Annotated in this window: 57 protein-coding genes and 2 tRNA genes (1 of these 59 running past the window's edge); 29 read left to right on the plus strand and 30 right to left on the minus strand. The window is 37.8% G+C overall.

Annotation, left to right across the window (positions count from 1 at the left end; all coding sequences use genetic code 11):
- Positions 1–75 (plus strand) — tRNA-Tyr (locus ACPDHL_RS01870).
- A 383-nt stretch (positions 76–458) separates the two neighbouring features.
- On the opposite strand, the gene pdxY is transcribed toward ACPDHL_RS01870, so the two are convergent.
- From pdxY to glyA (ACPDHL_RS01885), 3 genes are all read right to left on the minus strand, one after another.
- Positions 459–1,298, minus strand: coding sequence for a pyridoxal kinase (gene pdxY, locus ACPDHL_RS01875; RefSeq protein WP_430531105.1), 840 nt, complete (start codon positions 1,296–1,298; stop codon positions 459–461).
- Positions 1,299–1,337: 39 nt separating this feature from the next.
- On the minus strand, positions 1,338–2,495 hold the full coding sequence (locus tag ACPDHL_RS01880) for a DegT/DnrJ/EryC1/StrS family aminotransferase (RefSeq protein ID WP_430531106.1): 1,158 nt from the start codon (positions 2,493–2,495) through the stop codon (positions 1,338–1,340).
- A 326-nt stretch (positions 2,496–2,821) separates the two neighbouring features.
- Positions 2,822–4,102, minus strand: a complete 1,281-nt coding sequence (gene glyA / locus ACPDHL_RS01885) for a serine hydroxymethyltransferase (RefSeq protein ID WP_430531107.1) — start codon at positions 4,100–4,102, stop codon at positions 2,822–2,824.
- 216 nt (positions 4,103–4,318) lie between these two features.
- Between glyA (ACPDHL_RS01885) and ACPDHL_RS01890 the strand changes: the two genes are divergently transcribed.
- On the plus strand, positions 4,319–4,741 hold the full coding sequence (locus ACPDHL_RS01890; RefSeq protein ID WP_430531108.1) for a PH domain-containing protein: 423 nt from the start codon (positions 4,319–4,321) through the stop codon (positions 4,739–4,741).
- Between the two features lie 149 nt (positions 4,742–4,890).
- Here the strand turns inward: ACPDHL_RS01890 and ACPDHL_RS01895 are convergent, their stop codons facing one another.
- Entirely contained in the window at positions 4,891–5,694 is an 804-nt protein-coding gene (locus ACPDHL_RS01895) for a helix-turn-helix domain-containing protein (RefSeq protein WP_430531109.1), read from the minus strand.
- Between the two features lie 90 nt (positions 5,695–5,784).
- Between ACPDHL_RS01895 and ACPDHL_RS01900 the strand changes: the two genes are divergently transcribed.
- Genes ACPDHL_RS01900 through ACPDHL_RS01910 form a run of 3 tightly spaced genes read left to right on the plus strand, consistent with a single transcriptional unit; the run spans position 5,785 to position 9,757 of the window.
- Positions 5,785–7,113, plus strand: coding sequence for a TolC family protein (locus ACPDHL_RS01900; RefSeq protein WP_430531110.1), 1,329 nt, complete (start codon positions 5,785–5,787; stop codon positions 7,111–7,113).
- Between the two features lie 8 nt (positions 7,114–7,121).
- The gene (locus ACPDHL_RS01905; protein WP_430531111.1) at positions 7,122–8,174 is read left to right on the plus strand and encodes an HlyD family secretion protein; all 1,053 of its coding nucleotides are present in this window, start codon (positions 7,122–7,124) and stop codon (positions 8,172–8,174) included.
- Entirely contained in the window at positions 8,171–9,757 is a 1,587-nt protein-coding gene (locus ACPDHL_RS01910; RefSeq protein ID WP_430531112.1) for an MFS transporter, read from the plus strand. Before ACPDHL_RS01905 ends, ACPDHL_RS01910 begins: the two co-directional genes overlap by 4 nt.
- A gap of 103 nt (positions 9,758–9,860) precedes the next feature.
- Here the strand turns inward: ACPDHL_RS01910 and hmpA are convergent, their stop codons facing one another.
- From hmpA to ACPDHL_RS01940, 6 genes are all read right to left on the minus strand, one after another.
- Entirely contained in the window at positions 9,861–11,060 is a 1,200-nt protein-coding gene (gene hmpA / locus ACPDHL_RS01915; RefSeq protein WP_430531113.1) for an NO-inducible flavohemoprotein, read from the minus strand.
- A 149-nt stretch (positions 11,061–11,209) separates the two neighbouring features.
- Positions 11,210–11,647 carry an RrF2 family transcriptional regulator gene (locus tag ACPDHL_RS01920; protein ID WP_430531114.1) on the minus strand — a complete coding sequence of 146 codons (438 nt, stop codon included), beginning with the start codon at positions 11,645–11,647 and terminating at the stop codon, positions 11,210–11,212.
- Between the two features lie 103 nt (positions 11,648–11,750).
- On the minus strand, positions 11,751–12,176 hold the full coding sequence (locus ACPDHL_RS01925) for a GNAT family N-acetyltransferase (protein WP_430531115.1): 426 nt from the start codon (positions 12,174–12,176) through the stop codon (positions 11,751–11,753).
- A gap of 11 nt (positions 12,177–12,187) precedes the next feature.
- Positions 12,188–12,838 (minus strand): hypothetical protein, encoded by a 651-nt coding sequence (locus ACPDHL_RS01930; RefSeq protein WP_430531116.1) that lies wholly within the window; start codon positions 12,836–12,838, stop codon positions 12,188–12,190.
- 11 nt (positions 12,839–12,849) lie between these two features.
- Positions 12,850–13,827 carry a hypothetical protein gene (locus ACPDHL_RS01935; protein ID WP_430531117.1) on the minus strand — a complete coding sequence of 326 codons (978 nt, stop codon included), beginning with the start codon at positions 13,825–13,827 and terminating at the stop codon, positions 12,850–12,852.
- A gap of 830 nt (positions 13,828–14,657) precedes the next feature.
- Positions 14,658–15,818: an Atu1372/SO_1960 family protein gene (locus tag ACPDHL_RS01940; protein ID WP_430531118.1), complete on the minus strand. Its 1,161-nt coding sequence runs from the start codon at positions 15,816–15,818 to the stop codon at positions 14,658–14,660.
- A gap of 65 nt (positions 15,819–15,883) precedes the next feature.
- Here ACPDHL_RS01940 and ACPDHL_RS01945 point away from each other — a divergent pair, with 65 nt between their 5' ends.
- The 4 genes from ACPDHL_RS01945 (at position 15,884) to ACPDHL_RS01960 (ending at position 19,512) form a co-directional block, all read left to right on the plus strand.
- Positions 15,884–16,681 carry a helix-turn-helix domain-containing protein gene (locus tag ACPDHL_RS01945; protein ID WP_430531119.1) on the plus strand — a complete coding sequence of 266 codons (798 nt, stop codon included), beginning with the start codon at positions 15,884–15,886 and terminating at the stop codon, positions 16,679–16,681.
- 143 nt (positions 16,682–16,824) lie between these two features.
- Positions 16,825–17,403, plus strand: a complete 579-nt coding sequence (locus ACPDHL_RS01950; RefSeq protein WP_430531120.1) for a porin family protein — start codon at positions 16,825–16,827, stop codon at positions 17,401–17,403.
- A gap of 347 nt (positions 17,404–17,750) precedes the next feature.
- Positions 17,751–18,203: an SsrA-binding protein SmpB gene (smpB, locus tag ACPDHL_RS01955; RefSeq protein ID WP_430531121.1), complete on the plus strand. Its 453-nt coding sequence runs from the start codon at positions 17,751–17,753 to the stop codon at positions 18,201–18,203.
- Positions 18,204–18,267: 64 nt separating this feature from the next.
- On the plus strand, positions 18,268–19,512 hold the full coding sequence (locus ACPDHL_RS01960; RefSeq protein WP_430531122.1) for a PQQ-binding-like beta-propeller repeat protein: 1,245 nt from the start codon (positions 18,268–18,270) through the stop codon (positions 19,510–19,512).
- Between the two features lie 531 nt (positions 19,513–20,043).
- Here ACPDHL_RS01960 and ACPDHL_RS01965 read toward each other — a convergent pair.
- Positions 20,044–20,226, minus strand: a complete 183-nt coding sequence (locus tag ACPDHL_RS01965) for a hypothetical protein (RefSeq protein WP_430531123.1) — start codon at positions 20,224–20,226, stop codon at positions 20,044–20,046.
- 126 nt (positions 20,227–20,352) lie between these two features.
- Here ACPDHL_RS01965 and ACPDHL_RS01970 point away from each other — a divergent pair, with 126 nt between their 5' ends.
- Positions 20,353–20,787 (plus strand): hypothetical protein, encoded by a 435-nt coding sequence (locus tag ACPDHL_RS01970; RefSeq protein WP_430531124.1) that lies wholly within the window; start codon positions 20,353–20,355, stop codon positions 20,785–20,787.
- A 73-nt stretch (positions 20,788–20,860) separates the two neighbouring features.
- Here the strand turns inward: ACPDHL_RS01970 and ACPDHL_RS01975 are convergent, their stop codons facing one another.
- Positions 20,861–21,502, minus strand: coding sequence for a protein-L-isoaspartate(D-aspartate) O-methyltransferase (locus tag ACPDHL_RS01975; RefSeq protein ID WP_430531125.1), 642 nt, complete (start codon positions 21,500–21,502; stop codon positions 20,861–20,863).
- Between the two features lie 148 nt (positions 21,503–21,650).
- Between ACPDHL_RS01975 and ACPDHL_RS01980 the strand changes: the two genes are divergently transcribed.
- From ACPDHL_RS01980 to ACPDHL_RS02015, 8 genes are all read left to right on the plus strand, one after another.
- Positions 21,651–22,616, plus strand: a complete 966-nt coding sequence (locus tag ACPDHL_RS01980; RefSeq protein WP_430531126.1) for a Gfo/Idh/MocA family protein — start codon at positions 21,651–21,653, stop codon at positions 22,614–22,616.
- 33 nt (positions 22,617–22,649) lie between these two features.
- Positions 22,650–23,537 (plus strand): 3-hydroxyacyl-CoA dehydrogenase family protein, encoded by an 888-nt coding sequence (locus ACPDHL_RS01985; protein WP_430531127.1) that lies wholly within the window; start codon positions 22,650–22,652, stop codon positions 23,535–23,537.
- Positions 23,538–23,623: 86 nt separating this feature from the next.
- A complete protein-coding gene (locus ACPDHL_RS01990) occupies positions 23,624–24,841 on the plus strand; it encodes a DUF1015 domain-containing protein (RefSeq protein ID WP_430531128.1) in 1,218 nt (405 codons plus the stop codon).
- Between the two features lie 12 nt (positions 24,842–24,853).
- Positions 24,854–25,540, plus strand: coding sequence for a YggS family pyridoxal phosphate-dependent enzyme (locus tag ACPDHL_RS01995; protein WP_430531258.1), 687 nt, complete (start codon positions 24,854–24,856; stop codon positions 25,538–25,540).
- 8 nt (positions 25,541–25,548) lie between these two features.
- Positions 25,549–26,898, plus strand: coding sequence for an exonuclease domain-containing protein (locus tag ACPDHL_RS02000; protein WP_430531129.1), 1,350 nt, complete (start codon positions 25,549–25,551; stop codon positions 26,896–26,898).
- Positions 26,899–26,909: 11 nt separating this feature from the next.
- The gene (locus ACPDHL_RS02005; RefSeq protein ID WP_430531130.1) at positions 26,910–27,764 is read left to right on the plus strand and encodes an ion transporter; all 855 of its coding nucleotides are present in this window, start codon (positions 26,910–26,912) and stop codon (positions 27,762–27,764) included.
- Positions 27,748–28,668 carry a tRNA (adenosine(37)-N6)-dimethylallyltransferase MiaA gene (gene miaA / locus ACPDHL_RS02010; protein WP_430531131.1) on the plus strand — a complete coding sequence of 307 codons (921 nt, stop codon included), beginning with the start codon at positions 27,748–27,750 and terminating at the stop codon, positions 28,666–28,668. Before ACPDHL_RS02005 ends, miaA begins: the two co-directional genes overlap by 17 nt.
- A gap of 6 nt (positions 28,669–28,674) precedes the next feature.
- Complete coding sequence (locus ACPDHL_RS02015) at positions 28,675–29,421, plus strand: acyl-[acyl-carrier-protein] thioesterase (protein WP_430531132.1); 747 nt, start codon at positions 28,675–28,677, stop codon at positions 29,419–29,421.
- 447 nt (positions 29,422–29,868) lie between these two features.
- Here the strand turns inward: ACPDHL_RS02015 and glyA (ACPDHL_RS02020) are convergent, their stop codons facing one another.
- On the minus strand, positions 29,869–31,143 hold the full coding sequence (gene glyA / locus ACPDHL_RS02020; protein WP_430531133.1) for a serine hydroxymethyltransferase: 1,275 nt from the start codon (positions 31,141–31,143) through the stop codon (positions 29,869–29,871).
- Between the two features lie 113 nt (positions 31,144–31,256).
- Here glyA (ACPDHL_RS02020) and fahA point away from each other — a divergent pair, with 113 nt between their 5' ends.
- The 3 genes from fahA (at position 31,257) to ACPDHL_RS02035 (ending at position 34,747) form a co-directional block, all read left to right on the plus strand.
- A complete protein-coding gene (gene fahA, locus ACPDHL_RS02025) occupies positions 31,257–32,543 on the plus strand; it encodes a fumarylacetoacetase (protein WP_430531134.1) in 1,287 nt (428 codons plus the stop codon).
- A gap of 650 nt (positions 32,544–33,193) precedes the next feature.
- Complete coding sequence (locus ACPDHL_RS02030) at positions 33,194–33,877, plus strand: cell division ATP-binding protein FtsE (protein WP_430531135.1); 684 nt, start codon at positions 33,194–33,196, stop codon at positions 33,875–33,877.
- 6 nt (positions 33,878–33,883) lie between these two features.
- Positions 33,884–34,747 (plus strand): glycosyltransferase family 2 protein, encoded by an 864-nt coding sequence (locus tag ACPDHL_RS02035; RefSeq protein WP_430531136.1) that lies wholly within the window; start codon positions 33,884–33,886, stop codon positions 34,745–34,747.
- On the opposite strand, the gene ACPDHL_RS02040 is transcribed toward ACPDHL_RS02035, so the two are convergent.
- Positions 34,722–35,816, minus strand: a complete 1,095-nt coding sequence (locus ACPDHL_RS02040; RefSeq protein WP_430531137.1) for a glycosyltransferase — start codon at positions 35,814–35,816, stop codon at positions 34,722–34,724. The genes ACPDHL_RS02035 and ACPDHL_RS02040 overlap by 26 nt on opposite strands.
- A complete protein-coding gene (locus tag ACPDHL_RS02045; protein ID WP_430531138.1) occupies positions 35,798–36,949 on the minus strand; it encodes a glycosyltransferase in 1,152 nt (383 codons plus the stop codon). The genes ACPDHL_RS02040 and ACPDHL_RS02045 overlap by 19 nt, the downstream gene beginning before the upstream one ends.
- Positions 36,950–36,990: 41 nt before the next feature.
- Here ACPDHL_RS02045 and ACPDHL_RS02050 point away from each other — a divergent pair, with 41 nt between their 5' ends.
- Positions 36,991–38,082, plus strand: coding sequence for a glycosyltransferase (locus ACPDHL_RS02050; RefSeq protein ID WP_430531139.1), 1,092 nt, complete (start codon positions 36,991–36,993; stop codon positions 38,080–38,082).
- Here the strand turns inward: ACPDHL_RS02050 and ACPDHL_RS02055 are convergent.
- The 8 genes from ACPDHL_RS02055 to ACPDHL_RS02090 form a co-directional block, all read right to left on the minus strand.
- The gene (locus ACPDHL_RS02055) at positions 38,065–38,490 is read right to left on the minus strand and encodes a sugar 3,4-ketoisomerase (RefSeq protein ID WP_430531140.1); all 426 of its coding nucleotides are present in this window, start codon (positions 38,488–38,490) and stop codon (positions 38,065–38,067) included. The genes ACPDHL_RS02050 and ACPDHL_RS02055 overlap by 18 nt on opposite strands.
- The gene (locus ACPDHL_RS02060; RefSeq protein WP_430531141.1) at positions 38,491–39,786 is read right to left on the minus strand and encodes an O-antigen translocase; all 1,296 of its coding nucleotides are present in this window, start codon (positions 39,784–39,786) and stop codon (positions 38,491–38,493) included.
- Positions 39,786–40,883: a DegT/DnrJ/EryC1/StrS family aminotransferase gene (locus ACPDHL_RS02065; RefSeq protein WP_430531142.1), complete on the minus strand. Its 1,098-nt coding sequence runs from the start codon at positions 40,881–40,883 to the stop codon at positions 39,786–39,788. The genes ACPDHL_RS02060 and ACPDHL_RS02065 overlap by 1 nt, the downstream gene beginning before the upstream one ends.
- 252 nt (positions 40,884–41,135) lie before the next feature.
- Positions 41,136–41,480, minus strand: a complete 345-nt coding sequence (gene rplT, locus ACPDHL_RS02070; RefSeq protein WP_430531143.1) for a 50S ribosomal protein L20 — start codon at positions 41,478–41,480, stop codon at positions 41,136–41,138.
- A 114-nt stretch (positions 41,481–41,594) separates the two neighbouring features.
- Complete coding sequence (rpmI, locus tag ACPDHL_RS02075; RefSeq protein WP_002991327.1) at positions 41,595–41,792, minus strand: 50S ribosomal protein L35; 198 nt, start codon at positions 41,790–41,792, stop codon at positions 41,595–41,597.
- A 61-nt stretch (positions 41,793–41,853) separates the two neighbouring features.
- Positions 41,854–42,360, minus strand: a complete 507-nt coding sequence (gene infC / locus ACPDHL_RS02080) for a translation initiation factor IF-3 (protein ID WP_002991325.1) — start codon at positions 42,358–42,360, stop codon at positions 41,854–41,856.
- Positions 42,361–42,465: 105 nt separating this feature from the next.
- A complete protein-coding gene (thrS, locus tag ACPDHL_RS02085; protein WP_430531144.1) occupies positions 42,466–44,418 on the minus strand; it encodes a threonine--tRNA ligase in 1,953 nt (650 codons plus the stop codon).
- Positions 44,419–44,535: 117 nt separating this feature from the next.
- Positions 44,536–44,898, minus strand: a complete 363-nt coding sequence (locus ACPDHL_RS02090; RefSeq protein ID WP_430531145.1) for a winged helix-turn-helix transcriptional regulator — start codon at positions 44,896–44,898, stop codon at positions 44,536–44,538.
- Between the two features lie 165 nt (positions 44,899–45,063).
- Here ACPDHL_RS02090 and ACPDHL_RS02095 point away from each other — a divergent pair, with 165 nt between their 5' ends.
- Together ACPDHL_RS02095 and ACPDHL_RS02100 are read left to right on the plus strand one after the other, a co-directional pair.
- Entirely contained in the window at positions 45,064–45,423 is a 360-nt protein-coding gene (locus ACPDHL_RS02095) for a DoxX family protein (protein ID WP_430531146.1), read from the plus strand.
- Between the two features lie 185 nt (positions 45,424–45,608).
- A complete protein-coding gene (locus ACPDHL_RS02100) occupies positions 45,609–46,634 on the plus strand; it encodes a quinone-dependent dihydroorotate dehydrogenase (protein ID WP_430531259.1) in 1,026 nt (341 codons plus the stop codon).
- Positions 46,635–46,667: 33 nt separating this feature from the next.
- Here the strand turns inward: ACPDHL_RS02100 and ACPDHL_RS02105 are convergent, their stop codons facing one another.
- A complete protein-coding gene (locus tag ACPDHL_RS02105) occupies positions 46,668–47,006 on the minus strand; it encodes a n-acetylglutamate synthase (protein ID WP_430531147.1) in 339 nt (112 codons plus the stop codon).
- Between the two features lie 23 nt (positions 47,007–47,029).
- Positions 47,030–47,983, minus strand: coding sequence for a hypothetical protein (locus tag ACPDHL_RS02110; RefSeq protein ID WP_430531148.1), 954 nt, complete (start codon positions 47,981–47,983; stop codon positions 47,030–47,032).
- Positions 47,984–48,509: 526 nt separating this feature from the next.
- Between ACPDHL_RS02110 and ACPDHL_RS02115 the strand changes: the two genes are divergently transcribed.
- Positions 48,510–48,594: transfer RNA gene (locus tag ACPDHL_RS02115), tRNA-Ser, on the plus strand.
- Between the two features lie 424 nt (positions 48,595–49,018).
- On the opposite strand, the gene ACPDHL_RS02120 is transcribed toward ACPDHL_RS02115, so the two are convergent.
- The 4 genes from ACPDHL_RS02120 to ACPDHL_RS02135 all read right to left on the minus strand — a co-directional run bounded on the left by ACPDHL_RS02120 (position 49,019) and on the right by ACPDHL_RS02135 (position 52,011).
- Positions 49,019–49,630, minus strand: a complete 612-nt coding sequence (locus tag ACPDHL_RS02120; RefSeq protein WP_430531149.1) for a hypothetical protein — start codon at positions 49,628–49,630, stop codon at positions 49,019–49,021.
- Between the two features lie 159 nt (positions 49,631–49,789).
- Positions 49,790–50,542 (minus strand): hypothetical protein, encoded by a 753-nt coding sequence (locus tag ACPDHL_RS02125; protein ID WP_430531150.1) that lies wholly within the window; start codon positions 50,540–50,542, stop codon positions 49,790–49,792.
- A 4-nt stretch (positions 50,543–50,546) separates the two neighbouring features.
- On the minus strand, positions 50,547–51,299 hold the full coding sequence (locus tag ACPDHL_RS02130) for a hypothetical protein (RefSeq protein ID WP_430531151.1): 753 nt from the start codon (positions 51,297–51,299) through the stop codon (positions 50,547–50,549).
- Between the two features lie 358 nt (positions 51,300–51,657).
- A complete protein-coding gene (locus ACPDHL_RS02135; protein WP_430531152.1) occupies positions 51,658–52,011 on the minus strand; it encodes a hypothetical protein in 354 nt (117 codons plus the stop codon).
- A 452-nt stretch (positions 52,012–52,463) separates the two neighbouring features.
- On the opposite strand from ACPDHL_RS02135, the gene ACPDHL_RS02140 reads away from it, so the two are divergent.
- The 3 genes from ACPDHL_RS02140 to ACPDHL_RS02150 all read left to right on the plus strand — a co-directional run bounded on the left by ACPDHL_RS02140 (position 52,464) and on the right by ACPDHL_RS02150 (position 55,141).
- Positions 52,464–53,018: a hypothetical protein gene (locus tag ACPDHL_RS02140; RefSeq protein ID WP_430531153.1), complete on the plus strand. Its 555-nt coding sequence runs from the start codon at positions 52,464–52,466 to the stop codon at positions 53,016–53,018.
- 142 nt (positions 53,019–53,160) lie between these two features.
- Positions 53,161–53,784 (plus strand): hypothetical protein, encoded by a 624-nt coding sequence (locus ACPDHL_RS02145; protein WP_430531154.1) that lies wholly within the window; start codon positions 53,161–53,163, stop codon positions 53,782–53,784.
- 271 nt (positions 53,785–54,055) lie between these two features.
- A complete protein-coding gene (locus ACPDHL_RS02150) occupies positions 54,056–55,141 on the plus strand; it encodes a hypothetical protein (protein ID WP_430531155.1) in 1,086 nt (361 codons plus the stop codon).
- A gap of 79 nt (positions 55,142–55,220) precedes the next feature.
- On the opposite strand, the gene ACPDHL_RS02155 is transcribed toward ACPDHL_RS02150, so the two are convergent.
- A complete protein-coding gene (locus ACPDHL_RS02155) occupies positions 55,221–55,886 on the minus strand; it encodes a hypothetical protein (RefSeq protein ID WP_430531156.1) in 666 nt (221 codons plus the stop codon).
- 578 nt (positions 55,887–56,464) lie between these two features.
- Here ACPDHL_RS02155 and ACPDHL_RS02160 point away from each other — a divergent pair.
- Positions 56,465–57,671: the 5' portion of an FMN-binding glutamate synthase family protein gene (locus tag ACPDHL_RS02160; RefSeq protein WP_430531157.1), read on the plus strand. The gene runs 395 nt beyond the window's last position; only the first 1,207 of its 1,602 coding nucleotides appear in the window; it begins with the start codon at positions 56,465–56,467; its stop codon lies beyond the right edge, outside the window.

The raw sequence follows: 57,671 nt of genomic DNA on the forward strand, positions 1-57,671 counted from the left end.
ATACTCAAGCGGCCAACGAGGACGGACTGTAAATCCGTTGGGAAACCTTCGCAGGTTCGAATCCTGCTCTCCCCACACCAAAAAAAAGCCTTCTAATACAAATTAGAAGGCTTTTTTTATTTCGTTTCGAGTGGTTTGTTCGTTACTCGTTGCGCGGTTTGCTTGTTGCTCGTTGCGCGGTTTGCTCGTTGCTCGTTACGCGGTTTGTTCGTTGCGCGGTTTGTTCATTGTTGGTTGTGTCGGTTCTTAAACTATTTACCATTTACCTCCCATTTCCCATTTCCCATTTCCCATTTCTCACCACTCACCACTCACCATTCACCATTCACCATTCACCACTCACCATTCACCATTCACCACTCACCATTCACCACTCACCACTCACCATTCACCATTCACCACTCACCACTCACCACTCACCACTCACCACTCACCACTCACCATTCACCACTCACTCATCAATAAATCAATTGAAATTCCCGATGTACGGCTGCGATATCCCGTAAATCAAATTCCGTTCTCTGTTCCTCCAGCATACGTTGTAGTACATGGTTAATCAACCTACTTGCTTCTCTAGCACAATCGCTATAGGCGTCGTATTCTTGAGATTTCAACAGCAAAACCAAGGCTGCAAAGAGTTCACCCGTACCAGGTGGATCAAGAGGCACGTAGTTTACCATTATTCGGTCATAAGACTCTTTTTGTTTTACTATAATCTGCAATGTATCCGTTGCCTCTGCAAATCGACAGCCTGTAACTAACATATCTTTGTGTTGGAGTACGGGGTGATTCGCTATAGCATCGATCACTTGTTTTTCTGTGCTAATCTTTTGTTGTACTAAGGTTTCCATTTCAAACTGATTGGGTGTCAACACATCCGCTAAAGGCAGTAAATACTGCACAATAGCGTTGGGGACTTCTTGGTTGACGTACAATCCTTGGGGTTGATCTCCCATCACGGGATCGCATAGGTATACAATAGTCGGGTGACTTTTTTTAATCTGGGTAATGAAATCTGCTGTTCGTTCTACCAGTGCAGCTGAACCTATATAGCCCGTTACGATGGTCGATACCTCATCGAGTATATTCAACTTCAATATACCATCCAATACTTCTTGAAATAAGGTTTCGGGTAAGAGTCCTCCTCCTACCGTTGGCAATCCATAGCGATTAGATAGTACCACCGTGGGAACGGAAATCACATCCTGCCCTGCTAGTTGTAAAACAAGGGACGTGGTATTGCTTCCCACATAGCCGTACGCCACTTTACTGTGAATGACAATTGTTTTTTTCTGCATCATATTATACCTACAAAAAATTAAACTTCTTTTTTACCATTACTCGGCAGTACTTACTTGTTTTTCTTTCACTTCTTCGATTGCTTCGATCAATTGGGTGCTGATAAACACCAATTCTTCTTCGGTCAATTCTGTGTGGATGGGTAACGACAAGACACGCGACACCAGATATTCTGTGTGCGCTAGCTCATACTCACGATCTTGTAATGCGGTAAACATTTCTTGTTGATGACAAGGAACGGGGTAGTAAATCATGGTGGGTATACCTCGTTCAGCCATGGCTTGATGTACTGCATCCCGGTCTACGCCTTCTAGGATCAAGGTATATTGATGGTATACATGGTGGCTATAAGCAGGTTCAAAAGGCGTTTTAATATGTTTATTATTCGCAAACACCCGATTGTAAAACGCAGCTACGGCTCTTCGTTTATCGCAATACTGGTCTAAATATTTGAGTTTTACATTTAAAATAGCGGCTTGTATGCTGTCTAATCGACTATTCACCCCAATAATTTCGTGATAATAACGTCGTTCTGACCCGTGGTTGCAAATTTTTGTCATTCGCGCAGCTAATTCATCCGAGTTGGTCATAATTACTCCACCATCGCCATAAGCACCTAAGTTTTTAGAAGGAAAGAACGACACACAACTGATGGTGCCTATTGTTCCCGTTTTTCTAATCCCATCATCTGTAATATAATTTCCTCCAATACTTTGCGCATTGTCTTCTATGACTGCAATTCCGTGGGCATTCGCTAAATCCATAATCGGTTGCATATTGGAACATTGTCCATATAAATGAACGGGAATGATGACTTTAGTCTTGGCCGTAATAGCCTGTGTCAAACTTTCCATGTTGATGGTGAACGTATCGGGATCTACATCTACAAATACGGGTGTTAATCCCAGTAAGGCAACTACTTCCACTGTAGCAATAAATGTAAATGAAGGAGTAATCACTTCATCTCCAGGTTTTAAATCCAGTGCCATTAGGGCAATCTGCAACGCATCTGTTCCATTTCCACAAGGAATTACGTGCTTTGCTTTGGTATACGCACCTAAATTAGCAGCAAAATTCTTCACTGCTGGACCATTGATAAAAGCCGTACTGTCAATCACTTCTTTGATTGCTGCATCTATTTCGGTTTGAATACTTTGATACTGTCTTTTTAAATCTACCATTTGAATTGTACCCATCTGCTGCTTCTCTTTTTTAAGTTGTCAATACCGCCCTTGATTAGCGAAGCAGGTATTGCTTGTCGCTTCATCTGAATGGGCTTTCTATTTATGGGACAAAAGTAGTCGTAATATGGCTCCTACAAGCATACCAGTTTTAAACTTTACAATAGTCCAGTTAACTTATTTTATACGATAATTCTTCTTCATTTTCCCTAGACCTTTATCCAATAAAAAAATACCTCGCAGTCAACAACTACGAGGTACAACTAGATAACAAATCAGACATGCACTCCCTTTTGCTTGGGCTTTTATGTAGCAGTCAAGCTAAAGCGACTTAGCAAAGACTACAGCACAAACATGGGATAATTTTGCATCAAATGATGAACTTCTTCTTTAATTTGACGGTGTTTTAAAGCGTTGTCTTTATTTTTCAATACCTCATCAATCAATTCGACGATTGCATACATTTCTTGTTGTTTTAGCCCACGAGTAGTCACGGCTGGTGTTCCAATTCGAATACCTGAGGTAATAAAATTGGATTGAGAATCATAAGGGATCATATTTTTATTGAGCGTAATACCCGCTTGTTCTAAAACCAATTCAGCTTCTTTTCCAGTGATTCCTTTCGCACTCAAATCAACGAGCATCAAATGATTATCGGTTCCTCCAGAAACGATGGAATATCCTTTCGCTAAAAAGGCATCTGCCATGGCACGGCTATTCTTTTGAATTTGATGGGCATAGGTGGTAAATTCATCCGTTAGAATTTCGTTGAAAGCCACTGCTTTTGCCGCAATTGTATGCATAAGTGGTCCCCCTTGATTACCAGGAAATACAGCAGAATCAAGTACAGATGACATCATTCGGACTTCTCCTTTTACCGTTTTAAGCTGCAGGGGATTCTCAAAATCTTTTCCAAGCAAGATTACCCCTCCACGAGGGCCACGTAGGGTTTTATGGGTAGTCGTGGTGACGATGTGACAATGCGGAATCGGATCACTCAATAATCCCTTAGCGATAAGACCAGCAGGATGCGCCATATCTGCCAACAAAATCGCCTGTACACTATCGGCAATTGCTCTAAAGCGCTTGTAGTCAATTTCTCTTGAATAGGCACTCGCACCAGCAATAATCATCTTTGGTCGCTCTTTTAAAGCAATCGCTTGTATCGCATCATAATCTAATAGCTGGGTAACGGGGTCTACGCCATAAAAAACAGGCTCATATAATTTCCCGGAAAAATTTACCGACGATCCATGAGTCAAATGCCCTCCATGGGTTAGATCAAAACCCAATATCTTATCCCCTGGCTGTAAACAAGCAGAGAAAACAGCAAAATTGGCTTGAGATCCCGAATGCGGTTGTACGTTTGCATACATAGCCCCAAAGATTGTTTTAATGCTCTCTATCGCCATATTCTCCACTAAATCTACATATTCACATCCACCATAGTACCGTCTCCCTGGGTATCCTTCTGCGTACTTATTGGTTAAAATAGAACCGTTTGCGCGTAGAACATCTTCACTGACAAAATTCTCAGATGCAATGAGTTCCAGCGATTCGCGTTGACGTGTTTCTTCACGTTTGATTAATTCAAATAAAAGCTTGTTGTTGTTGTTAATCATAATTACTGCATTACGTTGTAGTTAAACAAATCCAAACAGTCGAGATAGCACCTGCTTGTGTCAATTTGACCACAAAAGTAAGGCTAACATGGAGTATTAGAATGACACAGATTCACAATACTAGGTAGTCCAGTTTTATTTTAAATTTACAACTTAGCGCATTTGCAATTATTCAAACTTATTTATCTTTGGCTGTCTTTTAAATCAATAAGGAATATGAGAACGAAATACAGAAGTAAAGTTTCTTCAGCAACCAAAATCCTATTTCTAATCCTAGGCGTGTCTAGTTTTATTGGGGCCTTTTTTGCTGGAACTTGGTACATTTGGTTGATCGCCATAATCGTAGTAGTGATGCTCACTGATGTATACTATCAGACCTATTATGAAATTGACAGGACGCAAAATAACTTACACATAAAAGGAGGCATATGTGTCACTAAAAACATTCCCATACAAAGCATTCGCAAGATAGAAGAATCAAAAAGTACAGTCAGTGGACCGGCTTTATCTAATCAACGTTTAGAAATTTGGTATAATACTTTTGATAGCATTCTAATTTCTCCAGAAAACCAAATCGACTTTATTGAGCAGATTCAAGAAAGCAATCCTAGGGTTGTATTCCTTCCTAAAAATAAATAATCATTTAGCAAGTACTTCATTTTTTACAACCGAATCTTTCACTCCCAGCGTATTCTACAATAACACTGAAGTTTTCTAAACTAAAGTAACGGAATCTGTATTTCGTATGCATACACCACAACGCGCGGAATCAAATTAGTTCATTTTCCTTAGGACTTAGTGCGCATAGTAAGTTGAAAATCACTCGGTCGTATATTGACGAGTTGTTGAAAGGTATTGCTAAAAGCCGCTATACTGGAATAACCTACTTCAAAGGCTACTTCACTTACGTTTTTATTAGTCTCCATCAATAATTCCATGGCTTTGACCATGCGCAACATCTTGAGATATTGTAAAAAAGAGAGATCCAAATGGGTTTTGAACAAACGAGTTAACGAACGCACACTATAGCCAAATGTTTCAGCTAAATAATTCAATGTTAACGATTCTCCTACATTCTGATGCATAAAATCGACAATAGCCAAGAGCTGGGGATCTGTTGTTGTTGGCAATTGAATAGAAAAAAGCCTTCCAGGATCTTGCATAATGTAATGCTTCATCGTCGTAAGAAATTCATAGGCCCAAGTATCAGGAAAAATTACGCCTTTCCACTGCCTAGCATACACCAGCATCTCATACATCAAATGGCTCACAGGATAAATCCCCAATTTCTCCATAAAATGATACTTGTGGTCCATTTCTTCCTCATGAAAATAGATGTTGAGTAACACAACCTCCGTTGTATTTGACTTTACATTGTGGATGGTTCCCTTGGGAATCCAAACGTAATGTTGAGCAGGAATATAGTATTCCCTTTCCTTCGTTTTTAGATAGGCAATCCCTCCAGATACTAATAATATCTGACTTTTGTTGTGCTTATGCGGGGGAAAACGATGCTCCAATTGCTCTCGCATAATGTAAATACTCTTCGGATATTGATCAATATCTTTCTCGGCTTGTTCTAGGATTTTCATATTGGCTAAAATAAGTAAAATATTGGCTTGTTATATAAAATACTTAGAATCATTCTAATTTAATTTTGTACCAAACAAATGTTAGAAACAATGAAACAAAGTCAACACCTCGCCTTTTTGCTCTTTTTTATCCTGGGTTGTCATACTATACTCGGACAAGAAAATGTGGAGTCTTCCCCTGCGTTTGATTTACAAAAAGTATGGCAATACACGGAGGAAAACTATAAAAAACTAGCGTTAATTCGCTTGCAAACCCAGCAAAAAAAAGAAGATATTAAGCAGACACAAAGCAGTAAACTACCAACAGTACAACTAGATGGCCATTACAGTAAACGCTCGGATATGCCGTTATATGAAGACGGATTTCTCCATCAACCAACCGTAGTTCCTCTTAAGTCTACACAATACGGCACTTCTTTGTACACCGATATTACCCTATATCAAGGGCAGCAAAAAAACAGAGCTATTCAAATACAAAAAGTAGAACTAGCTTCCTTGCAAATTGCCTTAGTCCAATCAACTGCAGAAGCTAAAATAGCAAGCACCAAATTATTTTTCTCCTTGGTCCTACAGCTGCATTATCAGACACTCGTTGAAAAAGAAATTGCACAAGATCAAAAGCAGTTGAAAGACATAAACAGCTTGTATCAAAACGGCACTGTCCTCAAAAGTGATGTATTGCGTGCAGAGGTAACACTTTCCAATCATCAGATGTTGTTGAAAGAAATTGAAAACAACCTTGAGTTAGTGGTTCAGCAATTGAATCTGTTTATGGGAAGAGCTGCTTCCGATCCCCTTGTCCCACTTTATCCTGACTTGGACAAGCTACCCTTGATCGCAACGTATGAGGAAAATTTAGATCAAGCGCTACAACAAGCCTATGCCATTCAATTGGCGGATCACGACATTCAAAAAGAAGAACTAGCACTAAAGCAAATTAATGCCACACGACTGCCTAAGCTCTCGCTTTTTGCTGACTACGGATTGAGCTACCCTCAAAACAAATCTTACCCTTATACACAAGCGCTCTACGGACTTGGACAAGTGGGACTAAAACTCAGTATTCCTCTATCGAATATTTACCATACCAAGCACAAGAAGAACAGCCAAGCGATTGAGATTCTACAGCGTCAGGTAGACAAAGAAGATCGAATTGATCAGGTAAAAAACGAATTGCAAACCTACTTTATCAAGTATCAGGAGAGTTTAGACCGCATTGAGTTAGCGGAGAAAAACATTGTACAAACAACAGAAACCCTGCGTATTATTCGCAATAGTTACTTCAATCAACAGGCGTTACTCATCGACTTATTAGATGCGGAAACACAAGTTTTACAAGCGCAATTTAATCGTACTAATGCGAAGATCAACGCCAAAATTGAATACTATCAAATCCAAAAAGTAATCGGTAATTTATAAGTATCATCATGAATAAACATACAACAAAAACAGACCATATCATTTTAAAAGGCACACAGATTATAGCCTTAGTTATACTCGGCGGACTAACCATTTACGGTTTACTTGCCAGTATCGAATACATCAAATACGAATCGACCAATGACGCTCAAGTGGAGCAATATGTCAATCCGATTAACAGCAAAGTAGGCGGTTATATTCAGCGCATTTACTTTGAAGAGAACCAATTGGTTCAGGCTGGAGATACCCTAGTAGTCCTAGACAACCGTGATTATGGTGCTGTGCTTTCTGAGACAAGGGCCTCTTTAGAACAGGCACAAGCGCAATTATCTATTTTGGATGCCAACATCTATACGCTCCAAAGTCATGCGCAAGTAGCCAAAGAGCAAATCAAAGTAGCTCAGACCAAATTAACCAGACAACGACAAGAATTTCAACGCTATGCTAATTTACTTGCGGAAGAATCGACAACTCAACAGCAGTTTGACAATGTAAAAACCGCCTTGGACATAGCAATATCCGAACATCAAGTAGCCCAAGACAGCTACCAAGTGGCGCTTGCTAAGATTGAAGATGTCAAAGCACAAAAATTAGCAGCAACTTCTGAAATTAAAAAACGAGAAGCCTCGTTGACCAAGGATCAACTCAATATGGGCTATACTGTAATTAGCGCGCCTTATAAGGGTCGAATTGGAAAAAAAACCATTCAAGAAGGGCAATTAATCCAAGCGGGCCAAACCCTATCTTTCATCGTCAATGAAGAAAGTGGCAAGTGGATTGTTGCCAATTTTAAAGAAACCCAAATCGGAAAATTCCATGTGGGGCAAGTGGCTCGTATTACCTTAGATGCCTTTCCCGATACGGAATTTCAAGGTGAGATTGAATCCATCTCCCCTGCTACGGGTTCACGCTACTCCTTATTACCTCCCGATAATGCAACAGGAAATTTTGTGCGCATTATTCAACGCATTCCTGTACGCATTAAACTGACAGAAGATTTATCTACACTATCCAACCTATCAGCTGGAATGAATGCCAATGTTTACATCGATAAAATATGAAAAAACTACCACTACCAACCTTCAAAACCTGGGTGCCCGATTACCTCATTCGCGTGACCATTTTCTTACTGTTGTTTCCTGCCTTAGCTGTATTTGCTTTTTACTACAGCAATACAACTGAAACCATGGGGTACTACGGTATTGAACCCGGTGATGTGCAATATTCCGTCTTGCTGATGTACGGGGCATTGGTTTGTTTTTTGCCTTTAGATGATCGTTTGGTGAAGTACTTTACCCTGCGCAACTACTTGATGTTAGGGGTAACGATAAATACCGTGACCTATGTAATCTGCGCCTTGAGTAGAGATCTCACCGTGTTTTTTGTTTGTCGCTTTATTCAAGGAGCTGTTTGTGCCCTCTTTTGTAGTATTTGTTTGAATCTCTTATTTCCAAGATTAAACTCCGCTAGAGCAAGAGTAATTGGCTATACGATTTTCTATGGTACCCTATTGGTCTGTGTTCCACTATGTGCCATTTTATGCAGCTATCTGCTGCAATCCTATCCCTTTGAGTTTATGTGGTATTTGCTAATTTTACTGCAAATACCAGGCACAATACTCCTATTGGTGACCACCAACAATGTACACCTCAGACCCAAACTCCCCCTCTACCAAGTAGACTGGATAAGTTATATTTATTTTTCCCTCATTATTTGTTCTATAGGTTACATCTTTGTGTATGGACAAAAACTCAACTACCTAGAACACCGTCCGTTGCGAGTATTCACAGGACTAACGATTGTATCCATTGTCTTATTTATCCTGAGACAATTGCGCTTAAAACGTCCTTTTATCAACTTAGGCGTCTTTCGTTACCAAGATTTTTGCTTGGGTATTTTACTGCTGATGGTGTACTATTTTTTTAAGGGAACAACGGGATTTGCCTATACCTATCTACAAACATTAGGAGTCGAATCCATTTTCTTAACGCCGATTTACCTCAGTAACCTCATTGGTATTTTTATAGGGCTCCTCATTACGTCTCGTTTATTACTCCATGGAACATCCATTAAGTATCTCGTTTTAGGTGGTTTTAGCTTGTTGCTGATGTATCATGTACAAGTTTATTTTCTATTCTCCAATCAAGGAGATGTAGATCATTTTATCCTGCCTTTTTTCATTCAGGGAATGGCTATAGCAGCGCTGCATATACCACTCATTGTGTACACCGCAGCTTCTATTCCACCAGCTATTGCCAATGCTGTTTCTTTTTTGGGTATTAGCTTTCGATTTTTGAGCTTCTCTGTCACCATTGGATTGATCAATTACTTTCAACTATTTACAAAAAGTGTACACTACAATCGAACCGCCGAATATGTATCAGCCTTAAATCCCCTACATGAACAGACCCTCCATCAAGTGCAACAACAAATTCTACTAGATGGAAAGGACCCTACTTTAGGTGTACATTTAGCAACGAAACTGTACAATACCCATATCCTACAACAAATCAGTTCTCGTGCTTCGATGAACTATTACAGCTGGATGATTTGGGGATTACTCGGAGTGATCCTACTGGTTTTACTAGCCAAACCCACAAAGAAAGTCATTACTCGATTGAGTAAGAGTTTTATTCCGTATTGAATGGGAAATGGTGAATGGTGAGTGGTAAGTGGGGAATGGTGAATGGTGAATGGGAAGTAGTGAGTGGTAAATGGCACTACTCACTACTTACCATTTCCAAAAACTATAAAGCTAATGAAGCAGGACCAAACTCCTCAAAGAAAATAGTTGTTTTGTCTACTTTTTGCTCCACCAGATACTGGTAGTGTTTTTCAATAAATCCACGCGGTCCACAAATGTAGTATTCAGCTTCTTGCGACAAGATATCATCTTCAATTTGCGCCAATTCTACCCAACCTTTGTAAGTCGCAGGAGTAGATTCTGCTGGATTATCGTAAAAGATATGTTGTTTTAACTGGGGGTAGTCTTTTTCTAAGGCTGCCACGTATTGTTTAAAAGCGTGCACTTCTTCACCTCTACAACCGTGAATCCATTTCACTGCGGTTTCCTTTTCTTGTTGGGTAATGGATTCTAACATCGCTAATAAAGGAGTCTGCCCTACACCTCCACTGATGAATACTTTGGTTTTTGCTTGAGTGTCTTGCAAGACAAACACACCCGAAGGAGAAGAAAGATCCACTACATCTCCAGCTTGAATCACTTGATGTAGGCGATTGCTGATCAAACCATCTGGATGTTGACTACCCGCTTCTTTTTTCACCGAAATGCGGTAGTATCTTCCATTAGGTGCACAGGAAATACTGTATTGTCGAGGTTGCAAGAGATTTAATTCGGGTAAGAAAAGACGCAAACTCAAGTATTGTCCCGGTTTAAAGTCTGCAATAGGTCCTTGATCTGCTGGATACAAATAAAACGAAGTGATCTCACTTGATTCGACTACTTTTTCTTTAACTACAAAAGGTCGCCAGCCTGTCCATCCTCCTTTTTCATTGACTTTTTGATTGTAGATATTTTGCTCATGTCCACTCATCAAATCCGCTAATTCTTGATAAGCAACCGCCCATGCGCCTAACAAATCATCTGTGGCCAATTCTCCTAATACTTCTTTGATTGAAGCTATTAAATGCTTTCCTACAATAGCATAATGCTCTGGACGAATATCCAAACTCGTATGTTTATGACCGATGGAATCTACAACGGGAAATAATACACTGGGATCTTCAATGTGCTCTGCATAAGCCAATACCGCCATCGCTAAAGCCGTTTGTTGTTTTTCATTTTGTTGATTTCCCATGTTAAACACGTGTTTTAACTCCGGATTATGAATAAACATACGTTGATAAAAATGTTTGGTTAGCACCACGCCATGGGCTCTTAAAATGGGAACAGTTGATTTTACGAGTTCTTTTTGCTCAGTTGTCATTTGATTTTAGTTTTAAATTATAAAATAAAAGAGGTTTTTATCCTTTAATTAGCTACACCAATTTTCATTTGGTAGCGCTCTGTTACAAATAAAAGATATTTTTATCCTTTATTCAAATAAAATGAACTAAAAATTTTAAATTCTTTATTTTATTTATTCAAGGTAAAGTGTCCATCGATAAGTCCTTGGTTGAATTGACCAATAGACGTCGTTTTTAAAACATGGGCGAGATTATCTCTAATCTGCTTAAAATCATGATGTAAAGGACATGGATTTGTTTCAGAGCAGTAGCTCAATCCCATTGCACAGCCAACGAATAATTCTTTGCCCTCAACAGCTTCTACGATTTCAGCCAACGGGCGATTAAAATCTTCTTTCTCGAGATAGAATCCGCCATTGGGTCCCTTTGCAGATTGGATGAGCCCTTCTCTGCTTAATTTTTGTAGGATTTTAGCCAAGAAGTGTTCAGGAGAATTGACTTCTTGAGCAATTTCCTTTATGCCCGATTTATACCCTTGCTCACTTCTTTTAGCAATGTATAAAACCGCCCTTAAAGCATATTCACAAGTTTTTGAAAAAATTCCCATAACTTCTTATATCTAGTGTTGTGTATTTTGTAAAACAAAGGTAGGATAAATCTTCTGTATTCTATCCATAGTACGAACAATTGCCTTTGGTTTCAAGGTCTTTTTATTTCAAGTATTTAACGAAGTATTTCGGCACTTCTTCATAGCCCTGCCTCAAATAGAATTCGTGTGCTTTTTCTCTTCTGCTATGGCTGTGCAGTTCTATTCGATCACATCCCATTTGCCTAGCTAAAGCGGTAATATAATCCTCCATCTGTTTTCCGATTCCCTTGCTTCTTACTTGTTCATCAACAGCAAAATAACTGATCCGCATAAAATCACCGCGTACGGCCAGTTGTGGAATACAATGCAATGAAATAAACGCAACCACTTGCTCCTCCTCTTCTACTACCAACAATTTTTCTTGTGCACTTTGGCTCATTTTAGCAATTTTAGCAGCTAAAAAGTCCAAGGTTTCGGGGTATCCCATTTGGGTTAAGAGATCAGCGACAAGAGCTGTATCTTCGACTGTCATTTTTCTAATTTGCATTCTTGTATTTTTTATTCTTGTTCAAATGAAAGCAATGTTCCGTCTTTTTTAAATTCGATTGCATAGCGTGCGCGATCAGTTGAAATCGTGCGTGGATACCAGCGAATCCGATTCTTTCTCGTTATGACATATACTGTTAAATCGGATGTATCACCGCCAATCTCTTCTACTTTTTGCTTGAGTGCTTCATATACATTATGGGCGTGTACAAAGGGAATTTCATCTAAAGATACTAAGTCTTGTTGAATGTTATCGCGTTTAGATAGAACAATTGGCTTTGGTTCATGCCACTGTTCATTAGCATAGTAGTATTCATCGACATAGCTGGGATTATCTGGATTTTGTACTTGAAGCAATACGCGATAATTATCGTAAAAATGAATGGATTGATACACGTAAATCGGCCTATCCTTAAACTGAGGCAAAGCGCGTAAGGCGTCTTCTACCGCTATTAAATCCTCCGGATGTGCAGCAAATTGCGTTTTGTTCGTCGGTTCAACGGCAATCACTTCCTTCGTTGGTTCCGCTACAATATCCTCCTTTACCTCAGGAGTTTCGACTGTGGTTTTACCCTTTTTCGTATCTTCGATGGATTGTAAGAAATCCGAACAAGAGCTCATTCCTATCAACAGGAACAACAAAATACTCCATTTTAAACTCATTCTTCTCCTAATTATTCGTTAGTTAGATCTGCTTCAAACATCACGTTGGTCTTATCTTGTGGATCATAAAAAACAATCCCCTCCTTTTGCATGTGAAGAGCCCCTAGCTCAATCAAGGACACTATTTTTTTGATTTTCGCCTGTTGTTCCATGCCGCTCTGATCAACATAAACCACCGTAAATTCAACTTCTGGTTGTTCATTGATATAGGTTCCCGTTTGTTTGAGTTGAAGTAGCTGTGCTACCGCTCGTTTACCTTTAAACTTCAATGCGAGACTCGACACGCCTATATTCAGCTTCTTAAAGATCAAAAATTTAAAAACTAGATAAAAAATACCACTGAATAGAATCAAAAACAGCGCACTACTCACTAGTGGATGGGTAATAGAAAGAAAGCGCCAACCATAACCACGGCTCTCCAATTGATAGGAAAAGACATAGTAATAGCTAACTCCCCCAACCAAAAGCAACCACAGCATGAAAAAGATAACATTCACTTTTCCCTTGCTTCCTTCTACAATCACATAGGGTTGTTGCGTAAACGTTGGATCCACGCGAAGGTGAATGATTTTCCCCTCCATAAATCGTCGTTTTTCGGGTTGACTATCACGCACTTCCATCTGGTGTTGAATGGATTCCTGCTCCAAATTACGCAGCGATAAAACGATGTTCTTCAATGCATCATTTCCTTGAAAAACTGTACTCCCACTCGCCTGTACTATACGTGCCTCTAATCGCTTTCCCGTTCGATTAATTTTGTTGATGTTCCACTTTCTCTGAAGCGTATAGCGATAGACAATACGCAATAAAACTAGCCATATTCCCATCCACAAGACGAGACTAATTCCCAATAAAACGAGAGAAGTCGTTGGGTTTTCATGCTCTAAATACCGATTAGGATATTCGCTGCCATAATAAATAATAGCTGGGTGACCAAAAATGAAATACAGGAAAAAAAGCAGCCAAAAAAGGCCAAATAATTTACGCATAAGAGTAATTTTTTGTTGACGTTTTTTCGTGTAAGGTGGTGGTGAATGAGGCGCGAAACGCAGGGCTTTTTTGTTAGTTGCTTTTTGCCCGTTGTTGGTTGTTTTTTCAAAAATACAATATATTGGAAAATGAGGGTGATTTTTTTTGTTTTTTTTGTTCGTTGCTCGTTGCTCGTTGCTCGTTGCTCTTTGCTCTTTGCTCGTTGTTGTTTGCTCGTTGCTCGTTGTTCGTTATCTAGAATAATTTTATCAAAAGACAAAGAGCAACTCCTAGATTCATCGAACACTAGAACTTAAAGGAAAAGGGAGATGAGAAATGAGAAATGAGAAATGACGCACAACGCACAACAAATCGTAGCGTAGCGAAAATCGGAACGAAGTGGAGATTCATCGAACACTAAAACAAAATATAAAATCAGTGAGATATATTCATTGAACACCAGAACTTAAAGGAAAAGGGAGATGAGAAATGAGAAATGAGAAATGACGCACAACGCACAACAAATCGTAGCGTAGCGAAAATCGGAACGAAGTGGAGATTCATCGAACACTAGAACTTAAAGGAAAAGGGAGATGAGAAATGAGAAATGAGAAATGAGAAATGACGAACAACAAATCGTAGCGTAGCGAAAATCGGAACGAAGTGGAGGTTCATCGAACACTAAAACAAAATATAAAATCAGTGAGATATATTCATTGAACACCAAAACAAAATATAAAATCAGTGAAATAAACCGCGCAAAGTGCAAAGTGCAAAGTGCAAAGTGCAAAATACAAAATACAAAGTGCAACGAGCAACGAGCAACGAGCAAACAACAAAAGCCCCCCCCTTACTCTACCTCAAACACGGCTTGAATCGACACACTAGACCCCAAAGGCAATGAACTTGCGCCTCCTGTATTTCGCGTATGTTTTCCCTTTTCGCCAAATACTTCAACGGCGAGATCAGAAGCTGGATTCATCAAAATGGCATGTTGTATATACGTATCTACGGTATTAAAAGCACCAATTAGCTGCACACAGCGTTTTACTTTGTTTAAATCTCCACCAACGGCATCCTTCAAAATCGCTAAGACATTGAGCATAGTCACTTGGGTTGCTGCTTTTACCTGATCTTCATCCACATCAACGCCTAATTTTCCAGGATTGAATATTTTCCCATCTTTTAAAGCTACTTGATTGATGAAAACCAAATTTCCACTTCGCGCATACAACTCATAATTGCCCACGGGTTGAGGGAGATTGGGTAGTTCAATATTTTTCTCTTGTAACACGCGATTCACATCTACCTTTTGTGGGTTATTTCCTACTGTATTCTTTGCCTTTTGTGGACCTTGTTTTTTACTTCCTTTCAGAGCTACTGCTACTCGAGCCAATTTCTCCCCTTGGATTTGTGCCAATCGGCGTTCGTCTGGAGTAGGTCGTTCTACCTGAGCCAGAGAAACAGGACTTGTTATCCCTAAAACGGAATGGCCTTGTACAACAGTTTTATCAATCGAATCAAATCCACTAATTCCATTGGGTACCAATAGCATACCGTGAACGGCTAAGGTATTCCAAAACGCTTGCAAGGCCAATTCATTCGCTGCACCACTTCCACCCGACATAAAAACGGTTGTGGGTATTTCTTCCAAGGCGCGTTGGGTCCAAAGGTCTACTGTTTGCGCTAAAAAGGCGCTCATTCCCGTACTGATATTGCCAAAGTAAACAGGAGAACCAAAAGCGATTCCATCATAAGCGGATAATTCACCTACTGTAACCATTGGAATATCCTTTAACAGCGGATGATCACTCGCTTTTACTTTTTTAATGATGGCTTGTGCACCTGGTTGTTGATTCACACCTTGTGCAATTTCTTTTGCCAAGGCATAGGTTCCTCCCTGATCAGAATCAATGAGAACTAAAATAGTTGCTTGCTTCTCTTGTGCCATACTGCTTGATGTAAATAAAAATAGAAAAGTTCCGAAGAGGAACAGTGTGAGTTGTTTCATGTGTATTTCAATTTTATAGAAACAAAGGTACATTTGCTTTTTTTATTAACTTTGCCAAAAAGTATATGCAAAACGACACTCCTAAATGTGGTTTAATCGAACAAAAACAAGGGGAATATACGGATAACCTCGCTATTGACGCCTACTTTTGGTATGTTCAAGATTGGAAACACGATGCGTATACACATGTGCATCAACGCGGTCAATTAACCTATGTAGAGCAAGGATATCAATACTTCCACCTCGGAGCAAAAACCTATTTAGTACCCAAAAACCACGTGATTTGGATTCCTTCCAATCAAGAACATCGCATTAGTTCAGAAGCACAAACGGTTCATTTGAGGGTGGCACTCTTCAAGACTGTTCCCAATCTTGCCTTTTTTCAACAGGTACACGTTTTTTTAGCACCACCTGTATTAAAGGAAATGCTATTGTATGCCAGCAAATGGAATCAAGTAGTGGACGACAACCCTGAACAAGCGCTCTTCATTCAGGCTATTCTGCGCAATTTACCTGAATTTTGTCAAGAAAAAGAGTCCCTTCATATTCCAGTACCCTCACATCCTCGTTTATTAAGCGTCTGCAATTACATCAATGCACATTATAACATCACGTGTAAGGTGGATGAACTAGCGATGCTTGCTCAACTATCTACTCGTAGTTTGCAACGCCTCTTTAAACAAGAAACAGGTATTACCCTCCAAAAATACACCCAGTTAATTCGCATTCTAAAAAGCATCGAATTACTTGACAAGCAAGAATATACCCTAAGTGAAATTGCCATTCAAGTCGGGTATAAAAGCCTTTCTGCTTTCACAACCTCCTACCATACCATTATGAAAAGCTCCCCGCGTCGAAAATAAAAAATCCCGTTTATTTCCCTCCAATACAGTTATACTACTGCTTTATTCACAAGTCTTTTTGCAAATCAATTGCACTTTTTTACCTACTTTGTTTGTAAGCGATTGGTTTTTACTTAATTTAGCGCATATATAAAAAAAAGATTATGAAAAAACTCAGCCTATTATTTAGTATTATGCTTACGGCATTCGCTTTTAATTCTTATGCACAATCTCCGATCAACGTGGGAATTAAAACGGGATTAAACTTCACTGATTTCTCGAGTAATCCGAAAGAGTACAGCACGAAAAATTCTTCTGGATTCGGAGTTGGAGCTATGGCGCGTATCAATATCAGTCGCTCGTATATCCAAGCAGATCTAATGTACACAGAGAAAAGTATTAAATTTGAATCTGCAAATGGCGGTAGTGATAAAAAAACACTAAAGAATATTGAAATCCCAGTAGTTTATGGGTACAAATTATTAAAAAGTCCGTTATATAACGTAAGACTTTTTGGTGGAGGTGTTTACTCTGTGGTATTAAACAATTTATCCAAAGGAGCTGTAGATGAGGCTTTCAACGAATTTGACAAATCAAACATCGGATACCGCGTAGGTGCTGGGGTTGATATTTTAAAATTCACAGTTGACGTATCGTATGACGGTGGTTTAAGCAACATCAGTAAAAGTTTCTCATCAAAACCGAATACCTGGTTTATTGCAGTAGGATATAAATTCCTTTAATTCCTACTTTTACAATATAAAAAAGGCTATTGCTCGATATTGCAATAGCCTTTTTTTGTGTTTACATTTAGGTAAGTCCATAGTGCCTCTATTAAAAACAGGCTTTTTAATAGAGGCACTATGGACACATACTAGAGGGATACTAGAGGTAGCACAACGATAATACCTACTAAACGGGTACAACCTAAAAACAACCCATTTGATCTATCTAAAAAGCATCCTACGACTGTAGGTTGTAATTGTCCTTTTGTATTGGTTTATAGATCGAATTCGATGCCTTTGGTTCACTCATCAAGTGTTTCTACGCAAACTATAGTTTTACTTTAAATTTTTATTATTTTTGTGCTATGCAAAAGAACATCAACATTCTAAATAAAAGAGCTAAGTTCGAATACGAAATCTTAGATAAATATACTGCTGGAATTGTACTGACCGGTACAGAAATTAAATCCCTGCGACTAGGTAAGGCTAGTATTGCGGAGAGTTTCTGTGAGTTTCAAAATTTAGAACTCTTTGTCATCAATTCACATATTGAAGAATATGCAAACAGCAGTCACTTCAATCACAAAGCCAAAACAGAGCGCAAACTGCTCTTGAATAAAAAAGAGTTAAAAAACTTACATAAGAGTGTACAAAACAAAGGATTAACAATTATTCCTTTGCGTTTATTTATCAATGAGAAAGGTTTAGCCAAACTGGATATCGCCTTGTGTAAAGGAAAGAAAAACTACGACAAACGCGAGACGATCAAAGATCGAGATAATAAAATAGCCCTAGATCGCTTGAAAAAAGCGTATTAGGACGGCGACTAAATTACACAAGCATCCAAACAGGGATGCTTTTTTTATACGACAACCAAAAAACATGAAAAAGACGCTACTATTAACCTTGGGATTGCTGGTTTCTACAGCAGTACTAGGTCAACACACCTCAGAAGAAGAAAAAGGCATTCCGCCTACTATGGGACCCGAAAGCAAAACCAATCAGTATTCCAACAATAAAATCGGTACGGAATACGATTTTGTAATCAACGAGCAATATGCACCGATCAAAACGATTCCTTTAGACCAAGATGCAATCCTGATTTACGACTACGATGGTACACTGAAATCCTTCAATCTAAAAACACAAAAAATCAACTGGAACTTCAAGGCATATGATTCGATTGTCACCTACGCTCGCAATAAATTGACTCTAGAAAATGGCGTTGTGTATATTCCCTTTCTCAACGGCGAACTCTATGCGTTAAACCACAAAACGGGTGAGGTATTTTGGGAGGCTAAAATTGGGCTAAAAAACAGCGAATACAACAAGATGATGATCAACCAAATTCCAGTAATCCACAACGATTTCCTGTACTTGGTTACCCAGTATGAAAACAGCAACATCTATGCTTTTGACAAAAATACAGGCCATCATATTTGGAACTACAAACTTGAATTTCCCTACAATCACATGCCTGTCCTGTACACCAACAACAAAGTTATTGTTCCCAATGCGGGCTATGTGTACAACTTTGACGCTGAAACAGGAAAAGCACACTATGCTAGAGGGTTTAAAAGAGGCATGTATTCTAAACCTGTGAGCGATGGAACACGTGTTTTTATTGCAGATTTAGGGGCCGAACTCTTTGCATTACATCCTGATAACTTAGATATTCTATGGCAAATGGATTTGAAGGAAGGAACAATTGGACATAAGATGGCCTATGTAAACGATCAACTGTTGGTGGGAACAAGTCGTTCGTTCTACTCAATTAACCCCAAAGATGGCGCTGTCATTTGGCAAACAGATGTGACTTTTAAAGAACAAGCAGACCGACGCTTTGAACTTAAACAAATGGAGGTTTTTAACAACAAAATATACGCCTATAACAACAAGAGTACCTTCTTTATTGTCAACCCCAAAAACGGCAAAATTGAAAAGGAAATCGACCTGCAAAACACGCCAATTTCCAATATCGAAATTCAAGATGATACCTATGCTTTCTTCTATTGTGAAGTAGGTTTGGTTCGACTGAACCTAAATACAAATAAAGAAGAATTACTGTATATCCGCTCTTCGATTCAAGATAATCCCAAAGAGAACTATATTAAGCTGGTTCGTTAGTCTTTATGGTTATGGGTTATGAGAAATGGGTTATGAGAAATGGGTTATGAGAAATGGGTTATGGGTTATGAGAAATGAGTTATGAGAAATGAGTTATGAGAAATGAGTTATGAGAAATGGGTTATGAGAGGATTTTTTCAATAAATAAGAAGAATTTCTGTTATAAGGAGGTTTTGTTGTTTGGCTTTTGGTGTTTGTTCTTTGTGCGGTTTGTTGTTCGTTGTTCGTTGTGCGTTGTGCGATGTGCGTCATTTCTCATCTCCACTTTCCAATCTCCCATTTCCTCTAAGTTCTGGTGTTCGATGAACCTACACTGCGTTTCGGTTTCCCATTTCCCATTTCCACTTTCCAATCTCCCATTTCCTCTAAGTTCTGGTGTTCGATGAATCTACACTTCGTTTCGGTTTGCTCTTTGCTCTTTGCTAGGTTTATCTCATCTAGTTAATATTTCATAAGAGAATCTTCTTTTTCAACTAGATATAATGAATCAAAAGCCAAAAGCCGAAAACCAAAAGTCAAACAACAAAAAAATCACAACTTACAGTTATTCTGACAACCAAAATTAAAAACAGCCTGAATCATGAGATAAGCAGCGGGTATGAGCAAAAGCCATATGCGGGCATCTACGGCTTGAATTAGCAATAAGAGAGCAAGTCCTAAGCGGATATAGCGCATAGGCGTCCATTTTTTAAAGTAATTCACTACGGTATTCATCTTATTTCTATTTTATATGTACCTCAAAAATACTTTTATTTTTTTTGGTCTACTGTAACAATTGTTACTGTTGATCCTCATTAGATCGACTAGATTTGTTTCAAACAAACATCAAATAGATTCGTTATGAGAAAAATGCTAGGGACGATTGCCGTACTACTGAGTACAACAACAATGGTAAATGCGACACACCTTGTGCATCCAACAAGTGTATCAACAGCACAAGTAACAACAGGAGACAAATACGCGATTTTAGTTCAATCGACTAAAAACTTACGCGCTTCGATTATGACTGCTTCAGAGATGAAACAAGCCAATCCAGCAATTGCTTTCGAAATTGTAATTATGGGGCAAATGGTACAGGAATTAAACGACAGCGACTTGCGTTCAACCTTAGATGCGGCCAATAAAGCGGGAATTAAGTTAGTGGTATGTGAATTTGCACTACAGGTTTACGGTGTAGCTCTTCAGGACTTGCCTGCGTATTTTATTGGGACGCCAAATGCGCATAAGTACTTATTTCAATTAAATGAAAAGCAGTACAATACCCTTTCCATCTAAAATAAACAACAAATCAGCATACCTTTTTTTAGCCAAAAAAAGCATCCAATATTGGATGCTTTTTGTGTTATTATTAGTTTTTATTTTCTAACATGGGTACGAAGCGAAAATCGCCGTGTTCGTGTTTTTCGAACTGGGTTTCATTCAGGCGAATGAGTTCGATCATCGTTTGTTGATCTTCACCAACGGGAATAATAAGACGTCCCCCTACCTTGAGTTGTCCCATTAGTGCTTGAGGAATAAAAGGAGCTCCCGCAGTCACAATAATCGAATCAAAAGGCGCATAATTAGGCAACCCTTTATAGCCATCTCCGAAGGTTAATAGCTTGGCTCGAATCCCTAATTTTGGCAGTAATAAGGAGGTTTTCTTATACAGTTCTAACTGGCGTTCAATGCTGTATACCCTCGCTCCCATAGCGACTAATACGGCGGTTTGATATCCACTTCCCGTTCCAATTTCCAATACCTTATCCTCTGGTTTGACTTGCAATAACTGCGTTTGAAAAGCAACCGTATACGGATGCGAGATCGTCTGACCTGCTCCTATGGGAAAAGCAGTGTTTTGATAGGCAAAATTTTCAAAACTCGAATCTATAAATAAATGTCTAGGAATACGTCTAATTGCCTGAAGTACGGCTTGATCAACAATGCCTTTTTCCTTCAACGCTTCAACCAACTGATTGCGCAATCCCTGATGCTTCGTAGAATCCTTCACAGTATATAAATAATTTACACAAAAGTAACCATTATTTTGATAAAAAGCACCTTTTTAAAACCTTCCAAACAAAGTATTGCAAAAGATTTAAAGCTTAAATTTTACCCATTCCATAAATAAGTTTTATTTTTGTTCAAAATAATTTTTTATGCTTAAAATTGGCGTATTGGGAGCAGGACACTTAGGTAAAATTCACCTGCGTTTGCTCAACCAATCAGAAAAATACGAACTAGTAGGTTTTTATGACCCTTTTGCAGACAATGCAAACAAAGTAGCGCAAGAGTTTGGATATACCAAATTTGACAGCATTGACGAATTAATTCAAGCTGTTGATGTTGTTGATATTGTGACTCCTACACTCTCCCATTTTGACTGTGCAAAGAAAGCCATTGAAGCGGGAAAACACGTTTTTTTAGAAAAACCCATTACTACCACCGTAGCCGAAGCAGAAACCCTGATTGAATTAGCGGAAAAACACCACGTCCTTGGACAAGTAGGACATGTTGAACGCTTTAACCCTGCCTTCGTTGCGATTAGCTCTAAAATTGAAAATCCAATGTTTATCGAAACACACCGCTTGGCCGAATTTAACCCAAGAGGTACGGATGTTCCTGTCGTATTGGATTTAATGATCCACGATTTAGACGCCATCTTAAGTGTGGTACACTCACCCGTAAAACACGTTAGTGCGAGTGGTGTTTCCGTTCTAAGTGAATCACCCGATATCGCCAATGCGCGTATCGAATTCGAAAATGGATGTGTAGCCAATGTAACGGCTAGTAGAATCTCCATGAAAAATATGCGTAAATCTCGCTTCTTTCAACGCGATGCTTATATCTCTGTCGATTATTTAGAGAAAACATGTGAGGTGGTAAAAATGAAAGATGCCCCAGAAACACCAGGCGATTTTGACCTAATCTTACAAAATGCCGAAGGCGTAAAGAAACAAATTTACTACGATAACCCTACGGTTTTACCAAATAATGCTATCTTAGATGAGCTGGAAACCTTCCACGACGCAATTGTTAATAAAACAACGCCAATTGTCACGTTGGAAGATGGTACAAAAGCCCTGAGATTGGCTTATCAGATCATTGAAGCATTCAAAAACTAATTGATAATTAACTCGTAAACACACAAATAACTTATGAAAAATATTGCTGTAATTGGTGCAGGAACAATGGGAAATGGAATTGCTCATACTTTCGCTCAAAAAGGCTTTAAAGTGCTTTTAATCGATATCTCAGAACAAGCGATTGAAAGAGGAATGAACACAATTAGCAAGAATTTAGATCGAATGATTGCCAAAGGTTCTATCACAGAAGCAGACAAAAAAGCAACAATTGAAAATATTATTACCTATACAGAAATTAAAGATGGCGTTGTTAATGCTGATTTAGTTATTGAAGCGGCTACTGAAAATATCAACCTAAAATTGAACATTTTCAAAGAATTAAGCGCAGTTTGTAACGAAGATATCATCTTAGCTTCGAATACGTCTTCTATTTCTATTACGCAAATTGCATCGGTAGTAAAAAACCCAGAACGCGTAATCGGTATGCACTTTATGAACCCTGTGCCTATCATGAAGTTGGTTGAAATCATCCGTGGATACAACACCTCAGATGAGGTAACCAAAGCCATTATGGACTTGTCGTTGAAATTGGACAAAGTGCCTACAGAAGTAAACGATTACCCTGGTTTCGTTGCCAACCGCATCTTAATGCCGATGATCAATGAAGCAATCGAAACCCTATACAATGGCGTAGCGGGTGTAGAAGAAATCGATACCGTTATGAAATTGGGAATGGCTCATCCTATGGGACCTTTACAATTGGCTGACTTCATCGGTTTAGATGTTTGCTTATCAATCTTAAACGTTATGTATGACGGATTTAAAAATCCTAAATACGCACCATGCCCGTTATTAGTGAATATGGTCATGGCTGGTAAATTAGGAGTAAAATCTGGCGAAGGATTTTATGACTACAGCGAAAGCAAAAAAGCAGAAAAAGTGGCGAACATGTTTTCTTAATTGAAAAACAACTAAAATAAACCAGCATAGCAAGACAATCGATATTATTGTCGATTGTCTTATTTTTTGATATCTTATAGTAAAGAATGGCAAAAATAATTCCTTTCCAGGGGATACGCCCCACACGAGATAAAGCTAATTTAGTCACTTGCAGATCTTTTGAAGATTACAATGCAGTTGAATTAGCCTATCTTTTAGACTACAATCCCTTTTCATTCATTCACGTTTTACATCCCGCTTATGTCAACCCTCAAAAGGTTACTAGTGATAAGCGTTTTAAAATGGTGGCTGCTAAATTCAATGATTTTAAAAAGGAAGGCATTCTAACAAAGGAAGAACACCCTGTTTTATATCTCTATCAGATTGAAACAAAAAACTGGAAATTCACCGGTATTGTTGCAGGTACTTGTATCGAAGATTACGAAAATAACATAATCAAACGACATGAAGATACCCTAGAATATCGCGTCAAACTATTCAAAGAGTATTTATACCACAGTCGATTCAATACAGAACCTGTACTCATGATGTATCCTGATAAAGAAAACATCAATAATTGGATCGCCACCTATAAAGAAAACAGACCGATTTACGATTTTACCACCGTGACCAAAGAACGTCACACCATTTGGAAAATCGACGATCAAGCGTGTATAGATTGGCTTTGTAGCGAATTTGACCATATTCCAGAAATGTACATCGCCGACGGCCATCACCGCTTTGCCTCTGCGGCTTTACTCAAACAAGAAAATGGCTTTGAACCGCATTCACACAGCAATACGGTCATGACCTTTCTAATTGCTGAAAACAATATTAAAATATACGAATTCAATCGCATTATTCACGATTTGAATAACCATACCAAAGAAGAATTTTTAGCGTTATTAGGCGAAAAATTCGCTGTAAAAAACAAACAACAACAGCTGTGGAAACCCTCCAAGAAAATGGAATTTGGCATGTACTTGGACGGCGACTTTTACTCGCTAAAACTAAAAGATAAAATAAAAACAGACAACATTTTGATGCAATTAGATGCGCAAATTTTGTATGATGCTGTTTTAAACCCTATCTTGGGATTAGACGATTTAAGAAATGATGCTAGAATTGATTATATCCCTGGAAATGAATCTATTGTAGCTATCAAAGAATTAGTGGATGACGGAGAGTATGAAGTTGGATTTATGCTCTATCCAACCAATGTGCAGGAGATTAAACTCGTCGCAGATAACGATTTAATCATGCCTCCAAAAAGTACCTATATTGAACCCAAGTTCATGAATGGGCTATTAACCTATGAAATTTAAAATTATACGATGATGTCAAGTATTGCTGAGAATCTAAAACGAATTAAAACTAACCTTCCTGAACAAGTGAGTTTAGTAGCTGTTTCTAAAACCAAGCCCAATGCGGCTATTTTAGAAGCATATGAAGCAGGACAAAGAATTTTCGGTGAAAATAAGATACAAGAAATGACGGATAAATATGAGGCTCTACCCAAGGATATTGAGTGGCATATGATTGGACATGTACAGCGCAATAAAGTGAAGTATATGGCGCCGTTTGTAACTTTAATTCACGCGGTGGACAGCCTGCGTTTACTTGTTGAAATCAATAAACAAGCCGAGCGAAACAATCGCGTGATCTCTTGTTTACTCCAGCTATTCATCGCAGATGAAGAAACGAAATTCGGTCTAGATGAAACCGAATTGATGGAAATACTAAACAGTGAGGAGTTTAAATCCCTCAACCATATCAAGATCCAAGGGTTAATGGGAATGGCAACATTTACAGCAAACCAGGATCAAATCAAACGTGAATTTTCTACGCTACACGCGATTTTTGAAAAGGTAAAATCAACCTATAATCACCTACCTAATGTGGCTTGTGAAACGCTTTCTATGGGGATGAGTAACGACTACATCATCGCTATCGAATGCGGAAGTACCTTGGTAAGAATAGGAAGTACCATTTTTGGAGACCGCCATTACGAATTAAACAAATAAGTATACTATTGTACGCAGTTTTAGATATAGAGACCACAGGTGGTCAGTTTAATGAGGAAGGAATAACCGAGATTGCCATCTATAAATTTGATGGACACCAGATTGTAGACCAACTCATTAGCTTAGTCAATCCAGAAAAAGACATACAGCCCTTTGTTGTAAAACTAACAGGGATCAATAGTGCTATGCTGCGCTTAGCACCAAAGTTTTACGAATTAGCTAAGCGGATTATAGAAATTACGGAAGACTGTGTGCTCGTTGCGCACAATGCGTCTTTTGACTACCGCGTCTTGCGCAATGAATTTAGTCGATTGGGGTATGACTTCCAAAAAGATACGCTTTGTACCGTCGAACTAGCACAAAAACTATTGCCCGAAATGCCTTCCTATAGCTTAGGTAAATTAGTGAGAAACCTTGGTATTCCCTTAGCTGATCGACACCGTGCCTATGGAGATGCCTTAGCTACGCTAAAGCTCTTTCAATTGCTCTTGTCCAAAGACACCGAAAAAACAATCCTGACAAGCATGATTAAATCTGATATTAAAACCGGATTTAATCCCAAGTTTTTTGATATTACAGATAATCTTCCTACTTCTGTTGGTATTTACTACATCCACAATGAAGAAGGTCAGATCATCTTTATCGGTAAAAGCCGCAACATCAAGAAAAAGATCATGCAGCATTTTACCAATAATTCTGTGCTTTTCAAAAAGGTACAAAAAGAAACCTATACCGTTACCTTTGAGAAAACAGGAAACGAACTCATAGCGATCTTGAAAGAAGCAGAAGAAATACTCTTAAATACGCCCAAATACAATAAAGTGACCAAAAAGGGAATTTTCCCCTACTCCTTGTATATTAAAACCAACCTCCAAGGTTACTTTTATTTTAGCTTGGAAAAAACAGATGGTCGCAAGAAAAATCACATGGCTTTTACCTCCCTAACGGAAGGTAGAAAATTCATTGATAAAATTACAGCCGAATTTGAACTCCCCTTTTATTTGGACGTACTCCATGAAAAAAAGTCAAAAAAAGTTACAGAAGAAACTTTTTGCACTACATTTGAACTAAACTTCAAAGAGTATAACACACTATTACTAAACCTATTACAACAATACAGTATCGATGAGGGCCATGCGTTAATCCTCGATAAAGGACGTACAATCAAGGAGCGAAGTGCTGTTGTTCTAGAAAATGGAAAATTATTGGGCTATTGTTTTTACGATTTGAATTATCAAATCAACGACCCTGCACGAATCGCAGCCAACCTTACGCCTATTACGTTTCACCGAAACAACAGAAATATTATTCTCAATTATTTGAATAAAAAAACAGGTTATAAATTAATCCATTATTAAAAGTATATACGTTGAGACGCAGACTAAAAAATAAGTGGGATATCCTGAAGCAGAAGATTTATATCATCATCTACGGATCCAATACCTTTGCGGGTAAACTATTCGATTTAGTTTTACTAGCCGTGATTCTGTTGAGTGTGATTTTGGTTATGTTGGAGTCGATTGAGAGCTACGACATGAAGCATCACACCCTATTGAAAGTGTTGGAATGGGTGATTACTATTTTCTTTACTATCGAATACATCCTGCGGATTATTTGTAACAAACAACCGCTCAAATACATTTTTAGCTTTTATGGTATTGTGGATTTGATTTCCATTATGCCGATGTATTTGTCGTTCTTTGTTTCGGACTTAGGTGTATTAGCTGTAGTAAGAGCCTTGCGATTACTTCGTTTATTCGGTATTCTCAACCTCGTGCCTTATATTGGTCAGGAATCCAATTTAAAACTAGCCATTAAAGCCAGCCGAACGAAAATTATCGTTTTTATTTACTTTATCGTTGTCGTTTCTATTTTATTAGGAGCCTTAATGTATGTCATTGAAGGAAAAGACAATGGATTTACTAGTATACCGCGAAGTATCTACTGGTGTATTGTAACCCTAACGACGGTAGGTTATGGGGATATTGCCCCTCAAACTACCATCGGTCAAATGATTGCCTCTTTTATTATGATTATGGGATACGGTATTATCGCGGTACCCACTGGAATCGTAACGGCCGAATTTACTAGCTTGAAACGCAATAAAAGTGTAGATGCTAGACGCAGGAGAACCTGTTCTTCTTGTACAACAACAATTTATGATGATGACGCCAATTATTGCTATAATTGCGGACAAAAATTAGGAGATGTCTTTACCCGATAAAAATAAGTACTTACTGGTCGTTATTGGTCCAACAGCTATTGGAAAAACAGCGTTAGCCATCCGACTTGCTCAACATTTTCAATGTGAAATTTTATCCTGTGATAGCCGTCAATTCTTTAAAGAAATGACATTGGGCACTGCAGTTCCTTCTCCCGAAGAACTCCGTGCTGTACCGCATCACTTTATTCAACATATTAGCATTCGAGATTCCTACTCTGTAGGTGATTTTGAACGCGACGCTATTTCCCTCTTAGATCGCTTATTTGAACGCAATAACGTACAAGTAATGGTCGGTGGATCGGGGCTATACGTCAATGCTGTTCTAGAGGGACTCGATGAGTTTCCTGCTATTGATCCTCGCATTAGAGAAGATCTCAATCAAGCTTTGGAAGAAAAAGGTCTCCCCTATCTTCAAGCCCAATTAAAAGAACTCGATCCTGTTCACTACGAAAAAGTAGCCCTAGACAACCCCCAACGGGTAACCCGTGCCTTAGAAGTGTCGATTGGAACGGGGCAACCCTACTCGAGTTTCTTGGCTAAAAAGAACGTAAAGCGCAATTTTATTCCGATTATCATTGGATTAGAAGCACCGCGTGAAAAGATGTATGAACGCATCAATACACGCGTTGATCTCATGCTCAAGGCAGGTCTTTTAGACGAAGTAAAAGCCTTAGTTCCCGATCAGGAGCTCAATGCACTCCAAACGGTAGGCTATCGCGAACTATTCCATTATTTTAAAGGTAATGGCACATTAGAAGAAGCCGTAGAAGAAATTAAAAAAAATACCCGTCGTTTTGCCAAGAGACAAATCACTTGGTTTAAGCGCACACCAAATGCCACTTGGTATTCCTATCAACAAGATGTTTCATCTATCATTGAAGATATCACCAAGCAAATAAACTAAACCAATATGCCCATTTCTGACCAATTTACCTCCATTCACCAACAGTCTTACGAGATCGATTTCTTCGCCTGTTCTCCTACTGGACACCTGAAGTGGGTGGATTTATGTAAACTCATTCAAAGCGTTTCAGCAGATCATTCAGTATTGGGAGGCATTAGTTTTTGGGATTTAAAAGCACATAACCAAGCCTGGGTACTCAGTAAATTTCGCGTAGAAAAGAAAGCAGAAGAGCTGCCACAATGGCAAGATAAAATAACCATTAGCACCTGGATCGAACGACTAGATGGGGTACGATCCATTCGAAATTTTGAAGTTTTCCTTGGAGAACAACTCATCGCTGTTGCTTCCTCCCTTTGGGTGATTATCAATACGGAACGCCGTAGACCTGAACTCATCGCTTTACCCCATGAACACTTTATCAAATTCACGGATAAAAAGGTAACGCATACCGATTTTGCTAAATTATACAAAGGAGACTACCACAAAATCGACCAACTCCGCGTCAAACTATCCGATTTGGATATGGTTAAACACGTAACCAATATCAAGTATCTAGAATGGTGTATCGATGCCGCCTTTTCTTGCCAAGAAGCAGTAGATAAAATACAGGTGATCGATATGCACTTTTTGAAAGAAACTCACATAAACGCAGCATGCGATGTACTCTTCCTCCAAGAAGAGAATCAAATGCACTTCCAAATTACGACGCAAGATATCGTTCACTTTTATTGCTTGATGGAATTGGGTGAATAGTGAATAGTGAATAGTAGAGATGGGAAACCGAAACGCAGTGTAGGTCCATCAAACACCAAAACAAAATGTAAACTAGGTGAGATAGATGAGAAATGAAAGAATTCTCTAGATAGATTAAATCCTCAAAAAACAAGGCTTTTTTGGATGAGATTTGCACTTTGTGAAGTTATCAATTTAATAAAAACTTCTCGCCATTCTTTTTTACATCTTGCTACTCACACTTAGTGTGTCACCTCGACGTAGGAGAGGTCGCATCTTTCACGTCCATAATACAGGAGAAGAGAAATGAAGATTCGTAATGCGTGATGGAACAATAGCCAAACAACGAAGAGCAAAGAACAAAATAAAAACAACAAAAAGGGATTCCTATATTAGAAATCCCTTTTTTTATTTAGAAAATTTTATTCATTCACTACTCACCATTTACCACTCACTAAACAATAAAAACTACCAAACGAACATAGGGCGCTCAGCCATCATTTCATTTACTTGGTCCGCTACCTCTTCGATTACTGCCTCATCCGTATGGTTTGTGATTACTTGATCGATTAAAGCAACGATGGTATCCATATCTGCTTCTACTAAACCTCGTGTTGTGATTGCAGGTGTTCCGATGCGGATTCCTGAAGTTACAAATGGCGATTTATCATCAAAAGGAACCATGTTTTTATTTACAGTGATTTCAGCTTTTACCAACGCTTGTTCAGCGTCTTTTCCTGAAATATTTTTGTTTCTCAAGTCGATCAACATCATGTGGTTATCTGTACCTCCAGAAATGATATTGTATCCTCTTTTTACAAATGCCTCTGCCATTGCTTTAGCATTTTTCTGTACTTGTAACATATAAGTAAAGAACTCGTCAGACAACGCTTCGCCGAAAGCTACTGCTTTTGCTGCGATGATGTGCATCAAAGGTCCCCCTTGATTCCCTGGGAATACAGCGCTATCCAATAGAGCAGACATCATGCGTACTTCTCCTTTTGGCGTTGTTAAACCGAATGGATTAGGGAAGTCTTTTCCAATTAGGATCATTCCTCCACGTGGTCCACGTAGTGTTTTGTGCGTAGTTGTTGTGATAATGTGACAGTGTGGCACAGGATCATTCATCAACCCCTTTGCGATTAATCCTGCAGGGTGAGAAATATCCGCCATTAAAAGGGCTCCAACGCTATCTGCGATTTCTCTAAAGCGTTTGAAATCCATATCACGAGAATAAGCAGAAGCACCAGCAATGATTAACTTCGGTTGCTCTCTCTTCGCTATTTCCTCGATTTTATCGTAGTTTAATAAACCTGTTTCTTGCTCTACACCATAAAACACTGGATTATACAATTTTCCAGAAAAATTCACGGGTGATCCGTGTGTTAGGTGTCCTCCGTGAGATAAATCAAATCCTAAGATCTTATCTCCTGGCTTTAAACAAGCCGAAAAAACAGCGGTATTCGCTTGTGATCCAGAGTGAGGTTGAACATTGACATATTCAGCACCAAAAAGAGCTTTTGCACGGTCGATAGCAATTTGCTCTACCACGTCTACTACTTCACATCCGCCGTAGTAACGTTTATTCGGGTAACCCTCTGCGTATTTATTAGTTAAACAAGAACCAGCTGCTTCCATGGTTTGCTCACTCACAAAGTTTTCAGAGGCAATTAGCTCAATACCGTGTACTTGTCTATCCCCTTCCTCTACGATTAAGTCGAAAATTTCTGTATCTCTTCTCATTCTGAATTGTATATTTCGTTAAATTGACTTCAAATGTACAAAATTCGTTTGTTAATTTGCCCTATAATTATATATTTGATAAAACTATTCATTCAACTAATTAAGCAATAAATATGATGATTACGGCAAATGATCCGAAAAGAGAATCTTGGTTAGAAGTTCAGGCACAATCTGACTTCCCGATCCAAAACATTCCTTTTGGGGTTTTTATTACGAAAGATGATATTGTAACAATTGGAACTCGTATTGGCGACCATGCTATCGATTTAAGTGCGCTACAAATGTTAGGCTATTTGAAGGGAATTGATCTAACAGACGATGTGTTTTTACAAGACAATCTCAATGATTTCATTTCAAGTGGAAAAAAAACATGGCGTGCAGTTCGAAACAGAATCGCAGATATCTTTGACAAAAAAAATCCCGCCTTACAAAACAACACCAAACACAGAGAAGCTGTTATTTTTAAAATAGACGAGGTAGAAATGCAACTACCCGTGTATATTGGAGATTATACGGACTTCTATTCCAGCAAGGAGCACGCGACCAATGTGGGTAAAATGTTTAGAGATCCTGCGAATGCTTTGTTGCCCAATTGGCTCCATATTCCAGTCGGTTACCACGGAAGAAGTTCAACGGTTGTTCCTTCGGGAATCAACGTAAAACGCCCAGCAGGGCAAACGTTGCCTAAAGGAGAATCACAACCTGTTTTTGGTCCATCCAAACGCATTGACTTCGAATTAGAAACCGCTTTTATTACCACAGATGCCAATCTATTTGGTGAAAGTATTCCCGTAGATCAGGCAGAAGATCACATTTTCGGTATGGTTTTGCTAAATGACTGGAGTGCACGTGATATTCAAACATGGGAATACGTGCCTTTAGGCCCCTTCTTAGCTAAAAACTTTGCGACGTCTATTTCGCCTTGGGTAATTACTTTAGATGCCTTAGAACCCTTTAGAACAGCTAGTCCAAAGCAAGAACCAACACCGCTGGCCTACCTACAACAAACAGGTAACAAAACCTTTGATATCAACTTGGAGGTTTACCTTCAACCAGAAAATGGAACGGATACCCTAATTTGCGAATCTAACTTCAAATACTTGTATTGGACCATGAGTCAGCAATTAGCTCACCATACCATCAATGGTTGTAAGATTAACGCAGGTGATTTAATGGGATCAGGAACAATTTCAGGCCCTACACCCAACAGCTTTGGTTCTTTACTTGAGTTGACCTGGGCAGGTGCAAATCCACTTACTTTAGCAGATGGTAGCACCCGTACCTTTATCGAGGATTACGACACCATCACCATGAAGGGCTATTGTCAAAACAACGACATCCGCATCGGTTTTGGAGAGGTAAGAAGTATGTTACTCCCTTCCACCACTACCATGAAATAAAATAACGAAATAAAACCAAACTGTTTAATAAGCGTTACAAGATAGAACCTCATCTAATTTTAGGTGAGGTTTTTTTGTGAATATTGCCTTGATTGTCGCTGTTTATATTACGATGACACGAGATGTTTTAATCAACTCCCCCCCTATTATTGCCCTGCTTAATGGTATTCTATTTTTTCAAATGCAAAAAAACCTAGGCAAGTTGAAAATAACCCGAAATTCCCCCTTCCGTTTTCTTCCACTTTTTGGAAAAAAGAGTTCTTTTCCATTATTTTCCAAAACAATAAACCACAACAAACTGAAATTCACTATTTTGAAGCAAACAAGAAAAGTACTTGTAAAGGGTTTGTAAGGGGATTGTTAATACGTACAAGGGTTTTAGGCCATTTTACCAATGTTACCCTTTACAAACCCTTTACAAACCCCTTACGATCCCTTTTGTACAAAACAATAGAGGGTGACCTTTTGGGACACCCTCTATTGTTTGCCAAATCCCATCTTTCTTACTCCTTTTTTGTAGGCGTTACGCGAACTTCGAATAAACAAATGCACCAAAATTGATTATTTTAAAATCACATTTTAAATCCTGCACAACCTCTTCCATAAATCGCAGCTTTTTCGTATTTTTACCTTTTAATTCATTCGGTGCTATGTCAAAAGTAATTTTATCCTTACAAAATGTAAATGTTTACCAAAATAAACATCAGGTCTTATCCAATGTAAACCTAGAAGTGAACAAAGGAGAATTCCTTTATGTCATTGGTAAAACAGGAGCTGGAAAGAGTAGTTTTATGAAAACACTTTATGCCGACTTAGCCCTAACAGAAGGGGAAGGAACAATTGTCGACTATGATTTACGCCAATTGAAAGAGCGCGATATTCCTTTTTTGAGACGCTCTTTGGGTATTGTATTTCAAGACTTTAAGCTATTACCTGATCGCACCGTTTACGGAAATCTACAATTTGCCTTAAAAGCAACGGGATGGACCGAACAAGAAGCAATTAAAAGACGTATCGAAGAGGTATTAGAACGCGTGGGAATGCTCTCTCATATTCAAAAAATGCCCCATCAACTCTCTGGTGGTGAACAACAGCGTATTGCCATTGCTCGTGCCTTATTAAACGATCCGGATCTTATCCTTGCGGATGAGCCAACGGGAAACTTAGATCCACAAACGAGTTCAGAAGTCATGGAGTTACTTTTAGAAATTAATAAAAATGGCCGTACCATCATTATGGTTACCCATGATTATGCCCTATTATTAAAATATCCAGCAAAAACACTAAAATGTGATGACGGTTCTCTTTTTGAAGTGATACACCGCACATCCTAATCAGCTATGCTATCCATTGCAATACCCGTTTACAATCACAATATTCTACCTTTAGTAGAGCGATTACATCGCGAAGCATCTTCCCTAAACATTTCCTTTGAAATTTTGGTCTGTGACGATGCTTCAACAGCGGTAGTTCCAAATCAAAGTATCACGCGTTTTTCCCATACGCGTTTCTTGCAAAACTCCGTTAATCAGCATGTAGCTTATACGCGAAATCGACTGCTACAAGAAGCGCAATATCCTTGGATCTTACTGCTGGATGCAGATGTTTTTCCCCAATCGGAAACGTTCATCCAAACGTATATTCATCAACGAAATAACGGATTTTTTTTTCAAGGAGGATTTACCTATCCCACTAAAAATCCCACTGACAATCAATCCCTTCGATTGACTTATGGTCAAACCATTGAACAACACAAACACCTACATTCTTGTTGTAACCTCTTTTTTAATCAACGGGAACTACAGCTACAATTTGATGAAACCATAACGGAATATGGCTATGAAGACACCTTATTCTTCCTCAATCTAGCAAAACGAGAGATTAAAGTCACTCGATTGAATAACCCTGTAATTCACTTTAGTACAGAATCCAACCAAACCTACCTAGAGCGCAGCAAACAAGCTTGTTGGGGGTTAGCGAACCTCATTCAACTAGGGAAGATACAAACTGACGAGGTACAACTGAGTCGCATATATCACCAACTACAACACTGCCATTTTACTTTTGTCCTATCAATTGTAGACACACTCCTTGGTTCGTATATTCAACGCAATCTCTTGGGTAAAAAGCCCTCTATGACTGGATTTAAGTGGTTTAAACTGCTTGAATATCACAAGGCTAGCCAAGGGATTCAAAAAAGCTAATCCACTGTTGTAAAACTAGCGGTTTAGCATAAGGTGCTATTGATTTTTTGGCGTGTTCACCAAACTGTTCTACTAGTTTTGCGTCTTGCATAAAAATACCACAACAATGCAACATCAACTGTTCTTGATCTGGTGGAATTAAATAGCCATTGTGACCGTGTTGAATCAAATCAGCAGGTCCGTAATCCACATCAAAAGCAACAACAGGTAAACCAAGTACCATAGCCTCTAAGAAAGCCATGGGCATTCCTTCCATTTTTGACGTATGCAATAGAAACGCACTGGCTTGTAGTTCGCGATTTACCTCCTCTACTTCTCCTTTCCAAATGACAGCTGCATCGGCTAATTCTTTTAAATGGTCAACATAATTCGCTTCTCCTGTGCCACAGATCACCAACTTCCAATGGGGATAAATACGGTGGATTTGCTTCCAAAGACGCAGCATCACTTCGTAATTCTTTTCAGGGACTAAACGACCAACTGCAATCACTTGTTTACTAGTGGATAATGCTCCTTCTTGGGGTAAAGTATCTGTTTCAATCCAGTTGGGAATAACCTGTATATTGGGGTGTTTCCAATCGCGTTTTGTGCTTTCATTTAGTACAATGAGCCCCGTAAAACGCTTGCTCAGCGCCAAGGTAATTCGATCGACAACCCATCGCTTGATTTTGGATGCAATAGGAGATAATAAAAAATGACGAGATCCGTGAACCTCAAAATACAGTGGTACAGCTGTCTTTAAAAAATAAGAAGCAAAATAACCTTTGATCCCATTATCTACCACAACAAGAAGATCCGGTTGAAAAGCGTTAATTCCTTGTTGTTGAACGAATGCATAAAAGTTTCGCATCTGTCTCACTGTGCGTATCGAATGGGGATAAAACTCCCATTGTACATGGTCATCAAAGGAATAAAACGGCTGTTGCTGTTTATCATTGGTGGAGATAATCTTCACTTGATGTCCCAACTCCACAAAAGCCCTTGTTTTTTGACTGAGTATACGAGCCACTCCACCTCCACCTGTAATAGAAGTAGCAAGATAGAGTATATTTAATTTTTTGAATTCCATAGGTTTACATACTGATTAGCCACTGTATTACAATCGTGAACTTCGCGAACAAACTGTTGGGCACGTTGTCCTATTTTAGCAATAACGGCTCTATTTTCGATCAGATAGCTCAACTTCTCGACTAAATAGGTCACGTCGGGTTTCGCTTCCATACACACCTCCTCTGCTTGCAGTTTATAATGTGCGAGAAATTCATCATTTGCTCCTGTAAAAACAACTTTTCCTTGAGCCATGGCTTCGAGTGCATTATATCCCTGATCTTTAGAGAATACTTGATCCAAAACAATCGTTGCTCTTTGCTGCGCCAATTGATACGCTTGATAAGGCAACTGTTCTGCTATGATAATATCTATTTGATCACTGTATCGTTGTTCAATCTGCTGTAGGGCAGCTTCAAAAAAGGCAATTCCCTTTTGATGGTAATTCCCTCTATTAATCCCTAAAAAGATACACAGTTTACCTGATTCAGGTCCTTCAATTAGCGGATAATTCGGTATGATAACTGGGTGTGGAATTAATCCCAAATACTTAGGATGTTGCTTATTGGGGTTTACATAATCCATATCACTCGCAATAATCCCCTGACAATGAGCCAAAATCAGCTGTTGGGTTTGGATCACCCCTTTTTGACGGTACACATCAACATAGGCATACTGGCGCTTTAGCTTAGGATTGGCAAATAAGGGTTGAAAGAGCGATAGTTCTTCTTGGTGCGTAGTCAAATAATGAAATCCGTGGACATCAATACCACAGGAAAGCAAAAACATCTTTTTATTTTGAGTTAACAGCTGCTTTATCAAGCGTTTTTCCCATGGAGCAATCGTTTGAATTGGACGGTCATTAATCAGTTGTACAACGTCAAAATTCTTCAATTGCTTCCAGTGTTGTTGGGCTCTCCATCCTTTTTCAACTTCAGCAATATCCCAACGAAAGACCTTGTGAATAGCCTTGCGAAAAAAAGTGCCCCATCGACTACTCGTCCATTGGGGACGAATGGAGAGATCGACCTGTAAATTTTTGAATTTATCGCCATCACCGAGCAAAACGACTTCCTTCACCTTGGGGTGTTGTATTAGTCCCTTTTTCAAGGCAGAATGTAATCCACTATAATCCCCAATTAAAAGTATTCTCATTATCTTAGCCGTGATTTGTTCAAATGTACGTTTATCTTTTTATGTCTCAAAAGAAAATAAAAATAGCCCTAGTAGGTGATACCCTTGCTCATGGTGGGGCTGAACGCATTCACAGCACCCTTTCCCTCTGCTTAGAACAGGAAGGTTACGACGTACACAATATTGTCAATCTAGATGAGATCACTTATCCATATGGGGGTGTATTATACAATTTAGGCGTACACAAATCGCCGCGTTTTTCCATCCGAAATAAGTGGAAGCGCTATCGCCTTTTTCACAACTACCTCAAAGCAAATACCTTTGATTATGTTCTTGACTTTCGAACGCGAAGTAAACCACTCACAGAAGTTCTACTCCAGTATTTGGTTTTTGATTCAACCTATATTCCGACGATTCACAGTGCTGAACTTTCTTGGTACTTTACGACTCGTCGCTTTTGGGGCAAACGCCTTTACAAGAGATCCAAACAAATCGTCTGTGTGAGTCAGGCTATTACGGACCAAGTCAAAGCGATTTACGGGTATGAGCAGGTTATGACCATCCACAATCCCATTACAATAGACCACATACGCGAACAAGCCACGCATCCTCATCCTTTCCAAGGAATGCAGTATATTGTTGCTTGTGGACGCATGGATACTGATAGTAAGCAATTTGATCGTCTGATTGACATCTACAGTCAAAGTCAACTACCTCATGAAAGTATTCACTTGGTTATTTTAGGTGAAGGCCAATATAAGCCCGAATTGGAACAGTTGGCAGCTATACATCAACTCGCGGACCAGATTCACTTCCCTGGTTTTTGTGCCAATCCCTTTGCTGTTTTCAAAGGCGCACTGTTTTTTGTACACAGCAGTCGTTTGGAAGGTTTTCCGACCGTATTGCTCGAGGCTTTAGCCTGCGAAATTCCAGTAATTAGTTTTGATTGTCCGACAGGACCCCGTGAAATCATCCAAGATCAGCACAACGGATTGCTCCTTGAGAATCAGGACTTCGAAGCTTTAAAAAAAGCAATGGAACTACTAGCATTCAACAGCGAACTGCGTCATAAACTCAAACAGAACACCTTGTCTTCTGCTTATGCCTTTGATCTAGCAACCATTAAACAGCACTGGTTAAACCTCTTGCGTTAAGCCGCGTGAGGCTAAAAATAAATCATACGATCGAATGTAATCCCTTTCATCATATACGCCTGAATTGACAGCTAAACAAACTGTTCCCTGCTCAAAATTATCCAATACACTCCAAATACCTGGTTGCAGAATCAATCCTATGGTAGGGTCTTCCAAGCGTACTTTTCGCTTCTGTATGCCATCGTCAAGCGTTACTTCAAAACTTCCGTTTATAGCAAAGAGTATCGTTGTTTGCTGTTTGTGTGCATGTCCTCCTCTATTTTTATCTTGGGGCACGCCATAAATAAAAAACAAGCGCTTCATTTCAAAGGGGATCGTTTCCTCCTGAATAACCGCGAGATTTCCTCTCTCGTCCATTATCTGAGGAACGACAATTTCACTACAATCAAAGATGCTGTACTTTTTCATTTATGTTAAGCTGTTTTTAGACTCTGAACGGCTAAAATACCAAGAAAAATAGACAACTAAAACACAACTGTAAATTATATAAGCTAAAGTGTGGCCTAACGTAGCGGCTTCTATGTTAAAATATGGAATCAAGAAATAGGTAAACCCATAGAAACAGCTAAAAAATAGCGTTTCACAGATCAAATAGGGCCAAACCAAGCGTTCAGTATAAAACAGCAAGCCGTAAATCAGCCCTGCACCTTTGATAAAATCACCTACCAATTGCCAGTGGAGTAAATCTACCATCGGACTAAAACTGTGGTCGAAGATCAGGGGAATCATCCAACTACGCGTAAAATAAACCACGAGCAATCCCATGGCAAACAAGGGTAATACCCCTTTAAAATACAAGCGTATCACGGCTTTCTTTTCCGTATAATCCTTGACTTGAGCTAATTTAGGCAAGAAATAAGTAAAAGCTAAAGTGGTGATAAACAACATATAAATGCTGGATATTCGTTGAATACCTTCCCATAGTCCCGCTAGTTCCACTCCTGTGTGTTTCATCAATAATTTGCGCACCCACAACAGACACAGTGGGCTAACAACAGCTGAAAACAGCGCCATGATTGCATAGGAAAATAAGGGTTTAATTAGCGAAAAATCAAACGGTTGCCACTGTAACTTTAGTTCATTTTTCACCCAGTAAAGCGATATAAAAAACAGAACAGCCGGACTAATGACCATAGCCAATAAGGCACCATTCAACCCTTGATTGTACACCAAATAAAACGTAATCAGCAACCCTGATATATTGCCAATAACATTGAGATAAATAACCTTTTTAAACTGAGATAATCCCGTCAAAAAAGCGACCCAAATACCATTGAGTACCTGTAAGGGAAAGGCAAATCCTAGGCATATAAATAGGCTGGGCATGGAAAAGGCCTCTTCGAATAAGTAGTGATTCAATTCATTGCGAAACAGGAGAATAAGCAAAGACACCACAAGCAACACGCCTAACATAAAGCGCAACAAAACATTGATAAATCGCTCAATCAACGCCTTATCCTCCCGATGAGACGCTACATATTGTACAATGCCGTTGGCAAAACCAAAAGAAGTAAAAGCCTCCATGGAGGCCAACATATTGCGTAGGTTTCCCATATACGCCATACCCGAAGCACCAACAAATAAAGCCAAAAGCTTAGCAGAACACAAGGCTGTAACCAAACGCACCACAATGCCTATCGTATTGAGAAGGGCAACGGTAGTGAATTCACTTTTCTTATATTTCTGCCAGATTTCTCTTATCATTAATAGGCATTTATTGCATCGATAATTTGCGTCACTTCTTCGTCTGTAAGTATGGGTGACATAGGTATACTAACGACCTCTTGATGAATTAGTTCGGTAATGGGCAATTGCAGGTAACTAAATTCACTCAAAGCGGGTTGCTGATGAGGGGGTATAGGATAATGTATAAGCGTTTGTATCCCCTTTGCCAACAAATAACGCTGAAAGTGTTCACGTTCAGCTACGCGTACTACAAATAAATGGAAATTATGCGCACCATCAGAAGAAAGATGAGGCAAAATAATTTTTATATTCTTAATCTCACGGATATAGCGATAGGCAATATGCAAACGCTTTTGATTATCGCGATCTAGATCAGGAAGTTTTAAATTCAACAAGGCTGCTTGTACTTCATCCAAACGCGAATTAAACCCCTTGTACTTATTTTGATACTTGATGTGAGAACCATAGTTGCGAGTTGCGCGAATAACCTCTACTAAATCCAAGTGATTGGTTGTGATTGCTCCTCCATCGCCTATACAACCTAAATTTTTACTTGGATAAAAACTAAAGGCCGCAGCATCGCCAAAAGCACCTGCTTTAACGCCTTTAAAACTCGTCCCATGCGCTTGTGCTGCATCCTCAATCAACAGTAACCCACGGTCGTGGCAATAGTGTTTGATCTTATCCATTTCATACACTTGTCCATACAAATGCACAACTAAAACTGCTTTTGTCGAAGCCGTCATCGCATAGGTGATTCCACTCAAATCGAGGGTATAACTATCTAAATTTGGCTCTGCAAATACGGGATTTAATCCACAATCTAACAAAGCTAAAATTGTAGCTATATACGTATTGGCAGGTACCAAAACATCATCCCCTACACTAAGTTTCCCCAATTTGATGTATCCATCAAAAATGAGTTTTAACGCATCCAATCCATTCCCCACACCAACACAAAAGGACGTTCCACAATAGGCTGCAAAACGCTCTTCGAAAGTGACTACCTCATGGCCAAGTACATAGATTCCATCGTGGAAAACTTGCTTTATTTTTTGCAGATAAGCGGCTTCATACGCTTGATTGATCTGCTGTAAATCTAAAAATGCTATCATGGAGGGTTGTTGGATTTGAAAGGTAAATATAGTTTTTTTTTGTGGTATTTGGTGTTTGGCTTTTATCTCACCTAGTTTATATTTGTTTTGGTGTTCGATGAACCTTCACTGTGTTTCGGTTTGATGTTTGGCTTTTGTGTGCTTTGTTCGTTGTGCTTTGCCCGAACTGTAAATCGTTAACAAAAAAAGCCCTACTCGTAAGTAGGGCTTTAACTATATTAAGTAAGAATAATCTGATTTGACAAACGTTTCTTATTTTACTCTATTAACGATAGCTGCGAAAGCTTCAGGGTGATTTGTAGCTAAATCTGCAAGAACTTTACGGTTCAATTCGATGTTATTAGCTTTCAATTTACCGATGAATACAGAATAGCTTAATCCGTGTAATCTTGCACCAGCGTTGATACGCATAATCCAAAGTGAACGGAAATTTCTTTTCTTTTGTTTTCTATCACGGTAAGCATAAAGCATTGCTTTTTCTACCGCGTTTTTAGCTACTGTCCAAACGTTTTTACGTCTTCCAAAGTAACCTTTGGCTTGCTTCAAAATTCTTTTTCTTCTTGCTCTTGAAGCTACTGAGTTTACTGATCTTGCCATTTCTTTACAAGTGTTTTTTGTAGTGGGCGACTTTTACAAGTTCTTCTAAATTACTAAGCGCCACTCCAGGGTTATTAAAAAATTTTAACCGAATCCAGTTCTAGTTACCTAGAATTAGATTAATCTTAATTGATCTTTGATGCTGTGCTCATCTGCTTTAGATACTAAAGTAGAGTGAGTTAAAGCTAATTTACGCTTTTTAGATTTTTTAGTCAAAATGTGACTTTTGAAAGCGTGTTTTCTTTTGATTCTTCCAGTACCAGTTAGCTTGAAACGCTTTTTAGCACTAGATTTAGTTTTCATTTTAGGCATTTTGTTCCTAGGTATTATGATTATCTTACTTAATTCTATTTTTTTTCTTTAGCGGGAAGAATTACTTTGTTTTCTTTTTAGGCGCAATGAACATCGTCATACGTTTTCCTTCCAATACTGGCATTGATTCTACCTTTCCGAATTCTTCTAAATCCTGTGCTAATCTCAATAACAAAATTTGTCCTTGATCCTTGTAGATGATAGAACGACCTTTAAAGAATACGAATGCTTTTAATTTAGCTCCTTCTTTTAAGAACTTTTCTGCATTCTTCTTCTTAAACTCATAGTCATGCTCATCAGTTTGAGGACCAAAACGAATTTCCTTAACGGTAATTTGCGTTGATTTAGCTTTCAACATTTTCTCGCGCTTCTTTTGCTCGTAAAGGAATTTTTTATAATCAATAACTTTACAAACGGGCGGTTCTGCATTGGGAGAGATCTCCACTAAATCTAATTCTTGCTCTTCAGCTAAACGCAAAGCGTCTGCTAGTTTATATACACCCGTTTCGACATTGTCTCCAACAAGTCGAACTTCAGGAACACGGATTGCGTTGTTTACTCGGTGCAAATCCTTCTTCTCTTCGCGAGGTCTAAATCCTCCTCTTTGTCTTACTGCTATGGCTTTAAAAATTTTAATGCTTGGTTCTACAAGCGTTATACATCATTTGTTTTTTTATTCTCCGAACTGTTTCATGGACGAACTCACTTCTTTTTGAACAAAAGCAACAAACTCTTCTATTTTCATCGTTTGATTTGACTTTCCTGCATCACCGTGTTTACGCACAGAAATCGTTCCATTCTTCTCTTCTTCTTCACCTACAATCAGCATATACGGGAACTTTTGTACCTCTGCTTCACGGATTTTCTTACCGATCGTCTCATTTCTATTATCTACGACCGCGCGAATTTCGTCATTTTCTAGCAAATCTAAAACTTTTTTCGCATATTTTTCATACTTCTCACTCAAAGACAGTATAATAGCCTGTTCTGGCATCAACCAAAGTGGGAAATTCCCCCCTGTATGTTCCAATAAAATCGCGATAAAGCGCTCCATGGATCCAAAAGGTGCTCTGTGGATCATCACAGGTCTATGCAATTCATTATCAGAACCTTTATAGGTCAATTCAAAACGCTCTGGCAAATTATAATCTACCTGAATCGTACCCAACTGCCAGCTTCTACCTAAAGCATCCTTCACCATAAAGTCTAGCTTCGGACCGTAGAAAGCAGCTTCACCACTTTCAATCACGTAGTTTAATCCTTTGTCTTTGGCTGCGTTGATAATCGCTTGTTCTGCTTTTTCCCAGTTCTCAACAGATCCGATATACTTATCTGGATTCGTTAAATCGCGAACCGATACTTGAGCAGTAAAGTTCTCAAATCCTAGAGATCCGAAAACATACAACACTAAATCAATTACTTTTTTGAATTCTTCATCCAATTGATCTGGCGTACAGAAGATATGCGCATCATCTTGTGTAAATCCACGTACACGTGTTAATCCGTGTAATTCTCCTGATTGCTCATAGCGATAAACGGTTCCGAACTCAGCAAAACGCTTTGGTAAATCTTTGTATGACCAAGGTCTTGCATTGTATATTTCACAGTGATGTGGACAGTTCATTGGTTTTAATAAGAACTCTTCCCCTTCTACTGGTGTGTGAATCGGTTGGAAACTATCTGCTCCATATTTGGCGTAGTGCCCTGAAGTAACGTACAATTCTTTTTGTCCGATATGTGGGGTTACTACTTGTTCGTATCCTGCTTTTTTCTGTGCTTTACGCAAGAAGTACTCCAAGCGATCTCTTAAAGCAGCACCTTTTGGCAACCACAACGGCAACCCTTGTCCTACTTTTTGAGAGAATGTAAATAACTCTAGCTCTTTTCCTAATTTACGGTGATCGCGTTTCTTAGCCTCTTCTAGTAAAGCCAAATAATCCGTTAGATCTTTTTGTTTTGGAAACGAAATACCGTACACACGTGTTAACTGTTTGTTTTTTTCGTCTCCTCTCCAATATGCACCTGCAATAGATAAGATTTTAAATGCCTTGATGATTCCTGTATTTGGAATATGTCCACCACGACATAAATCAGTGAACGTATCGTGATCACAAAACGTAATTGTACCGTCTTCTAAATTCTCGATTAGTTCTACTTTATATGGATTTTCTTCTTTTTTATACATCGCTAAAGCATCGGCTTTGGATGCTGAACGCATACTAAATTCGTGTTTACCTCTTGCGATTTCTAAAAACTTATCTTCAATTCTCTTAAAATCGGCATCTGTAACTTTGTGATCCATGAAATCGACGTCATAGTAGAATCCGTTTTCAATTGCTGGACCGATGGTTAATTTAATGCCTGGGAATAGCTCCAATAAGGCTTGTGCCATTACGTGAGAAGAGGAATGCCAAAATGCTTTTTTCCCTTCTGCGTCATTCCATGAAAATAAAACTAAACTACCGTCCGTGGTCAAAGCAGTGGTGGTTTCGATGGTGGTACCATTGAAGGTGGCAGAAATAATATTTCTAGCTAAGCCTTCACTTATACTTTTAGCAACATCGAAAGGAGTTACCCCTGAGGCAAACTCTTTCACTGATCCGTCTGGTAATGTAATTTTTATCATAATTATTTTTAAAAAATGAGTTGCAAAGATACAGTTTTTGGCGAATAATAACAAGATCTTTTATTCGCTTTCCCTGCTTTTCTATCGAAATAATTTTGTTTGACTTTTCGAGGTTTTCTACCCCTTGTTTTTTTCCATTTGTTGTGTGATCTCTTGTCTATACGTATTTCCCCAATTGGCAAGGGCTTGGATCACGGGGGTCAGGGTAATTCCAAACGGAGATATCTCGTATTCAACAGCAACAATAGCGCCATCAATTTCCGTTCGAAGAATCAATTGATTGAGTTCAAGATCCCTTAATTCTTTGCTGAGTACTTTGGCAGATATCGTACCTAGCGCTCGTTGGAGCTCCATAAAACGCAATTTATCCTGTAGCATCAAAGTACCCAAAATATGCAATTTCCACTTTCCACTTAAAATAGACATGCTGTCTTTGATCCCCATTATATTTGACTTACACTGTGCATGTTGTTCTTTCATTGCTTTAAAAATTACGCGTTATGTAAAGGTACGAAAAATCAGTCACACTATCAAGATCTGCCCTCCTACTACTTACCAGTAGGTAACCAGTTTCCACTTTGTTAGGATGGTCCTTTTCTCCTCTTAAAGGCGATACCTTTGTCATACGAATCAAAAATAAAACAGATGAAAAAGAATTTAATTTATTGGATATCCACAGCTTTATTTAGCCTTTTTATGTTATTTAGTGCCTATGGTTATTTCACAGATCCAACATTTAAAGAAGCGTTTGCCTATTTGGGATACCCGGATTATTTCCGCATTGAACTAGGCGTAGCGAAGCTACTAGGTGTTCTTGCCCTACTACTCCCCTTTCTACCGCGTTTACTCAAGGGATTTGCTTATGCTGGCTTCACCATTAACCTCATTGGTGCAGGAATTGCGCATTTAGCTATAGGCGAAGGCATTAGTTCACTTACACTGATTTTTGTGGCCGCTCTTTTGCTTGGAGTTTCCTTCTTTACGCAACCCACTAAAGGCGTTTAACTTACACCTCGTTTCAAGATTACCCCTAACATTTACTCATTTCTACTATATACGCTACGCCATTTATTAGGTTGTACCCGAAAGAAAGCATAGAAAAACAAAGTATTCTTTGCTGAAGGTTTTAAAAATTATAACAAAAGATGTACTTTCGCACTGTATTTTTACAACGCAACAACACCCATTTTATGTACAAAAGTATTTTTAAACCGTTTGCCTTTTCTATGGATCCTGAAAAGGCGCATCATTTTACCTTTAACTCGTTGAAATTCATCAACAAAATCCCAGGTGTATCAGCGATTATTCGCTCCACCTTTCAAGTGAATGACAAACGATTGGAACGCGAGGTCTTTGGATTAAAATTTAAAAACCCAGTTGGATTAGCAGCCGGTTTAGATAAAGATGCTAAATTGTACAGGGAGCTGGAAAATTTCGGTTTTGGCTTTATTGAAATTGGAACCATTACCCCAAAACCACAGGATGGAAATCCTAAAAAACGCATGTTTCGCTTAGTAGAAGACAACGCCTTGATTAACCGCATGGGATTCAACAATGGCGGAATTGATCAAGCGATTGAACGTTTAAAGAAAAACAAAGGCACTTTAATTGGCGGTAATATTGGAAAAAACAAAGTAACCCCGAACGAGCAAGCAACAGCAGATTACGAAATTTGCTTTGAGGCACTTTTCCCTTATGTGGATTACTTTGTCGTGAATGTGAGTTCACCCAATACCCCTAACCTACGTGCTTTACAAGATAAAGAACCTTTAACTGCTTTGTTACACGCCTTACAAGACAAAAACAACAGCAAACCCAAAAGCAAACCCATTCTCTTAAAAATCGCACCGGATTTGACAGACAGTCAATTATTAGATATCATTGATATTGTGGCAGAAACGAAGATTGCCGGTGTTATTGCAACGAATACAACCATTAGTCGTGAAGGGTTACAATCGGAGAAAAAAGTAGAAACAGGTGGTTTAAGTGGAAAGCCATTAACGAAACGCAGTACAGAAGTTATTCGCTTCTTAGCTGATAAGAGCAATCGCGCCTTCCCTATCATCGGTGTAGGAGGTATTCACTCTCCCGAAGATGCCCTTGAAAAATTAGAAGCTGGTGCTTCCTTGATTCAGTTGTATACAGGGTTTATTTATGAAGGTCCTGCTTTGATTAAAGCCATTAACAAGAAAATACTAGAACAGTATACGCAATAAAAAAACCGCTGAATAGCGGTTTTTTTAGTATCATTATACTTCTTCAATGATGGATGTACCTTTGGATTGATCGCCAGAGGTCCACTCCCACACTTCGTGTAAGCGTATTTTTCCGTTTTCCAATACTTCAGGAGTAGACTGACATTGTCCTGTCATCAAATCACCTTGAACATTCACTTGGTGGTATCTCATGTTGATGTTTCCATTCTCATCCACCAGACCGATCAAATGTCCTGAGATAATCTTTCCCCCCTTATAAGCTGCCGTTAAGATCATTCCTTCCTGCTGGTAGTGAAAAACGGTCTCACTAGACGTTTCCCCATTAGGCGTATTCTGTACCGCACGAAAGGTTTTGTTGTTGTAGTTTATCATCTTGCTGTTCTTTTAATTCCCATTTAAATGAAAATAGCAGGCGCTAATTTCGACTGCTTTTTGTTATCCAAATCAATACACATCCCAAAATTATTCACCACTTGATTGCCTAAAAATGGGAGAAAAAAACCAGCATAGTCAGAATCAGGGATCTGTATGTTTTCTAGCTTACCTGTTGCTAAATTGAGGGTATAAAAACAAGGAATTCTCGTTTCTTTCTGTTCTGTTGCAGGACTATCATACAAACAAGAGAAATACACCCGATTATTTCGGATAAAAAAATCAGGAGCATAGTGAAGGGAATCGTCAAAATCTAAGGCAGTCTGCCAAACAATTACTCCATCCTTAAACAAGGTGGCAATATAATCCCCATCGATATAAAAGTAGGTATCTTTAGCAAGGAGCGCTACCCGATGAATCAATCGCTTAGCAGGCAAAGCGATTACGTTGGCTTCTTTTGTTTGAAAATTATAGGTAAAAACCTCCGCTTTTTTTCTTGGGTTCGGCAAAACAAAGGTTTGCAATTCCTCATTCAACTGCCCATAACTCAAGGGACTTGCTCCTGGGAAGGTATACTGTATTTCTTCCGTTTTTATATCGAGTACAACGACCTTCTCCCTTTTTTTGATATCACCTCGAACGAGAATTACTCCGTCTATGGGAGTAAACAAGGCTTCGTAACCAAAAGCAACCTTGGTTGCAGCCACTTCCTTTTGGGTTTCTACTTCGACCAAGCGAATGAATCGCTTACGGGTATCAAATGTTGTATCGATTGCGAGCACTTGCTTGCCATCTACTGTTATAGCTGTGATTTCACTTTCTTTGGGCTGGGCGGTCATCCAATATTTCTGATTGGTTTCAAAATCGTAAACAAAACTACCATAACTCAAACTATCGTGAAAAAAGGCGCGTGAACTCGCTTCACTCACTCCAAAATCACTATAATAAATTTCTCTTTTTTTTGTGCTCTTTTTCATCACTACTTCTTTTTAAGCGAAAGATACTTTTAATTTTGGGATACTTACATCCTCTCTTTCGATTTTTAGTCGGGTTCCATTCGACTTTCGTTTGACATACCACTATCTTTCCTCCCTTATGCATCCATAGTGTCTCTATTAAAAGTTTGGTTTTTAATAGAGACACTATGGACGCACTATGGACTCATTATGGACGCACCCTAAAGAAAAGTCGAAAAAAACTGCTCTTGTCCTGGTATAGCTGTACAATTATTATTTAGAATGCTGATCTAAACTACACTCGCTCGCGAGGATTTCACTGCGTTACGATTTTCATTTATCTCACCTAGCTTACATTTTGTTTGGGTGTTCGATGAACCTACACTGCGTTTCGGTTTCTCATTTGTCATCTCTACTATTAACCACTCACTACTAACCATTTACATTTTTTTTACAAAAAAAGTAGCAAATATCACTAGCAAAGCCTTGTGTTGAACGCAAATTATACTATATTTGCACTCGCAATACAGAAGTAAAGCAGACTACTGGAGAAATGGCAGAGTGGTCGATTGCGGCAGTCTTGAAAACTGTTGACTGTAACAGGTCCGGGGGTTCGAATCCCTCTTTCTCCGCAAAGAAAACCGATAACGAAAGTTATCGGTTTTTTTATTTTCTGAAAGTTGTGGAGAGTTTACTCTCAGCACAACTTTCAGAAAATAAAAAAAGCACAAGACCGAATGCAATGAGGTATTGGTTTTCTTTGTGTCTATATACCCCCGAATGGGATATTTAATCCCTCTTTCTCCGCAAAGAAAACCGATAACGAGCGCTATCGGTTTTTTTTTCCATAATATACTTTAGTCTCTATTTCTATAAAAGTTGAACGCTTATACATATAAATCATTATTTGAAATATATTATTATCAACACTTGCGACAAAGTGTAAATCCTGCACCTCCGTTTTTAGCATCAACTAAATCAACTACATTACCTCTTGTTCGATCAATTACCATAAAATCGGGTTTACTATATGTTCCCTTTTTACTTATTTTACCATTAGGTAATTTTGTTGGTTTTTTTCTCTATCTTTTTTACTAAATATTCCCAATCATCTTCCTGTTGACAATTACTTTGAATAAAACGTATAATATCATTTCGATATTCCAAAGGAATCTCTTCAACTTTATCTCTTATAACGTCTAAAAACACTCTTTCTGCTATTTTCTTAGGAGTTAAATCTTTTATACTTAAATAATATTTCCATTTATCTACATAATTATCAAAATGTGCTAAATCTCTTAAAAAAAAAGATACATGTACCCCTACTGCTCCTTTTTTTTCATCTTTATACTTTAACATTAATTGATACATTTCATTTGTTTCTTCTAATTGATATCTAATAATTAAATAACCTAATGAAGAAATAATATCGGCAATCAATCTAAAATCGTGATTATATGATTTAGCAATTTCAACTAATGCTCTACCTAAGGAAGGGTCATTTAAATATGCTATATATGCATTAGATACCTCATCTCTTGGGACTTTTTCAAACTGTTTTATAACTAGTTGAAGTTCATCTTTTTCTAAAGTTTCCCATTTAATAATTTTATCTTTTAAAGCTATTATATTTTCTATTTTACCCTGTATTTTTTTTGATACATTCATAACTTATCCTCCACTACAAATTAAATTTCCTTTACTATCTACTTTTTTCTTATCATAAGAATGATAAGCATTTTAAATCAAATAATTACGTTTTAAATTATTTAGGGTCTTTATTCTCTACTCCAATTTTGGTATATGTAGCTTAATTTTTTCATTATTTTACTCTGTATAGTCCGTAGGATTCTTAAATCCCGCTGCGAGTTCTCCCTCCGCCCATCGCTTCATCCTAAAGATAGAATCCCAATCTCCGAAGGTAGGATAGGGCTCCCAATTACTTTCTACATTCACAGGTGACTCCGCTACATACTTCTCTTCTATCCCGTTACCACTGCGGATATCATACATCTTCGTCACCTCTAGATATCCATCAGGGTTAAAGGCGTAAGAGATATAATCCTTATTCTTCCAATCGCCATCTATCATCTCTTCTGGATACTTAAAAATTTCTAGCTCCACTAAGAATAAATCTCCTCTTTTGAAGCGCTCTTTATTTAATTCTGATGTATCAAAAGATACTGCATTCTGAAATGTATATTGCATATACACTCGCTTGTACTCATCTAAAAAGAAAAGTGTAGCAAACGCACCTCCAAATCTAATATAAGCGTAGGGTTGATCAATAATATCTATGAATGCAGTTACATTAAAAGCGCGAGCAATCGCATCTACCTTCTCATTAAACTCTTTACTACAAAAAGAAAATTCTCCAGCCCACATGCTATTCATAAACTCTCTATTCATGCCATAGGCATACTTCGCCCATGTCTCTACATCTACAGTCTTCTCAGCTAAGACTTTTTTAGGCATATCTGATTTATAGAAATTACGGTAGTACCAACAAGTATCTTCTTCTGACTGTTGTTCATAATACTCTCTATTCCAGTCTTGATATATGTAGCTTAATTTTTTCATTGTTTTACTTTGTATAGTCCATAGGATTCTTAAATCCCGCTGCGAGTTCTCCCTCCGCCCATCGCTTCATCCTAAAGATAGAATCCCAATCTCCGAAGGTAGGATAGGGCTCCCAATTACTTTCTACATTCACAGGTGACTCCGCTACATACTTCTCTTCTATCCCGTTACCACTGCGGATATCATACATCTTCGTCACCTCTAGATATCCATCAGGGTTAAAGGCGTAAGAGATATAATCCTTATTCTTCCAATCGCCATCTATCATCTCTTCTGGATACTTAAAAATTTCTAGCTCCACTAAGAATAAATCTCCTCTTTTGAAGCGCTCTTTATTTAATTCTGATGTATCAAAAGATACTGCATTCTGAAATGTATATTGCATATACACTCGCTTGTACTCATCTAAAAAGAAAAGTGTAGCAAACGCACCTCCAAATCTAATATAAGCGTAGGGTTGATCAATAATATCTATGAATGCAGTTACATTAAAAGCGCGAGCAATCGCATCTACCTTCTCATTAAACTCTTTACTACAAAAAGAAAATTCTCCAGCCCACATGCTATTCATAAACTCTCTATTCATGCCATAGGCATACTTCGCCCATGTCTCTACATCTACAGTCTTCTCAGCTAAGACTTTTTTAGGCATATCTGATTTATAGAAATTACGGTAGTACCAACAAGTATCCTCTTCTGACTTAAGTTTATAATATTCTCTACTCCAATTTTGGTATATGTAGCTTAGTTTTCTCATTGTTTTTTATTTTTTATTCCACCATTCTAGCATTTTCAGTATTACTTCTTCCACCTGTTGTATGATTACGTCTGCCTTACTTGCAGTTCCCTAACAGCATCTGGTATTTCCTTTTCTTGTTTTGGGACTTTGCTTATATCATGTAGTGCCACACTACCTTTGCTATTTTCACTGTATCGTTGAGCATTAATTTAGAACACTTTAAATACAAAAGACTTAACCTAATTACTCAGTTAAGTCTTTTTATTACTGATTTTCTTTATTAGCTATAGCATAAAGATATTCACTTGCTAGTATTTCAACATAGCTATCATATCCCACTATCAAATAATGCTTTAAATTCAACGTGTTTGATGGGTCATAAAGTCTTTTCTTTTAGCCACGCTGAGTGATCTACTTCATAAAATCCAGAATCTGGGCAATAGCCAAATCTCTCCCAAAAATCGAATTTATTTAAATCTTCATTAACTTTAAAAATTTTATGGTTAGTATAATTAGCTTCAAAAAAATCTAATGTTATACACTTTACTTCTGCTACTGTAGTAAAAGTTATATTTATATCATATAATCTTAAACTATCCTTATAATCTTGCAGTATTTTTCCTTCAACTTTAACGTTTGTTTCCTTCCTAGAATATTGGACTTGTAAGTCAATTGTTGAAATATCAAAATTAACATGTTCTGGGATTAAACTGTAATTATACTCTTTCATTTATAGTATGTATCGTTTTAAAAATGCTATCAAATCCATTTTCATCTTTGAGTAACAACTCTATTTTTCACATCACAATATACTGTTTTTATAAAGTTTAACGTACTAAAAAGTATCTTATCATCTAATTCGTCACCTAATCTTCTTCAAAAGATTCAGTTATACTTTCAAAACTATTACCAAAAACAAAATATAAACTAGGTGAGATAAATGAGAAACCGAAACGCAGTGTAGGTTCATCGAACCCCCAAACAAAATGTAAGCTAGGTGAAATGCATGAGAGGTGAATGCATCCATACTTGTACTATATTTACCTTATTTTATTTACAAAAATTTAATTATTTTAGTCTATCGATTTATGCACTTACGGGTATAAGTGTTGTTTCACGAAACACAATATCTTTTATTTCGTGAAACCCGATTTTATATGTAAGGCTACCAAACTAACGCAAATGAATTTCGAGATCAAAAATAAAGGGGAAGTTTCTAATGAATTTTTAAAAGTAGGAGTTCAAGATTTTAAAAGTGCTTGTAAATTCATTTCACTACTTCCATACAAAAGAAATAAAAACAAGGAAAATATACTTTGTGTTTTTGAAGATAATGCAGGTACTTGTAGTACGAAACATTCAACACTAAGGAAATTAGCACTTGAAAATAACAAACCAGAAATCAAATTAATGCTTGGGATTTTCAAAATGGACACTAACTATGCACCTAAAATTAAAAACACACTAGAATTAAATAAGCTAGATTATATCCCAGAGGCTCACAACTATTTAAAAATAGGAAGTGCTTATTTTGACTTTACTAATTTTAATTCTTCATATTCAGAAGTTGAAAATCTACTTTTATTTGAAACAGAAATTGAATTCAATGAAATTAATCACCATAAAATTCAAAAACACAAAGAGTTTCTTTCAAATTGGATAAAAGACAAACCGCATTTTAATCTTGAGCAGATATGGATCATTAGAGAAAGTTGCATTACAGATCTACAAAGTTAAAAATTGCGACTATAGAAACTATGTATTTTACAAAATTACAGGTTTGAGGCAGACTAAAGTTTTTGATATAAATACTGTAAAAACCAATCATGTTGGATAGCATTTTATCGGAATTCAATGGAAACAATACTAATTTAGACACATGAAAAACATTCTAGTACTATTTATTTTAACCTTATTGAGCTGTAATTCAAAAAATAGGGAAGAATTAATTCGCGAGAAAGAATCAATTCATATCATTCAAGCCTTACTTGAAGAAAACGGATTAGAAATGGCAAGATTTTTTTGTGTTGAAAAAAAAATTCCAATCTGTTTAAATTTAAAAAAGATTATGGTCAACACTAGATGTTTCGACAAAACAAAAACGAATGAAGAAATAGTAGAAAAACAATTACCTGAAAAATCTTTTACAAACCTAGGAGGAGTCTGCATCGAAAAAATATATGGATCAAGATCGTTTGATAACTCCTTTTTCATAAAAAATGACTCTCTTGATATTGTGAAGCAAAATGAAACCATTAAAGCATTCAAAATCCAAAAAAACATCACCCAAAAGTTCAAAACTGTTGAGTTAACTGAACGTATAAAAATAGATGAAACATACATTCAATTCTCTATTCCCATATTTTCAAAAGACAATACAAAAGCATACTTAGAATTTGACTATTACTCGGTCAATGAAGATAGTTTTGGTATATCTATATATGTAGAAAAAGTCAATGGAAAATGGAAAATAAAGTATACAGCAAGAAATTGGAATACCTAAACAACAAACAAGCATTTGACGCAACAACGGGTTAAGACAAACTTTTAAGTTTTAGCTTTCTATTTCGCAAAAGCCAATCATATCGGCTTTTATATTAAATTAGTACATACAATTGGCTTTTGTTTTGTTTACGCCTAAATTGAAACTTTCACTTCAATTTCTGCCACAGACACTAAGCCCAGAAACGTTAGCTACAATGATGAAAAAAAACCGATACATACTAGTAATTCTTCTATTTTCAATTCATTTATTTGGACAAAATGATTCAACTTTGGCTATAGAAAATAAGCTGATTGAACATTTTAAAGCTCGAAATTGGAATGATGAGGCTATAACCCGTGAATCATTGTATAAAACCAATTTTGCTGGGGATAATTTCAATCTTTCTATAAGTAACAATCCAATCAATTTTAAAACTGAACATATCGTAATTAAGAATCCTTATTTTTCTACTAAACTTAATAACTCACAAGAAGAAAATGAATATACCAGAAACTTTCCTTCCTCTTTTTCTGTGATCTATCAAGATAATTTAATAGCTCTTTTTGAAAATGGAAAATTCGTCTGTATTGAATTAAACACTTTGAATAGAAACCTAGCTTTGGAAGAGCAACTTAATACTAGAAAATTTAGCTATCATTGGATCATAGACCATAAGTTGATCGCACAAGGTGGAAATAAAAAAATGTTCTGGAATGGAAAAAAATGGGAGAAATACAAAGAAAAACTGCCTCTAAAGAATCAACCGATACTATTTGATGACAAGGATTTTATTGTTTACAGAGCTTGCCATGGAGAATGGGGAGGAACAATTTATTTTTATGAGAAATCAACTGGAAAAACCTACTTTACAGCCTCTACTTGTGCAAATACCGTTTCCAAAACAGATGAAGGTTATCAAGTATTGGCTCATTTAGGTCATATGTTTGGTGTTAGTGAGATAAAACTTATTCCTGACCCCAGAAAATTGACCGAAACTAAATCGTATGGAACGAACAAAATCGTTAATGGACAGGCGTTAGGATATACAGACAAGTCAAATGCTTTTATAAACAAACTTGACTTGTATGGAATTCAACTTTTTTCTTCCTTTACTTTTGAAGGAAAAGAGCTTTTCATTGTTCATATCGAGGATTTGACTTTCCTTGCAAAAATCCATAACAATGAAGTTGAACTTGTTCATCCTTTATTTTTTAACGATTTATACACGCACCAACCTATTACAACAAAATTTGGAACCTATACCTTAGTCAATATAGATCATTATGGAACAGGTCTTTATAGAGAAACTTCAACACTGATACTACACAAAAATACAATAAAGAAGATAGACTGGAATGAGAATCACAATCGTTAGGTGCATATCTCGAGATAATGACGTTATTCAAAAGACCTTAAATAAAAGAAACCTTGTAAACCAGTACTTTTTACATTACTTACTTCTGTTCAATCTCTTTCCTCTTCTTCTCAAAGTCATTAATTACTACATAAACATCATAAGAAATAACATGAAGAATAGTATTGACAACCGCTTGAGTTTCAACATAACCAGCTGTACTAATCAATCCTTTTATCAATAATGATTCTGAAGGATATGTTTCTCTTTGCATTAAAACTTTGATATCTTTAGTGCTATTTAGCTTACTATCATACACAGTGCCTTCTAAACCGAAATAAAAAGAGTTCTTTACAGCACTGCCTATAACATCCGTACTCGTATTGCTTTCTACTGTTTCGTAACTAATTAGTTCATTAAAGAGTAGCTTATCTACAGTTAATACATAATCAGCTTCTGCTTCAAAATATACATTTCTCTTCGCTAAATAAAATTCTAATTGCTTCTCTACGTGAAAAAATTGAGATAAACTATCAAGATTAACTCCCTTTAAGAATAGTAAATTCCCTTGTTTCCATCCAATCGTATCAATTGTAGCAACTATCGTTGGATCAAACACGACCTTAACACCTATTGGTTGATCCAATACTTTGCCCTTCATTTTTTTATTCCTGAGGTTGTTTTCTACATTTAACCATACTAGATCCAAACTACAACTAGACAGTAATAAAGCAGCAAAAACGATAAACACAGCACCTAACCTCATCCTTTTCCTTTTTTTAATAGTAGATTTATTGCAATACTACGGATTTAGCTTTTGATACTAAAGGTTATCAATCATTAATTCAAAAGAAATTAGATAAGCAAGCTTTACTTGTACTAACTTGCTCCATAACAGCTAAAATACTAGCTAAAAAAGGCCTCTTCTTTTAACTATTGATTACTATTGGCGATCTGTACCTACCTTCGTTTAACAAAAGAAGCGCAATCCATTCTGTGATTAGATTTTGCTATTTTAATTCCAATTCTTTTGGGAAAATTTCTTTTACTATTGGTGTTATGGGATTTTGGATGAAGGATAATCATTTCAATTTCAGTCCATCATTTAGTAAAGTAGACTAACGCCTAACGGGAAGAAAATACAGAACTTCATACCTCCTACTCCATAAAACCTTTATTGACATCCTTCTCACCTCACAAAAAATAAATAATATTTTATTATTAATTTTTAATCTGTAAATTTAGGGTTAAATAATTGATTTTTTTATCTATTTGGATTCGTTTATATAGGAATCCATCTCTTCTATTTTTATAGTCAACATGATACTTAAAACCAGGTAAACTATGCGTAAACAATTCGTTATTTTTTCAACTTTACTTTTGATTGTACTGCTTCTACTCGCTGTATTTTTAAATAAAAATTGGAGTATTTTTTTCGTCATTACATTATTCTTTGTTCTTATGGGCTACCAAGATATGTATCAAAAGAAGCATACGCTGAGACGGATTTACCCTATTTTTGGTCGACTTCGCTATGTGATGGAAGAACTTCGTCCGAAAATGTATCAATATTTTATTGAATCGGACACGGATGGTAAGCCGATCAGTCGTATTGATCGCGCAACGATTTATCAACGAGCTAAAAAAGAATTAGAAACGATTCCTTTTGGGACGCAATTAGACGTATATGCTGAAGGCTACGAATGGATGTGTCATTCCATTGCTCCAAAAGCATTTGATACGTTGAACCACAATCCTCGCGTACTATTTGGCAACAAAGATTGTAAGCAACCCTATTCTGCTAGTATTCTCAATATTTCGGCCATGAGCTTTGGTTCGTTAAGTGCTCAGGCCGTGGAAGCCATGAATGGTGGTGCAAAATTGGGGAATTTTGCCCATAATACGGGAGAAGGTGGAATAAGTCCGTATCATTTGAAAAATGGAGGAGACTTAATTTGGCAAATTGGTACGGGATATTTTGGCTGTAGAGATGAACATGGAGCCTTTGACCCTCAATTATTTGCTGAAAAAGCAAAATTGCCTAACGTTAAAATGATCGAGCTAAAAATTTCGCAAGGGGCTAAACCAGGGCATGGCGGAATACTTCCTGCCTCAAAAAACACCGTTGAAATTGCGCAAATTAGACATGTGAAACCGCATACGATTGTTGCCTCTCCTCCTTATCACTCTGCTTTTAATTCGCCGTTGGAATTAGTTGAGTTTATTGCGAAATTAAGAGATTTATCGGAAGGCAAGCCTATTGGGTTTAAATTGTGTATTGGACATAAAGCAGAGTTTATATCGATTTGTAAGGCCATGGTTCATTTAGATACGTATCCTGATTTTATTACAGTAGATGGCGGAGAGGGTGGCACAGGAGCGGCTCCTCAAGAGTTTTCGAACTATATGGGCGCTCCTATGTTAGACGGATTAGCCTTTGTGCATAATATTTTAACGGGCATGGGGCTTCGTCAACACATTAAATTAATCGCTTCTGGAAAAGTAACCTCTTCGTTTCATATCGCCCGAGCCATGGCTTTAGGTGCAGATA

It is taken from the genome of Myroides sp. C15-4 (assembly GCF_050522745.1).
Classification (GTDB): Bacteria; Bacteroidota; Bacteroidia; order Flavobacteriales; family Flavobacteriaceae; genus Flavobacterium.

Bases quoted from the DNA above. Each gene is read 5' to 3' on its own strand.
- pdxY (WP_430531105.1), bottom strand. From the start codon at position 1,298: ATGCAGAAAAAAACAATTGTCATTCACAGTAAAGTGGCGTACGGCTAT.
- ACPDHL_RS01880 (WP_430531106.1), bottom strand. From the start codon at position 2,495: ATGGGTACAATTCAAATGGTAGATTTAAAAAGACAGTATCAAAGTATT.
- glyA (WP_430531107.1), bottom strand. From the start codon at position 4,102: ATGATTAACAACAACAACAAGCTTTTATTTGAATTAATCAAACGTGAA.
- ACPDHL_RS01890 (WP_430531108.1), top strand. From the start codon at position 4,319: ATGAGAACGAAATACAGAAGTAAAGTTTCTTCAGCAACCAAAATCCTA.
- ACPDHL_RS01895 (WP_430531109.1), bottom strand. From the start codon at position 5,694: ATGAAAATCCTAGAACAAGCCGAGAAAGATATTGATCAATATCCGAAG.
- ACPDHL_RS01900 (WP_430531110.1), top strand. From the start codon at position 5,785: ATGAAACAAAGTCAACACCTCGCCTTTTTGCTCTTTTTTATCCTGGGT.
- ACPDHL_RS01905 (WP_430531111.1), top strand. From the start codon at position 7,122: ATGAATAAACATACAACAAAAACAGACCATATCATTTTAAAAGGCACA.
- ACPDHL_RS01910 (WP_430531112.1), top strand. From the start codon at position 8,171: ATGAAAAAACTACCACTACCAACCTTCAAAACCTGGGTGCCCGATTAC.
- hmpA (WP_430531113.1), bottom strand. From the start codon at position 11,060: ATGACAACTGAGCAAAAAGAACTCGTAAAATCAACTGTTCCCATTTTA.
- ACPDHL_RS01920 (WP_430531114.1), bottom strand. From the start codon at position 11,647: ATGGGAATTTTTTCAAAAACTTGTGAATATGCTTTAAGGGCGGTTTTA.
- ACPDHL_RS01925 (WP_430531115.1), bottom strand. From the start codon at position 12,176: ATGCAAATTAGAAAAATGACAGTCGAAGATACAGCTCTTGTCGCTGAT.
- ACPDHL_RS01930 (WP_430531116.1), bottom strand. From the start codon at position 12,838: ATGAGTTTAAAATGGAGTATTTTGTTGTTCCTGTTGATAGGAATGAGC.
- ACPDHL_RS01935 (WP_430531117.1), bottom strand. From the start codon at position 13,827: ATGCGTAAATTATTTGGCCTTTTTTGGCTGCTTTTTTTCCTGTATTTC.
- ACPDHL_RS01940 (WP_430531118.1), bottom strand. From the start codon at position 15,818: ATGAAACAACTCACACTGTTCCTCTTCGGAACTTTTCTATTTTTATTT.
- ACPDHL_RS01945 (WP_430531119.1), top strand. From the start codon at position 15,884: ATGCAAAACGACACTCCTAAATGTGGTTTAATCGAACAAAAACAAGGG.
- ACPDHL_RS01950 (WP_430531120.1), top strand. From the start codon at position 16,825: ATGAAAAAACTCAGCCTATTATTTAGTATTATGCTTACGGCATTCGCT.
- smpB (WP_430531121.1), top strand. From the start codon at position 17,751: ATGCAAAAGAACATCAACATTCTAAATAAAAGAGCTAAGTTCGAATAC.
- ACPDHL_RS01960 (WP_430531122.1), top strand. From the start codon at position 18,268: ATGAAAAAGACGCTACTATTAACCTTGGGATTGCTGGTTTCTACAGCA.
- ACPDHL_RS01965 (WP_430531123.1), bottom strand. From the start codon at position 20,226: ATGAATACCGTAGTGAATTACTTTAAAAAATGGACGCCTATGCGCTAT.
- ACPDHL_RS01970 (WP_430531124.1), top strand. From the start codon at position 20,353: ATGAGAAAAATGCTAGGGACGATTGCCGTACTACTGAGTACAACAACA.
- ACPDHL_RS01980 (WP_430531126.1), top strand. From the start codon at position 21,651: ATGCTTAAAATTGGCGTATTGGGAGCAGGACACTTAGGTAAAATTCAC.
- ACPDHL_RS01985 (WP_430531127.1), top strand. From the start codon at position 22,650: ATGAAAAATATTGCTGTAATTGGTGCAGGAACAATGGGAAATGGAATT.
- ACPDHL_RS01990 (WP_430531128.1), top strand. From the start codon at position 23,624: ATGGCAAAAATAATTCCTTTCCAGGGGATACGCCCCACACGAGATAAA.
- ACPDHL_RS01995 (WP_430531258.1), top strand. From the start codon at position 24,854: ATGTCAAGTATTGCTGAGAATCTAAAACGAATTAAAACTAACCTTCCT.
- miaA (WP_430531131.1), top strand. From the start codon at position 27,748: ATGTCTTTACCCGATAAAAATAAGTACTTACTGGTCGTTATTGGTCCA.
- ACPDHL_RS02015 (WP_430531132.1), top strand. From the start codon at position 28,675: ATGCCCATTTCTGACCAATTTACCTCCATTCACCAACAGTCTTACGAG.
- glyA (WP_430531133.1), bottom strand. From the start codon at position 31,143: ATGAGAAGAGATACAGAAATTTTCGACTTAATCGTAGAGGAAGGGGAT.
- fahA (WP_430531134.1), top strand. From the start codon at position 31,257: ATGATGATTACGGCAAATGATCCGAAAAGAGAATCTTGGTTAGAAGTT.
- ACPDHL_RS02030 (WP_430531135.1), top strand. From the start codon at position 33,194: ATGTCAAAAGTAATTTTATCCTTACAAAATGTAAATGTTTACCAAAAT.
- ACPDHL_RS02035 (WP_430531136.1), top strand. From the start codon at position 33,884: ATGCTATCCATTGCAATACCCGTTTACAATCACAATATTCTACCTTTA.
- ACPDHL_RS02040 (WP_430531137.1), bottom strand. From the start codon at position 35,816: ATGGAATTCAAAAAATTAAATATACTCTATCTTGCTACTTCTATTACA.
- ACPDHL_RS02045 (WP_430531138.1), bottom strand. From the start codon at position 36,949: ATGAGAATACTTTTAATTGGGGATTATAGTGGATTACATTCTGCCTTG.
- ACPDHL_RS02050 (WP_430531139.1), top strand. From the start codon at position 36,991: ATGTCTCAAAAGAAAATAAAAATAGCCCTAGTAGGTGATACCCTTGCT.
- ACPDHL_RS02055 (WP_430531140.1), bottom strand. From the start codon at position 38,490: ATGAAAAAGTACAGCATCTTTGATTGTAGTGAAATTGTCGTTCCTCAG.
- ACPDHL_RS02060 (WP_430531141.1), bottom strand. From the start codon at position 39,786: ATGATAAGAGAAATCTGGCAGAAATATAAGAAAAGTGAATTCACTACC.
- ACPDHL_RS02065 (WP_430531142.1), bottom strand. From the start codon at position 40,883: ATGATAGCATTTTTAGATTTACAGCAGATCAATCAAGCGTATGAAGCC.
- rplT (WP_430531143.1), bottom strand. From the start codon at position 41,480: ATGGCAAGATCAGTAAACTCAGTAGCTTCAAGAGCAAGAAGAAAAAGA.
- rpmI (WP_002991327.1), bottom strand. From the start codon at position 41,792: ATGCCTAAAATGAAAACTAAATCTAGTGCTAAAAAGCGTTTCAAGCTA.
- thrS (WP_430531144.1), bottom strand. From the start codon at position 44,418: ATGATAAAAATTACATTACCAGACGGATCAGTGAAAGAGTTTGCCTCA.
- ACPDHL_RS02090 (WP_430531145.1), bottom strand. From the start codon at position 44,898: ATGAAAGAACAACATGCACAGTGTAAGTCAAATATAATGGGGATCAAA.
- ACPDHL_RS02095 (WP_430531146.1), top strand. From the start codon at position 45,064: ATGAAAAAGAATTTAATTTATTGGATATCCACAGCTTTATTTAGCCTT.
- ACPDHL_RS02100 (WP_430531259.1), top strand. From the start codon at position 45,609: ATGTACAAAAGTATTTTTAAACCGTTTGCCTTTTCTATGGATCCTGAA.
- ACPDHL_RS02105 (WP_430531147.1), bottom strand. From the start codon at position 47,006: ATGATAAACTACAACAACAAAACCTTTCGTGCGGTACAGAATACGCCT.
- ACPDHL_RS02110 (WP_430531148.1), bottom strand. From the start codon at position 47,983: ATGAAAAAGAGCACAAAAAAAAGAGAAATTTATTATAGTGATTTTGGA.
- ACPDHL_RS02120 (WP_430531149.1), bottom strand. From the start codon at position 49,630: ATGAATGTATCAAAAAAAATACAGGGTAAAATAGAAAATATAATAGCT.
- ACPDHL_RS02125 (WP_430531150.1), bottom strand. From the start codon at position 50,542: ATGAAAAAATTAAGCTACATATATCAAGACTGGAATAGAGAGTATTAT.
- ACPDHL_RS02130 (WP_430531151.1), bottom strand. From the start codon at position 51,299: ATGAGAAAACTAAGCTACATATACCAAAATTGGAGTAGAGAATATTAT.
- ACPDHL_RS02135 (WP_430531152.1), bottom strand. From the start codon at position 52,011: ATGAAAGAGTATAATTACAGTTTAATCCCAGAACATGTTAATTTTGAT.
- ACPDHL_RS02140 (WP_430531153.1), top strand. From the start codon at position 52,464: ATGAATTTCGAGATCAAAAATAAAGGGGAAGTTTCTAATGAATTTTTA.
- ACPDHL_RS02145 (WP_430531154.1), top strand. From the start codon at position 53,161: ATGAAAAACATTCTAGTACTATTTATTTTAACCTTATTGAGCTGTAAT.
- ACPDHL_RS02155 (WP_430531156.1), bottom strand. From the start codon at position 55,886: ATGAGGTTAGGTGCTGTGTTTATCGTTTTTGCTGCTTTATTACTGTCT.